The sequence below is a fragment of the Spirochaetia bacterium 38H-sp genome, assembly GCA_039023545.1.
GTDB lineage: Bacteria > Spirochaetota > Spirochaetia > Winmispirales > Winmispiraceae > Rarispira > Rarispira pelagica.
In genome coordinates, this window is the sequence record JBCHKQ010000001.1 from 461,371 (window position 1) to 519,041 (window position 57,671).

Genomic DNA, 57,671 nt, shown 5'->3' on the forward strand with positions numbered 1-57,671 from the left:
TTCTTTTCCCAGGAAATTCTGAACAAAGTGTAAAAAACTATGAGAATCTCTTGGCTTGCTAAATATATATCCCTGGATATTATTGCAACCCTCTTCCAGAAGAAAATTGAGCTGTCTTGGAGTTTCCACACCCTCTGCTATTGTTTTGAGGGAGAGCTCATTTGCAAGAGAAATGATTGACTTGATTATTGCCCTATCATATTGATTGTTCTCCATATCCTTTATAAAAGACCTGTCTATCTTGAGCACAGAAAAAGGAAAAGTCTTTATATAGTTGAGAGAAGAATACCCTGTACCAAAATCATCAAGCGAAAAATGTATTCCCATTTGTCTTATTTCTTTCATTTTTTTTATGGATGATATAGGATCTGCCATTACCACATTTTCTGTTATCTCAAGAGTGATATGCTCGGTATCTATATTCCTGCTCTCAGCTATTTTTTCTATGGTTTGTTTTATATCCGTATTATTAAACTGAACAGGCGATAAATTGATAGATATACTCGGTTTTGCAAGGCCTAGTTTTTTCCATTCATTGAGAGTATCTGCTGCGGCATATAAAACCCATGTCCCAAGAAGAGATATTATGCCGGTTTCCTCTGCAATTGGTATAAACTGTCCGGGCAGTAACAATCCCTTTTCTGGATGATGCCATCTTATGAGAGCCTCTGCATCTATGTGATTGATTATCCACTTTCCCCTATGGTTCTTTCTCAGCTCTATTATAGGCTGAAAAAAAAGCTCAAACTGTTTTTTTATCTCCAGTATTGCTTGTGATTCCAACGACTTTAACAAAAACTGATGAATGTCCATTCTTTCTACAACTTTTTTTCTCATCTCTTCCGTATATATTGAGAACTGTGATTTTGTTTCTATACAATGCTCAAGAGCGATATCTGCATTATGCAGAAGAGTGCGGGAATTAAAACTATGATCAGGATATATCGCTATACCTATATGAGCTCCTGTTGCTATGTGATAACCAGAAAATATGTGAGGCCTTTTTATATGCTCGGATAGTTGCAAGGCGAAATCTTTTATTTTATCGGGATTATCCTGTCCCCTAACAATGGCTATAAACTCATCTTCTCTTGTATGATAGATATAATTGTCTTTTCCTATGAGATGTCCTATTCTCATCCCTGTTTGGTACAGTATCCATTCTGACATAGTGGGTTTAAGAGTTTTGGACAGCATGTTAAAGGATTTATCAAGCTTTATTATGTATACGCAGAGTTTCTCTTCTTCTTTTGCCTTTCTAAGAATAAATGGCATTTCTTGTTTCATTCTATAGTGATTGGGCAGGCCTGTTATTGGATTGAGAGATATTCTATCTTCTGTACGTCTTTTTTCTTTTTTGTGAGTTTCCAAAAGCTCTTTAAGCTTCTGGTTTTGTGCCATAAGAAAGCCTACTTTTTTTTCCAGAAGAGCATTTTTATTCCTCAGACCGGATATTTCTTCTTTTATATCATCCGGAATATCCTGTCTCTCTGTGATATTGAGAGCTATTTTTTCTTTTATCTTGTTGCTCGTATTTATAGGCTCATTTTCTGCCACTGCCCAAATCTCCGCCAAACTCCTTATAAAGGAGACTAGGCTGAATCCCCGTATTGTGCTGGTATTTACCACTCTTATAGGGATCATAGTCTCCTTCTATAGTATGATAGTATATCTGGCAGATTTCAACACCTGGATAAATTTTTATTGGCTGTACGCAAAAAATCTCCAATGTCCAATATCCGCAGAATCCCACATCACCAAATCCTGCTGTTACATGAATAAATAGTCCTAGCCTTCCTATAGAAGAACGGCCTTCCAGCATGGGAACCAAATTTTTTGTCTCTGTATATTCCATGGTTCTTCCCAGATATAGCTTACCTGTTTCAAGAAGAAGGCCATCATCTGGTATAATTATGCGCTCTGTGGGATTATTTTTGCGCATATCCAGCTTGTTATCGGAATAAACAAGAAGTTCGTTATGAAGGCGTAGGTTATAGCTGTTGGGATTGAGCTGTTTTTCCAAAAACGGATCTATTATTATATCCGTTCCCAGTCTTTTTTTTATTTCTTTTCCTGATAGTATCATAATTGGTTCATTCTACATTGATATTATCTAAATCTCAAGTATACAATCTTTTATTTTGCCTTAGAGAATAACATATAAAATCTATGTTGATCTTGCCGGCTTGTGTGCACGGATTTTTCCCGGAGTCGTGATTGGCATAAGGATTAATAAAGATACTGGTATATTCTGCAGCATCTTTTTCTATCAGCTGATATGCCGACGGGATTATAAAATCATGAGCTTCTGCTGGGATATTTATTTCTTTTATACCGTTTTTATATCTTTTCTCTGCAAGCTTTTCTTTATCCGACATAGGCTCTCTGTAAGGAATAAAGAGTTCTTTGTATCCTATACCTGCCCTTTCTATTCCTGAGCTTAGTTTCATCCCCATTATACGGGTATGCCTTAGAAAATACTTATATAGAGGGTGCAATATTCTTATAAGGCTGTTCTTTGATTCCAGTAGAGAAAAAATAAGCTCGTCCATGGAGTTGTTGCAGCTTATTATGGAAGTCATAGGTATATCCTGTTTTGTACTGTTTACCAAAGAAAGGCTGCTATAACAATCCGCAAACCTTGCAGGCGACAGATCAAAAAAAGCGGTATCAGGATTGTTTTCCAGTCCCGACAGCCATCTATTAAGGCTACTTACAAGGCCATAAACAGGTTTTAAATCCCTATTTTTTTTGCTGTCTTCCATAAGAGCACTCAGAAAAGCTTGTACATCTTTAAAATCTATATTTTCTTGCAGATATTTTATGGTAGCAGGAATTCTGGACGGGGTTAATGTTGCAAGAGAATATATGATGCTTATAAGCTTATCTGTTATTCTTTCTTTGTTTGTAGGGTCTGCTACAGGAGAGCCGTAATGAGGAGTGGATATTGTTATAAGTCCACTTATGAGCCTTTTCTTATATATCCTTTTATCCGCAAAGGCAAGATAACGTGCAACCAGTCCTCCCTGACTGTAGCCTATGAGTATGTTTATTGTGTCTTTATCACTCTGTTCTTCTATTAATCTATAATAACCTTTCCCCTCAGGAGTCAGCATTTTGACATCTCTGTTTTGTTTCCAAAACTCATGGGGGGCGCTTGTTTTATACACGTTAAGATACTGTTTTTTTATGTTGTTAAGAAGTGTTTTTACTTCTTCATCTGTCCCAGATGGCGGGGTTATAAGGTCGTAACCCAGACATTTTACAGGTATGGGGACAAAGTATTCTTGATCGGGCATAAGGTTTTGGGTTGTATGGTTTTTTGCTTTTCTTGTTGCTATCTCAGAATTAGGAAATACAGAAAGAAGTTTTTTCCTGGAATCTTCTTTGGAGAAAAGCTGCACGCTTGCGTTTATCAACCAGAACTTGTATTTCTTCATATACTACCTTTTATAATTTTATAAAAAATATTGAACAAGAGGTTCTAGTAGAAATCTTTGCCAGTTTGTTTTTTCTTCTTGCAGAAGATTATCTGGTATGTTTATGGCTTTTATTGTCAATTTTGTTTTTTTGCCCCATGGGTTTACAAGTATTTCTATCTCCGAGTCTCTCATCTGTGGTTGATAATCCGATGTTCTCCATGTATGTTTTATATAAGAGGGTTCTTCTATTTCTATAATTATACCCTGCCCGTATCCGTTCCATACTGCTATTATCCCTTGTGTCCATGGCTGTATCTCTGCCTCGCATCCTGTTACTTCTGCATAGTCCGTACCTGTTGTAAGTACCTTAAAGACCTTGTGAGTCGGAGCAGGAACTATTGCCTCTAGTATAAATGATTCCACCTCTCCTCCTGTTATAGTGGAATATGTATATAAAAGGCTATGCCGTTATCTGCTCCGCTCTATACTATAAGCATATAAAAAGATAAAACATGGTCAAGCAAATAAGGTATATCACAGCAGAAAATTTAAAAGCTCTTTTAGGTTCTTTATAATAAGATATTCTTCTGTTTTGTTTTTTTCTTCATACAGAGGGTTATACCAGCATGCATCCATACCTGCCATGAGTGCACCTTTTATATCTGCAGTAAGATTGTCTCCTACCATAAGGCTTTCTCGGGAGATGACCTTTGCAATAGAAAGTGCCATGCGAAATATTCTCTCATCGGGTTTTGCGCAACCGGCTTCCTCGGATGTTATAACAGCATCAAAGTAGGCATAAAGTCCGGATGCTCTTAGTCTTCCTTCCTGTGTTTTTGCAAGTCCGTTGGTGAGGAGTATAAGTTTGTATTTGCCATGCAAAGCCCTTATTGTTTCTTCTGCTCCGCTAATGAGGAAGCCGGTTTTCTTAAGGTGCTCAAGATAGGTTTTGCTCAACTCGAGGGCTTCTTTTTCAGAAAGGCCTGGGAATGTTTTTGTAAAACGTTCTATCTTTAACCTTTCTATTTTGATATTGCCCTGTTCCAGACGGTCCCACAGGCTTTTGTTTATTTTTCTATATGTTTCTATTGTCTTGCCGGAAAAAGCAAGATTGTGTTCTAAGAATGTATTTTTGAGAGCCCATTCTTCTGCTCTGTTATAATCAAACAATGTGCCATCCGCGTCAAAGCAGATGAGCCGGTATTTTTTACCTGGCATCAAAGAATTCCACTTGTTTTTTTGCGGCTCTTGCCTGTTCTCTTGCCAGCCAGGATTCGTAAGAAAATATAGGACTGGTTGCTTTATCCAGCATGTCTATTACGTCCTCGGGTAAGTCAGAATCTTCTATCTCTATATCTTTTTCAAACTGTTCTATTGTTCTTGCGCCTATTATTACAGAGCTTATTTCTGAGCGGGAAAGGTTCCATCCTATTGCAAGTTTATACGGTGGTATTCCGCTTTTTTCCGATATCTCAAGTACTCTGTCTGCTATTTTCTTGCCTCTCTCGTGCCAGAATCTCACTCCGTCAGTTTTTTCCCTATAGGAAAAACGGGTTCCTTCTACCGGCTTCTCCATACCTTTGTATTTTCCAGTAAGCATTCCTCCTGCGAGTGGGCTATATGCAAACAGTCCCGTGCCAAAAGCCTTGGCCGCAGGGAAGAGTTCTTCTTCTGGTCCTCTGTGTATTAGATTATAGAGATACTGTCCCGCAGATATGGATATGTACCCGTTTTTTTCTGCCATGACACATAGCCTTGTATATTCCCATACTGGAAAATTGCTAACTCCGGCGTATCTTATTTTTCCCTGTTTGTATAGAAAATCCAGGGCATGGAACATCTCCTCCGGTGGAACGGTAGGATCCGGAAGATGAAGATAAAATAAATCAAGATAGTCTGTGCCAAGTCTCTTGAGACTTTTATTGCATGCATCTATGAGATGTGCTCTGGATAATCCCTGATGATTGGGATCCTGTGATACGGGAAAACCAGCCTTGGATGCAAGTATGATTTTATCCCTCTGTGCGTTTTTTAAGAATTTTCCCACTATTATCTCGGATAGACCGCCGGCATATACGTCTGCTACGTCTATACAGTTTCCGCCTGCATCCAGGTATCTGGAGATTATTCTCATGGAAGTTTTCTCGTCACAGCCCCAGTTGCTGGCACCAAATGTCATAGTCCCTAGAGTAAGTCTGGATACTCTTAACCCTGTCTTACCAAGAAGCCTGTATTTCATATATTCCTCCTAATTTCTTTTTCTCTCCGCAAGAAGCAGAATAGTCTTTAGCTCTGTTGTGTTTTTTGCCTCAAGCCAGTCATTGGTAAATATATCCGTTTGCACAATCTGTGCTATAGCCATAAGGGCTCTCAGGTGCATATCTCTCTTATCTTTGGAGCCGGCAAGACAGAATGCTGTGTATACGGTCTGATTATTTTCCCACTTGATGCCTTCTTTGTTTCTTATGATAAATATGTCAAAGAAGTTTTTTCCTTCTATAACTATATGAGGTATTGCATGTGGTACTGCTATGCCTGGGAATATGATAGTAGATGCCTGCTGTTCTCTGGCAAAGAGCTTTTCTCTTGCCTTTTCTTTTTCTATGGGAAGCCTTTCTGATATTGCCTCTGCAAATATATCAAATATTTCCTGAATATCGGATGGTCTGTCCATATCCAGTATCCATGCGTTCTTTATAAGTCTGTCTATCTCATCTTCTTTTATATCTTGTCTTTCCAGAAGTATTGTGAGGAGTTCTTCTTCCAGATCGTTTCCTGCAATCTCTTGATTTGTGATATTAGCTAGCATGTGCAAAAAGGCGGATTTTTTTCCTGCTTGATTTCTTGCATATACCACATACCATATAAGACAAAGCACTATAACCACTGCGGATATCGCCATAGTAAGAGAACCCATATCTATTATGAGGATTATGTAAACTACCACGCTCAGTGCCTGCAATATAGGGAAAAACGGACTTTTGAAGGTTGGTCTGTAGTTGGCAAGCCCCGAGTATCTCATAACGATTACAGAGAGATTTGTCAGTATATAGGTCAGAATCATAAAAAGCGATGCAACTTTGGCAAACTTTTCTATGGAGAGGCCTGCCACTATGGATATGATTATGGCTGATGTGATTATTATGGAAAAAACAGGGGTTCCTGTCTTCTTACTGACCTTGCCAAAGATAGGCGGCAAAAGTCTGTCTCTGGACATGGACATGGGGTTCCTCGATGCTGTCATTATGCCCGCATTTGCAGTAGTTATAAAGGCAAGAAGAGCAGCCCCTGCTGTTACCCAGATTCCTGGCTTTCCTGCAAGATATCCTGCTGCTAGTGATATTGGTGTATAACTTGTAGAAAGCTCTCTGTGTGATAGTATGCCCTGTGTTACCAGTACTGCCAGCACGTATAGAATCAAAGTTATCACAAAGGATGCTATGATTCCTCTCACAAGGGTTTTCCCAGGATCTTTTACCTCCTCTGCTATGCTTGCGACTTTGGTGATGCCGCCGTAAGAAATAAAGACTGTTCCTGCTGCACCCAATATGTTTGCCCATTTACTTTTTGGTGCTTTTGTAAAGTAAGAAAAATCCATGGCTCTGTAGCCTATAAGTATGTACGCACTTATAATAAGGAGAAGGACTGCCACCATGATAACCTGTGCTTTTCCCGATGACTCAGTGCTGATTATATTTAGAAAAGTAAAGAAAACACAGGCTCCTATTGCTATCAGTTTTATCTGTGTCTCTCCGAGCTCTGGGAATATAAGGGTTGCAAAGGTTCCTATACCTATGAGAGCAAAACCGGATTTAAGGCTTATGGCTAGCCAGTTGGTTATGCCAGCTATTATTCCTGCAGGAGTGCCCAGTATTCTTTCTACGGTTACGTAGTTTCCTCCTGCTCTAGGCATGGCTGTGGACAGCTCAAGTTGGGAGAATACGGCAGGCAAAAGCAGGATTCCTGCAATAAGATAGGATAGGCTTAGACCTGCTCCTGATTCCTGGTATATTATGCCGGGTAGGACAAAAAGTCCGGAACTTATCATAGCTCCGGTTGCAATGCTAAATACCTCAAGGGTTCCCAGTTCTTTCTTTAACATGATAGAATTATAAAACAGCTTTATTGGAAAAGAAAAGGGGGATAGGAAAAGTTGTATGCAGTTTGCCGGCGGTGGGACTCGAACCCACACGAGCTTGCGCCCAACAGATTTTGAGTCTGCCGCGTCTCCCAGTTCCGCCACGCCGGCTTTGTTCCATAGATTATATGCTTTTTATATGTCTGTCAATCTTTGCAATATGCGATTTTGAGCTGTTTTGTCTGTCTTTTGGTATGACAAATCCTGTTGTAACCTCTGTATTTTATTTTGTGGGTGTCCCCTGTGTATCCTCTATGCTGTCAAGCTGTAAGAGAATTTGTCTTGCCTGGTCTTCTGCCTGCTTTTTTATTTCTTCCAGTGGTATTATATCCTCATAATTGGCAAGTATAAACTTGCTTATTTCCCTGTACTGCTCTGCACTGAGCCTTATATCGGGAAAATCCTTATCCATTATATTTTCCTCTATACGGGCCTCAATAATCTCCGCTTTGCCAAGCTGTCCTTGCTGTGGTATGTCTTTGTATCCTGCCCTAATCAAAAGCTCTGTTATAAAAAAGTCTGTAGGGTTTTTATCAAAAGGTCTGCCAAGCCTATCCAGTTTGATATACACTCTGATATTCTTCTCCTCTTCCTTTGATAGCGGAATCTTTTCTGCTGCTTTTTTCATTATATTATGATATGTCTCTATGCCTCTGCCTGCAGGCAAAAAATCATGGGGAAATACAAGCTTGATTCTGTATTCTGCTGTTATAAGCTCTCTTAGCTTCCTTTCTTCTATAAGCTGGAGGGTCATTATTTGCTGAAATCTCTGCGGTCCCATATCATAGAACGCCGCAAAAACTGTCAGGATTATAAGCATAAGCAAAAACGGGATTAGCTTGAGAGTTTTCATCCTTTTATCCCCTGTCCTTGTATTATGACTATTATGTCTCTGTATCCCTGCTTTCTCAGCCAGTCCGACAGAATCTCTATTGCATTGTTCTCTGCCTTTTTCAGTATGCCGTCAGAGATTGCAGCCTGCTCAATTTTTGCCTTATTACTGCCTATCTTTTCTATTATTTCATTGAGATTGTATGCATTACGTCTGCCAAAATATTGGTCAATGCTTGTTTCTTCTGCGTCCAGAGTCGTAATTCTTGCGGAAGGTATTATAAGTTTGATTGCCAGAAGATTAATCCCGGTCCTTTCTGCTCTAATATCCTGCATGTCGATACCTGCTTTGACTTTATAATTGATGGAGAAGAGCAAAGGCGTATCGGTGTTAAAAATCCTTGCAAGGAGGTTGGGGTCTGTTATGTATACCATATCTCTGTATGTGTAGCTGTAGGTCTCCAGAACTGCGGTTCTTTTGAGCATATATTCTATTTGCTCGGGTGCAAGTCTAGGGATACAGCCTGTAAGTGAAGCCATTATCATAACGGATAGGACAAGAACACGTTTTTTTTTCATACGAATATTATAAACGGCTTTTTGTGTTTTTACATGTGCTTTTTCTCTGTGCTGTCTTTATAAAAAATATATTATACCGAACGCAGCCTATGCTGTGCATAGGCTGCTGCCTCCGGCGATAAGAGAAGCAAAAGTTTTTTGTCATATTTGTGCCGAAGGCAGGAGGGAGCGCAACCCTGCTCTCATTTTTTCTTTTTGGGTTGCGGTCCCGACGTTCGGTATAAACTTGGTTTTGTTGTGTTTCTGTGTCTGGATTGTTTTTGCCCTGCCATGTTAGTATAAAAAAAAATGTAGGGGAGTTTATATGCTGTGTATACCTGCAATTGATTTACTTGGCGGTCGTTGCGTAAGGCTAAGGCAGGGACGGTATGACGATGTTACTATTTATGATGATAATCCGCTATCAAGGGCGCTGTCTTTTGTGAGAGCTGGGGCAAAGCGGATTCATATTGTGGATTTGGATGCTGCGAGGGGGGAGCCTTCTGAGAAAAACCGGAGGGTAGCTGCGGAGATTGCAAGGGAGGCTGGCTGCGAGATTGAGCTTGGAGGGGGAATAAGAACAAGACGGGATGTTGAACTTCTTCTTGAGGCGGGGGTGGACTACTTGATCTTAGGTACCGTGCTTGTAAAGAATCCTTCTGAGGTTGAAGAGTGGGTTTCCGAGTACGGGAATTTTTTTATAGCTGGTATCGATGCGCGTGATGGATTGGTAAAGATAAGCGGCTGGGAAGAGGGGAGCAGCCTAAGTGATATTGAGCTTGCAAAGAAAGCAAAGACTATGGGGCTTTGCGGGGTGGTTCATACCAATATTGCGCGTGATGGCATGCTTACAGGTCCGGATATAGAGAGGAGCATTGTTGTAGCCGAGGCTTCCGGGCTTCCTGTTACTGTTTCCGGCGGGGTGTCTTGTATGCAAGATGTCCGTAGGGCATGGGATAGCCGGCACAGGGGACTTGGCGGTATAATACTGGGTAAAGCAGTGTATGATGGTAGGATAGACCTTACTGAGGTCTTTTCTGAGTTTCCTCAAGAGTAGTTTATGCTAGGCATGTGTTATTTTAGCAGGGAGAATTGTTATGGATAAAGATATAAAACCGGCGGTTTGTGTTGATAGTGATGGCAGGTTTGTATATGCTTGCTTTCAAAACGAGAAGGCAAAGAACAAGAGTCTGGAGCAGGGGGAATTGTGGGAGTATCTTCCCGAGGGGGGCAGGGTTCTTCCCGTGGAGGGGATACGCATAAAGAAGGTTTCCGAAAAACAAGGATGGATTGAGCTGCTTACGGATTCCGTAAAAGGGGATAGTTCAGGTGAAACTGTGCAGAAAGAGAAGATATCTGCTGCAGGGACTGTTCTCGAAAAGCTGGAACAGATTATAAAAAAGAGACGTCAGGAGATGCCAGAGGGTTCGTATACAAGCCATCTTTTTTCCAAGGGCGGAGAAAAGATAAGGAAGAAAACCGGAGAAGAAGCTGTGGAACTTATCCTTGCAGCCAAGAAAGAAGAGATAAGTTATGAGGCTGCAGATCTTATCTACCATCTTATAGTTCTTCTTGTCTGGGAGGATATTCCTTTGTCAGATGTGCTGTCTGAGCTTGAAAGCCGCTTTTAAAAGCTTATAATTAAGAATATGGCAAAGTGTAAAAAGGGATTTTTTATTCCTGTTTTTTTTGTTTTTTTGTTGGCTTTCTTTTTTGCAGGCTGCAAAGAGGATGATAAGGTTGTATATAAAATAGTTTTTCTCCTTCCTTTGGGAAGTCATGAACTTGCCAATCTTGCAAACGATATGAGGTACATTGCCGGAGAGTTCTATAAAAAGAAAGTAAAAGATAACCCTGTTCTTAAGGAAAAGGGTGTTTCTGTAGAATTTGAGTATATAGATACGATGGCGGATGCTGCTTTAACAGTGGATAGGATGAGGGCTTTTATTATACATAACCCTGATATTCTTGCTTTTATGGGTCCTGTGCTATCACGCACTGCAATACCTGCGGGTTCGATTGCTCAACAGGTTGGTATCCCCATGATATCCTCGATGGCAACTCATCCTTCTGTCACAAAAAATAGAGGATACGTTTTCGCCATGTTACCTGATAATCTGCTACAGGTGCGTGCGCTTGTTAGGTTTGTAAGAGAAAATCTTGGTGTGCATAATGCTGCGGTTGTATATGATCCCAAAGATGATTATAGCAGAGATATGGCTGATTATTTTAAGAGAATTTTCCCCGCAACAGGCGGAAAAATCAGCGGTTTTTTTGCTGATAGTGTATTGGATAGTAATGTTGTTTCTTCTATAAAATCTCAGGGCGTAGAGGTTGTATTTGCCCCTCTCTTTGGCAATAACCTTTTATCCGTATATAATATTCTTAAAAATAGCGGGTTTGGCGGTACTATGATTGGAGGAGATAGCTGGGACAGTGTGGATGAGTCTGTTTCCAATGTTGTGGATGGGTATTTCTCTTTTTTTTGGGACGGTGCTTTTTATGAGAGCGAGTCCGCAGACTTTTTTATAAATCTCTCCGAGACCAAGCCTGAGCTAAAGAATGGGTTTTATAATACTGTTTTTTGCGACAGCCTGTTTTTTCTGCTCGAAGGGCTTGAGAATATGGATATTCCATCTCCCAAGAATCTAAGGGATGTTCTGTCAAGTTATATAGGTGGAAATATCAGAAAGTTTGCTGGGATTCTTGGTGACTACAGAATGGATAAGGTAGGGAAAATAACGGGTAAGATATACATATACAAAAGGATGGGAGGTAAAGACCAGCTGGTTGTAGAAATAGACCCTTTGGAGTAGTACTTGAAACAGGAGCTTTTTAAAAAAACAGACCGCTTTTTTAAGAGAACCCGACTCTGGGTTGCCTCAATAATTATTATAGCTAACATCCTGGCTTTATGGCTTCTTGTCTTCTATGCAAGATATTATATGGCTCTCAATATGCAGCGTGCTATACGTGTTGCAGAGGCAGAGGCAACAGAGCTTGTTGTCCAAGGTCACTACGAAGCAAAAATGCTGGTTTCTATTCCCGGTATGAGAGATATTCTATCTTCCTCGGATAATGATGTTATTTCTACTGCATTAGAGAGTATTGTCTCTGACTCCGGAGTATTTTCTTCTGCTGTGTTGATTACCAAAGCAGGAATCAGCCTTTTTTCTACGGATGAGAGGTTCCATAAGGCTGCTTTATGGAGAGAGCCTTATTATAAGCATATTGCTGTAAAAAAAACTGGTGAACTTTTTACTTATGGTGTTTATTTTTCTCCTGTCTTTTTTGAGCCTGCTTGTGTCTATATCTATATAGTACCCAACTCGGATAGGGCTCTTGTCTTCTATCTGGATATGACTGAGTTTAGAAAACGGGCACTTTATGGTTATAACTCTGCTTTTAATGTGGATATCTTTTTTACGGATCTTCTGGGGTATCCTTTTTTATCAGAGGATTTTGACGAGAATTCTGCTGGTTATGAGAAATTCCTGGTTTCAAGGGGTTACGGGATTGGCTCTTACACGGATAAAAAAGGTATAAGCTGGTTTTTTTCTTTTAAATGGCTGGATGATATCTCCATGTTTGTTATAACGCGAGTAAAAAAGGTGGATTTTTTATCCATGTTGTGGCCTCTTGCAGGTTCTTTGTGGTTTTTTTCTGTACTTGTTTTTATAGGCTATAGTGTATGGAACAGCAGAATATATTTGCATCTTGTTTTGCCTCTCAGGAAGCTTGTTATAACATCTTCTGTTATTGCAGAGAAAAAAGGCGATAACAGCTATGAAGATGAGATATCGTTTATAGATGCTGCTGTCAGAAAGGGGCTTATAGAAAGAGCTGGTGCTATCTCTTTTCCTATACCGCTTGTTTTTATTGTAATGGAGGCTTCTGGTAAGGTGCTCAAAAAGGGTGGGCAGCTTGCTTCCTATTTTATAAACCTTGAGGAGGGGGATTCTTTTCCGTCTCAGGTTGCGGAGCCTTCTGCCTTTGAAAACGATGTGGCAGTTCTCAAGGGAGGGCAAAAGCAGGTTGTTGTTTCTTATTCTGTTTTTTCCGATAATGGAACTCAGCCTGTAGAGGGGGTTATGGTTATGCTGCCTGATAGCAACAGGCTGCTTCTTCTTCTTACTGTTTCCAGAGATTTTGTAAGTGATGAGTTAAACAAGATGTATCTTTTGGAGACTATGGGTAATGTCCTAGGCTCTGTTGCTGATTCTTTTTCCAATATTCTTACGGGTATCAAGGGTAATCTGGATTTGTTGATAAGGGACAAAGAGCTTTCTTCGATTGATAATAACAGGGTTGATGCCATCTTGTCCGAGCTTGCCCGTGCTGGAAAGATAAGCCGACAGCTTCTTGCTTTTTCCAATGGCATGTCTTTTAGACCGGAGAATGTTGTTCTAAGCTCTATTCTTTCGTCTGCTCTTTCTTCTCTATCGGATGAGAGAAGAAAGAGGGTGGATGTCATCTCCGATCCTTCCATAGAGTTGAAGCTTGATGAGACACTTTTTTCTCATGCTCTTTGTAATGTTTTTGATTTTATTTTTGCCCGGCTTTCTTCTTCGCGTGTTGAGGTCAGAATTTTTATGTCAGGCAACAGGCCTGTTTATGGTGCGCCTGAGGGTGATTATATCTGTATAAGTATTTTTGCTCGCTCTCTTTTTATATCCGAAGAAGAGGTGAGATGGATTTTTAAGCCTTATGAAAAGACTGGTTTTTCTGTTGAGCTCCTTGGTATGCCCGTTGCCTATCAGATTCTAAAGCGTCATAAGGGTTATATGCTTTTTAATTCTCATCTTGATGGTACCAGTATAGACATGTTTATTCCGGAGTAGGAAGAGGCTGCCATATTGACAGCCTCTTGTTTTTATTATAGTGCCTGTGTTATCAGGTTTCCCATCTCTTCTGTGCCTACCTTTTTGCAGCCTTCACTGTGGATGTCTGCTGTTCTGTATCCTTCTGTAAGTACTTTGTCAACTGCTTTAAATATTCTGTTGCCTGCTTCTTCCTGCCCGAGGCCGTAAATGAGCATCATGGCAGCGGAGAGTATTTGTGCTATGGGGTTTGCTATTCCTTTTCCTGCTATGTCAGGTGCAGAACCTCCCGCAGGTTCGAAGAGTCCAAATATTGCACCGTTGTCTGTGGTTTTTTCTCCCAGGCTTGCACTTGGCAGCATTCCTAGTGATCCTGTTATCATGGCGGCTTCGTCTGATAGTATGTCGCCAAACATGTTGCCGCAGAGAAGCACGTCAAATTGTCCGGGGTTTTTTACGAGCTGCATTGCTGCGTTATCAACATACATGTGGCTCAGTTCTATATCTGGATATTGTTTTGCAATTTCTGTTACTGTTTCTCTCCAGAATACCATTGTGCTGAGTACGTTGGCTTTGTCTACAGAGCAGACTTTTTTGTTTCTTTTTTCTGCAGCTTTAAATGCGCTGTGTGCGATTCTCTCTATCTGTTCTCTGGTGTAAAGCATGGTGTCAAAACCGCGGTCTTTTTCTTTTCCTTTGGGTTGACCGAAGTATATGCCGCCTGTCAGTTCTCTTACTATGAGTATGTCAAATCCTTTGCCTATTATCTCTGCTTTTAGCGGGGATGCGTCTGCAAGCTGAGGAAAGACTATCGCAGGTCTCAGGTTGGAAAAAAGGTCAAACATTTTTCTGAGAGGAAGCAGTGCTCCTCTTTCTGGTTGTTTTTCTGGAGGGAGGTTTTCCCACTTGGGGCCGCCTACAGAACCAAAGAGTATTGCATCCGCTTTTTTGCAGAGTTCTATTGTGCTGTCAGGTAGAGGGGTGTCGTGTTTGTCTATTGCACATCCTCCCACGTCTGCTTCTTCTGTTTCTAGTGAGAAGTCGTAAATTGTTTGTAGTTTCTCCAGCACTTTTAATGCTTGCTTCATCACTTCTGGGCCTATCCCGTCTCCAGGTAGTACTGCTATCTTGTATGTTTTTGCCATTGTTGCCTCCGTGTTTTTTTATGTGTCGAGGATAGCATATTAACGGGGGCTTGTTAATGTGCTTTTTTATGCTGATGTGTTGTTTTGTATGCCGCAGGCAGGGCTTGCCGCAGCTCTTTGTATGTTTTGCTTTTTTTTGCTGCGGCTAAGCCCGTTCGGTATGTGGTCTTTTTCTTATGGGGTTTTCAAAGGGGCAGGGGATGTAGATCGCATGCATGCCTTCCTGGTTGTTTATTTGCCAGAGGAGTGAGATTTCCTGGGGGGTGCATGAGCAGATGAGTTTTATTTCTGCTTCTTTTTTGCGGGTGTCGGTTGTGCAGAGTATGCCGTTGAGTGTGATGTCCTCAGTGCTGCCAAGCCAGATGTCAACTTCCGCGCCGTCGCTGCCTCCTGTGCCGGCAAGGTATCCGTAATCCAGGGGATAGGTAAAGTCCGGGTAGTCTGGGTGTATGAAGCCTCGAGGTCTGTCTATGATAATGTCAGATCTTTTTAAAAGTTCTTGCAAATCTTCCCAGAAATAGGGATTGTTTTGCCTCTCAGGGCTAGTCAAGTTTTTCATATCATTGTATCCTATAGGTATAAATTGTATACAAAAGGCTTTTAAATAGTTTTTTATTAAGCCTTTTGAAAGTCTGACAAGGAGTTGTTTATGGATAAAAAGGCACTGGAAAAGATTGCTCTTTCCGTGAGGAGTCTTTCTATGGATGCCGTGCAGGCTGCAAAGTCGGGACATCCGGGGCTTCCTATGGGAGCTGCTGAGATTGGTGCGGTGCTTTTTGGCAGTGTACTCAATATAGATCCTTCTGCACCAGGTTGGATTAACAGGGACCGTTTTGTGCTTTCTGCGGGGCATGGTTCCATGTGGCTCTATTCTCTCCTCTTTCTTGCAGGATACAAGCTTAGCTTGGATGATATCAAGGGGTTTAGGCAGCTTGGGTCTTTGACACCGGGGCATCCTGAGTACGGGCATACAGATGGTGTGGAGACTACTACAGGGCCTCTTGGACAGGGCTTTGCTAATGCTGTTGGTATGGCTATAGCTTCTGAGCATCTTGCTGCGAGGTTTAATACCGACAAGCATAAGATTATAGATAACTATACTTATGCTCTCGCTGGTGATGGTTGTCTCATGGAAGGGGTTTCTTCTGAGGCTGCGTCTCTTGCGGGTCATCTGGGGCTTGGAAGGCTGATTGTTATTTATGATTCCAATAATATTACGATTGAAGGTAAAACAGAGCTTGCTTTTACAGAGGATGTTGCAGCCCGCTTTTCTGCTTATGGTTGGCATGTACTTGAGGGAGATGGACATTCTATAGATGAAATTGCTTCTCTTATAGACAAGGCCAAGTCTGTTTCTGATAAGCCTAGTCTTGTTATTCTCAGGACTACCATAGGTAAGGGCGCTCCCAACAAACAGGGTACTAGTGAGGTTCACGGTGCTCCCCTAGGAGAAGAAGAACTTGCACTTGCAAAGAAGGCTCTTGGTATTCCTGAAGGAGAAAGCTTCTATGTTGCACCAGAGGCTGTTGCTTATTTTGAGAAGAAACGTGAGGAATGGCAGAAAAAAAGACAGGACTGGGAGAGACTTTTTGCAGAATGGGCAAAGGAAAATCCTGATAAAAAGGCAGAATGGGAAAAGTTTTTTTCCGAGCCTGATATAGATAAGATAGATTTTCCTTCTTATGGTCCTGGGGATAAGCTTGCCACAAGACAGGCAAGCGGCAAGGCTCTACAGGCTATAGCTGCTTCTATACCCAACTTGATTGGTGGCTCTGCTGATCTTGCTCCGTCCAATAATACTGCAATGCCCGGATATGGCGATTTTTCTGCAGTAGACAGAAGTGGACGTACTATACACTACGGAGTGAGGGAACATGCTATGGGCGCTATTGCCAATGGTATTGCTCTCTATGGTGGGCTTAAGACCTTTTGTGCAACCTTCCTCGTGTTTGCTGATTATATGAGACCGAGCATAAGGCTTGCCGCCCTCATGGGGCTTCCTGTTATATATGTTTTTACCCATGATTCCATCTTTGTAGGTGAGGACGGACCGACACATCAGCCCATAGAGCACATAGAATCCCTAAGAATAATTCCTAACCTGATTGTTTTGAGACCTGCCGATGCAGAAGAGACCAACCTTGCATGGGAACTTGCACTGTCCTCTAAGAATCGACCATGTGTGCTTGCTCTCACAAGGCAGGGGTTGCCTGTTATTGAGAAACCTGTAGGTTGGAAGGATGCTGCAAAAAAAGGAGCATACACCGTACTCGATGCGGACAACCCAGAAGTTGTTGTGCTTGCCACGGGCTCAGAAGTCTCTCTTGCCCTAGAAGCTGCAAAAAAGAGTACAAAAAAGGTCAGGGTTGTATCCGTGCTTTCCCGTGAGCTAATGCTTGAACAGGGACAATCCTTCTTTGCCAGTCTTGTGCCCTCTGGAGCAAAGGTCGTTACAGTAGAAGCAGGAGTTACATCCGGCTGGCAGGCTTTCTCTGTAGGTTGCGGCAGTTCTGTTGGACTTGACAGGTTTGGGCTATCCGGACCCGGAGCAAAAGTTGCAGAAGCCATGGGACTTACAGTGGATACAGTTCTTAATGCCATAGAAAAATAAAACCTATACCTAACGCCGTACCGCATACGCGGCACGGCGTTTATATAAAGACTTTTTAAAAAAGTTTGCAAAACTATTTTAAATGTGCTATAATCATAAGAAAGAAAGAAAGCATAAGGAGAACCTATGGCCTATTTACTGGGATTTGATGTGGGAAGCTCATCCGTAAAGGCTTCTCTTATTGATGCTGAAACAGGAAGGCGGATAGCTTCTGCCACCTCTCCTGAGACAGAGCTGGATATAAAAGCTGTTAAGCCAGGCTGGGCAGAGCAAGATCCCAACACATGGTGGGAGCACGTAAAGCTTTCTTCTGCAAGAATTGCAAAAGAGCATGCAAAGAGGATGAAAGAAGTTTCTGCGATAGGGATATCTTATCAGATGCACGGACTTGTTATTGTTGACAAGACAGGAAAAACACTCAGAGATTCCATAATCTGGTGCGACAGCAGAGCTGTCTCATATGGAGAAAAAGCCTTCAAAGATCTTGGAGAGGAATTCTGCCTTAGAGAATTCTTAAACTCTCCCGGTAATTTCACAGCTTCCAAGCTTGCATGGGTTAAAGAAAACGAACCTGATGTCTTTAAAAACATATACAGGATAATGCTTCCAGGCGATTATATTGCCTACAAGATGACGGGGAGGATAGTTACAACCCCTTCTGGCCTTAGTGAGGGCATACTATGGAATGCCAAAGAGAACAGGGTTGCGACAGAAATACTTGATTATTACGGTATACCGGAGGATTTTATACCCGAGATTGTTCCCAGTTTTGCCGTGCAGGGAGAACTTACAAAAGAAGCTGCAGAGCTTTTATCTGTTCCTACTGGAATTCCCGTTTCCTACAGAGCTGGTGACCAACCCAACAATGCTTTTTCTCTTGCTGTACTCAATCCTGGCGAGATAGCAGCTACGGCAGGAACATCCGGAGTAGTGTATGGAGTGATCGACAGCCCTGCTTATGACAAACGGTCCAGAGTAAATACCTTTGTACATGTCAATCACTCTGAGAACTCCAGACGTTACGGGGTACTCATGTGTCTCAACGGTACCGGAATACTCAACAGATGGCTCAAGCAGAATACTGCGGACAACCGGTATGGCAACATTGATTACCAAGAACTCAATAACCTTGCACAATCCGTAGAACCTGGAAGCCATGGGCTTAAAGTGTATCCATATGGGAATGGAGCTGAGAGGACACTAGAAAACCGCAACCTTGGAGCAAGCATAGTTGGACTCAACTTTAACATACACAGCAGAGCTCACCTGTTGAGGGCAGGGCAGGAGGGAATAGCCTTTGCATTAGCTTATGGAATGGAAATAATGAAGGAGATGGGAATGCCCGTTGGAGTCGTAAGAGCAGGTGAAGCCAATATGTTTTTGAGTCCTGTTTTTAGAGAAGTTTTTTCCAATGTAAGCGATGCACGTATAGAACTCTTTTCTACGGACGGTTCTGAAGGTGCTGCCAGAGGAGCAGGAGTGGGAGCAGGGATTTACTCGGATTATAAACAGGCTTTTGTGGGTTTGGAAAAGAAAAAAGAAGAAGAACCTGATTATGCTCTAGCCAAGAGATATAAAGAGCTTTATGAAGAATGGAAAAAAACATTAGAGAATATGCTTTCTTGATTATAGAAAGACCTTCTCGGGGATTTTTGAGCCCGCCACAATGCGGGCTCAATCTTATTATTCTTCCGACTGATAGCTGATAACCACCCGTTCTCGGGTATCCCTATGTTGATACTTTATGTATAATGTTCTGTTTTCCGGAGTAAAATAAGCGCCCATAGGGTATTGCTCAAACAATCGAGTTGTTCTCCATGTAAGTTTGAGAATTTCCAGTCTTTTGTATTCTCGTACGCCATTTATAACCATGTGATGAATCCATCCGACAGGAAAATCAAACTCAAAGCTCTCTTCTTTGTCGGATATTTTTATATTTTCTATAGATACAAGGCTAAATATCCACCCCTTTATCTTACCGTCTTTAGCAATAATAGTTGTTCTTGGCAGTTTTGTCTCTGACTTTATAAGAGGATATATATCTTCTGGGAAAATAGTTCCCTCTTTTGTCCCTGTGTTGGGATTTAGCTTCTCGGGAATTTTGCCATATTCATCTGACATCTTTATGGATGATAGTATAAGATCTCTTGCTATTGATTTTAGATTTTCATCTCCTGTTTCTTCTGCTTCCTGTGTAAGAGCCGCACCGGTTGCTATACTTATCATCATATCAGCTTTACCTTCATTGTTTATAAAGAAAAGCCCCCTTTGCGTCAGCTTTATGCTTTTAAAGATATAATTGTCTATTATATCCTCTATTTTTGATACGTCTAAGAGAGAAAATTGCGACTGTTTTTGTTTTATAAGAAGTCTTACAAGAGAAGCAAATATTTTTGGGGAGATATTATCCTCAGATAAAGCATTTATGGCATCCTGGACTGCTTTTGCAAGATAAGGGCTTCCATCTATGATAAGCGTGTCAAATATATCATAAAAGGAGACTAGAGAGTCAAAATTTCCGTTTTTAAGGTCTCTTATGATATTTGCTCTGTTTTTGTTAAGTTTAGAATAAAATTCTTCTGTTCTGTACTGAAGATTTCCCGTGTATACGACAGGAAAAAATCCGCTTTTTTCCGGTTTTGAGTCTGCTATTTTTGACAGTGTTTCTTGTATATCGGGATACTGTTCTCTTTCTATGGATTCTGCGGCATATGCTATGATAGTTTCCGGTCTTAAGTCTTTTTCACCGTTGTATGACCAGAGCAAATTTTCTGTATCCAATCTGTTCTTAAAGCCCTGATAAGACTTGTCCATATAGTCTTTAAGGCCTGCTTTAAACTGTCTCTCTGTAATTTCTCTGCCTTGAGTTCTGTACCAGAATACAAAGACCGATTTACCACCGGAAGGGACTCCCAGTGTTATACTTGCTTTACCGGAAATGCCCGGAACTATCAGGAGCTTTTTTCCGGGTATATCTATTTTTGAGTTTCCGCTGAGGCTTAAAAAGAATTCGTCTTCTCCCTGAGGATTGAGAGCCAAAACAGGTATATCTGAGCTTCCTTCTATTTTTAAGCCTGATGCAGAAAAAGGAAAATCTATTCTGGAGAGATTAAGATTGGATGGAATGTTTAGCTCCAGAATAGTGTCTGTAGCACCTGTTCTGAGTTTTATCATTGCTCCTGCGTTGAGATTTATATAGAAAGATGAAGAATCTTCCTTGTATGATATGGGATACAAAGCCATCGGTTTTTCTTTTGTATCATAAGCTACGATAGGAAATTTCCTGGATATTTTAAAGCTAAGACCTTTATATAGTATGTTTATCTGATCAAGCTGTGCTGTTCCATCCTGTGACGGTATTTCTCTTATCTGTATTGCTAGTTGTCCTAGCTTGGTTGTTACCACCTTGCCGCCGGAAAATGAGACTATAGCTATAACAAGAAATAAAATAAGACAGGCAGGAGTAAAGAGTAACTTATACCAGTGTTTTTTTATTTCTATCATTGTTGGGCATTCTAGCAGTAGCTAGCTTGCCTTGTCAAATGATATCACAGCAGGTATATTTTTCTGATACCATCAGGAGGAATATTATGCGGTATATAAGACTTTTGGCTGTGCTTTTTTTGGCGGTATCGTTTTTTTCTTGTAAGACCACAGGACCTATAAAACAGGAATTTCCTCAAGAGGAAGAGACCTACCAGGCAATAAGCTATTATGTGGAGCTCGGAAAACCTGAAGAAGCAATTGCTGCTTATGAAAAAGCAAATCAGGAAAAACCAGATGATCCCGAGACAAGGCTTTTATATGTAAATCTTCTTCTCATGGCAGGAGATACCGATGAAGCCAAGGCCGAGATAGAATCCATACTTTCCGAGTATCCTGATTATATAGATGCATGGTATTCTCTTGCTTTGATAGAAAGTGCTTCCGGCAATATAGCTGAGCAGGAAAGATTTTTAAAAAAAGTTCTGGAGCTTAATCCGGAACATGCCGGTGCTCTTGCAGCCCTTGGTGAGTTATATCTCAGCAAAAAATCATATACAACTGCGGAAAAAAATCTAAAAAAAGCGCTCAACTTGGAACCGGATAATTTTGTTGCACTTGTGGGACTTGCCAATGTTTATCTTAGAACAAAAAGGCCTGCTGATGCGATAAGTATGCTTGATAAGGCAATAGAAAAAGATCCTTCTTACTCTTTTCCCTATGCCGATAGGGCTCGTGCTTATCAGATGCAGGATAATTATGAAGAATCCATAAAAGATATATCCAAAGCAATAGATTTGGATCCGGGATATGCCTGGCACTATTATGATAGAGCCAGGATATATATATCTTCCGGAGACGTAGAAGCTGCGCTGGATGATTTAAACAAATCCATAATGTTGGATAGTTCTAATTTTCTTGCTTATGTTTATCGAGCAAGGATCTATGATGGTAAGAATATGCCTGCTAAGGCAGCAGAAGATTATAAAAAAGCCCTCTCCCTAAAAGAGAGTTATTATTATGTATATCTGCCGTTTGCTGTGGATTTATATCTTACGGAGAATTATTCTGATGCAGCAGAATGGTTTAAAAAGACTATTGAAGTTTATTCGGAAGATTATGGACTTCCTCTTCTTGTTGCCACCTCATATAAAAAGGCAGGAAGAAAAGACGATGCCATAAAGTTTCTTAGTAGCTATATAAGAAATATCCCGAGAGATTCCATCTATTATTATCTAATGCGTTATTACATGGAAGGTAAAGGTGATGCTCTTGTTCTTAACAATCTAAAGATGGTGGATGATAAGACAGAAAAAACAAGAGTGTATTTCTATCTAGGTTTTATGGCAGAAGAAGAAGGACACCAGAGGCTTGCTCAGACTTATTATCAGCAAGTTGCAGATTATCTCCCTCTTAGAAATCTAGAGGGAAGATTGGCCCTTTTTGAACTGGAAAAATATAAAAAGTAGATATGATAAGCAGCATATTACAGAAACTTTCTGGCAAAGATAAAAAAATATATATAATCTCCCATAGTTATCCTGATTATGACTCCATTGCATCTGCTGTTGGGTTGTGCTGGATATTGCAGAAATACAATATTCCTTCTGTAATTCTTTATCATGGAGAGATAGAGAGTCCATCTCTTGTTGAAACAATAAGATGTCTTGATCTAGAATTACAGTACTATACTCCGGATGATAAAAATATAACATCGGATTCTTATTTTCTTGTTGTCGATGCTGCCTATGGAAATTCTAATGTTATCTCTCTTCCTGGAACTGTTATTGCTTCTATAGATCATCATGAAACTCTTTCTACAAAAAGTCTTATTTCCGATATCAGGCCTGACTATGGAGCATGTTCTACTATTGTCTGTTCTTATATGCAGGACTTATCCTTAAAGCCCAATGAAGAAGTTGCTACTCTACTTCTGACTGCCATATTTGTAGATACAGATTTTCTAAAGAGAAAAGTTTCTTCCCATGATATTGAAGCTATCAGTTTTTTAAACAACTACGGAAGTTTGGAAAAGGCTTCTTCCACGGCTAACAATAGCTTGATAATTCCCGATGTTCCTTTGATAAAAAGAGCTCTAGAAAAGCTGGTTTTTTATAAGTTTATGGCTTTTTTTTATCTTGATGAAGAATTAAGACAGGAAGTTCTTGCCATAATCGCTGATACTATAATAAAATTGGAGGAAATAACCCTTGTTGTTGGTATATGTAAGCACAAAGAAGGTTATAAAGTATCCGTAAGAAGCGAGGATAAAAATAATTCTGCAGGTGTTTTCATACAAACAATTCTTCGAGAAATAGGAGTCGGTGGAGGTCATGTCAATATGGCAGGAGGCTTTATAAAAGCAGACATGTGGCCGGGAGAAAATTTTATTTTTGATAGATGTCTGGATTATGTAAGGAGTAAATAATGGGCAGCATAGAAAGGGTGGTTTTTGGAGATAGAGAGATAATCCTTGTTGGTACGGCTCATGTATCACAGGAAAGTGTTGATGATGTGAGAAATATGATAGAAAATGAGAATCCCGATTCCATATGTGTTGAAATAGATGCGGGACGGCTTGAGACTCTTAAGGATAAAAACAGATGGTCAAAACTAGATGTGTTCAAGATAATAAAACAGGGGCAGGGTTTTATGCTGCTTGCAAGCTTGGTTCTTTCTTCTTTTCAAAAAAGAATGGGGCTTGAGACAGGGGTAAATCCTGGTGATGAGATGAAAGCTGCAGTAGAGCTGGCAGAGAGTAAGAATATTCCTTATTATTTATGCGATAGAGATATTCAGATTACTTTAAAGCGGGCGTGGGCAAAGACATCTTTTTGGGGAAAGAACAAGCTTCTTGCTGCATTGCTTGGTTCTGCTTTTAGCAATGAGAAGATCTCGGAAGAAGAATTGAAAAAGCTCAAGGAACAAGATGCTTTGAATTCTATGATGGAAGAGCTTGCCGATTATCTTCCCGATGTTAAGACAGTTTTGATTGATGAAAGAGATACTTATCTGGCAACAAAAATATGGCAGTCTCCGGGCAAGAAAACAGTTGCTGTTGTTGGAGCGGGCCATATGCCGGGTATAATATCCTGTATAAAATCTTTTGCAGATGAAAGACATATGCCTGAACTCAAAGAATTGGAAAAAATACCTCCCAAAAGTAAATTAACATCTTTTTTACCATGGTTGATACCCGCTGCAGTAATAGGTCTTATTGTTGCTGGCTTTTTTATAAAAGGTCCTGCCCATGCTTTTAATATGTTTATTCTCTGGTTTGCCGTAAATGGTGTACTGGCTGCAATAGGTTCTCTCGTAGCAGGTGCACATCCCCTTACAATACTTGCAGGGCTTGTAAGTGCTCCTTTTACTTCTCTTACTCCTGTTGTAGGTGTAGGTATGGTGACAGGATTGGTTGAGGCTTCTCTCAGAAAGCCAAGAGTGGAGGACTTGGAGAGAATAAACGATGATATAACAAGTATAAAAGGATTCTTTAAAAACAGGGTGACAAAGATTCTTATGGTCTTCTTTCTTTCTTCTGTGGGAAGTTCCATAGGTACTTTTATTGGTATCCCCTGGCTTTCTGGATTGTTGGCAGGATAGTATGCTTTTTACTCTTTCAAGAGTGATAAGTGCTTTTCTCCTACCTCCCGGAATTTTTATAGTACTTCTAGCTTTTTATGCAATGAAAGAGAAAACAAGGGGTAATACTCGGACAGCCGCAACTATCGGTGTGTTTGCTATTTTTATTTATCTTTTTTCTACCCCCTTATTCTCCAATTTTGTTCTATCTCCTCTTGAGCCCAAACAACTTTTAAGAATACCTTCCGATGCTTATTGCATTGTTGTTCTAGGAGGAGGTTCTTCTGGGCCTGTTTCTGTAGAACAGCCATCTGCATCCTCTTCTTCCAGGCTTCTCTATGCAGCTTATCTTGCAAAAAAGCTTGGGCTACCTCTTTATATAACAGGAGGTGCTGTCTACAAAAACTCATCTGCGGAATCTTTGGTTATGACAGAATATGTAAGAAATTTTGGAATCAAAATATATACGGAAGATAAAAGCAAAAATACATGGGAAAATGCAAAAAATATGGCAAAAATAATTCCCAATAATAGTAAAATAATCTTGATTACATCGGCCTTCCATATGCCCAGAGCAATTTGGTCATTTAAGAAAAATGGTCTAGAAGTAATCCCTGCTCCATGTGATTACAGAATCCGTTATGACTTACCTCTTTATATGATTTTTTTACCTTCTGTTACTTCCTTTGAATCCTCATCCATTGCTCTAAGAGAATATATTGCTTATTTATGGTATAGCTTAAGATATAATTAAACTTGACCTTTTATCTTACTGCTAATAGGATTAAGTGGTGAGACAAATCATTGGTATATTTTCTGGAATTGCCCTAAGAGAAAAATTATCACATTTCCCTTCTGTTAAAAATGAGGTTCTAAATGGAGAGCGTTTTGTTAATAGGGTAAGAATAGGCATAGTAATAATACTTAGTATTGTTCTGATAGGATATTTTATAGAACAGGGCTATTTTATTACGGATGTCCATGGATATCTCATTTCCCTAATGCTTATCTCCGTAGTCCATATAATAATTGTAGAGTATTATATAGCAAAGAAAGAATTGGGTATAATTCCGTATTTATCCGTGTTTATCGATGCCATAGTTGTTAGTGCTTCTTTTCTTGTCTTTCTGTCCAATTTTCCATTTCCTTCTGCCGTTATAGTTTTGTATATAATGTTCTTTGGCTCTGTATTTTCTTCTATTGTAAGATACAATCCTCTTAATACTTTGTTTGCAGGATTTTTAAATGCAGTATCTTTTGCAATAGTAATGACTCTTCTTTCTCGCAGACAGCTTTTTTCCGGTAATATCGGCAATCTTTTTTCTCTTCTTATGGATCCGGTCGGCATTATTGCTGCATCTATACTCCTTTTTTTCTATGGGCTTGTAGGAACATTGTTTATAAGCACCTTTCTTAATTTTATGCTTAAAGCCGCAAGGTCGGATATCCAATTGCAAAAAATAGAGGAAAGAAGCGCTTCTCTCCTAGAAAACATACCTGGTATAATTTTTCAGCTTGAGATAAGTGCTCTTGGTAACATATATTACAGTTATATAGGGGCAAGAGCCGAGGAGATCCTTGGGGAGAAAATCCATAGATTAAAAAACAATCCCTTCTATACTCTTATGTTCTTGGACAAAAAAACTTTCAGACATGTGCTTAGTATGCTTAAAAGGCTGCCAAGCAGCAAAGAACCTGTGAGTATAGATGTCCAACTTAATACAAAAAAAGGACGCAGATGGTTTACTCTGTATACCAGTATGACTGCTAACGTGGTTGGTACATTTTTTATCAATGCCATCTTGATAGATTCTCAGGAGATAAAAGAAACCCAGGAAAAGCTGTTAAAAGCAAAAGAAGAGGCAGAAAACGCAACAAAGGCAAAAAGCGCCTTTCTTGCTATGATGAGTCATGAGCTTAGAACACCGTTAAACGGTGTTATAGGAATGAGCGAACTTTTGCTTTCGGAAGAACTAAGCCCGCAGGCAAAAGGTTATCTTGCTACAATAAAATCTTCTGGAGAAAATCTTCTTACAATAATCAATGATGTTCTGGATGCTTCTCGTTTGGAATCGGGAAAATTAAAAGTTGATATCAGGCCTTGCGACATAAAAACAGTTCTGGAAGATGTCTATAAAACCCTGTATCCGCAAGTATATCATAGAGATATAGTTTTTAAACTCGTTGTAAGAGAAGAAATCCCCGCAATACTTCTTACAGATGGTGCAAGGCTTTCTCAAATACTATTCAATCTTGCAGGCAATGCCTTGAAGTTTACACGACAGGGAGAAGTTAAAATTGAAGTTATAAAAAAAGAAGAGACAGGAAGTAAAATAACTCTTGTTTTTAGGATATCTGACACAGGTATAGGAATACCTCTAGAGGAGCAAGACCGAATATTCGAGAGGTTCCATCAAGTTGATATGAGAAGCACAAGGAAATTCCCCGGCACTGGACTTGGGCTTTCCATAGCCAGAGACCTTGTAAATCTTCTACATGGCTATATCGAATTGCATAGCAGAGAAGGAAAAGGCACTATTTTTAACGTTGTTATCCCCTTTGAGTATGATAGAAACAATACTACCATGCTTATGCCTTTTGAAAAAACAGATTTGGATGAGACTATAGAAGAGGAAGACATTGCTTTTACATCCCAGTATGTAGAAAAAATAGAGAATACAGAAAAAGAAGAGCAAGGTTCTTTGCAAAAAGCGGTTATGGCTCTGGTTGTGGATGATAATCCTGAAAACAGAAAAGTTGTGGAAAAAATGCTTATCAGAAACAATATCCTTGTACATAATGCAGATACTGGGAAAACCGCTATAGAGCTTGCAACAAAAAACAAATACAACATAATATTTTTGGATTATAACATGCCAGAAATGGACGGACTTGAGACAGCTAATGCTATCAGAAATATAAAAATCAATTCTGAAACTCCTCTTATAGTATTAACAGGGCAAGTTCTTCCTGAGGACAAGGACTCTTTTATTTCAAAAGGATTTGACGATCTTCTTGCAAAGCCTGTTCATCTAGAAGATATTAGAAACCTGCTTAAAAAATGGCGCATAATATAGATTTAAAATAAGCTGTTATGGAATCATAGGTATATAATACTATTTATCATTACACTATTATATAAAATAACCCCAGCAAGTAACTTTACAGGGGAAACTGACAAGTATTTTCCCAATATCTTATATGCGTATATAATAAAATATTTCTATAACAGATAAAATAATATTTTAATCAGATATTTTTTTATAGGTTTTGTAAAAATACAGACTTATAATTTTAAACTTATTGTTGTAAAATACATCAGAGGAGAATTTTTTGAGCGCAAAAAAGACAGCTTCTGTTTATTATACGTGCTCGGAGTGTGGAGCAAGCTCACCTAAGTGGCTTGGCAAGTGCCCTGATTGTGGGACATGGAACAGCATGATAGAAAACCAGAGTCCAGCTCCTGCATCCTACGACAAAAAAAAGCACATACATAAATCAGAGTTAATCACTATAGACAACATACCCCTTGAAGAGCAGGGAAGAATCAGTACGGGAATATCGGAGTTGGACAGAGTTCTTGGTGGAGGCATGGTCCCTGGTTCCTCAATCCTGATAGGTGGAGAACCGGGCATAGGAAAATCAACTCTCATGCTACAAGCTGCCTCTAAAATATCACAACAACATAAAACCACTTATATAGCAGGAGAAGAGTCACCTGGTCAGATAGCAAGCCGTGCAAAAAGAATAGGAGCGATAAGTGGTAAACTAACCCTTACAACCCAGACTACTGTAGAAGAACTTGAGCAAGTATTAAGGAAACACAAAACACGTATTCTGGTAGTGGACTCTATCCAAATGCTGCACTCACCTCAGGCTGGAAATACCCCGGGAACAATAAACCAGCTAAAATACTGCACATACGAACTAAGCCAATGGGCAAAAGAAAACAACTGCATAGCCTTTTTTATTGCACATCTCACAAAAGAAGGAAGTATAGCCGGACCTCGTCAGGTAGAACACATGGTAGATACAGTACTTTACTTTGAGAATACCGAGCACAACCTGAGAATACTCAGAAGCAGTAAAAACCGTTTTGGCTCCATAGACGAGCTTGGCATATTCAGCATGAGTGCAGGTGGACTGGAAGAAGTAAGAGAAATAAGCAATCTGTTTCTTGTAAATCGTGCGGGAGAATTACCCCCTGGTGTGGCAGTAGCCCCTGTAGAAGAAGGCACAAGAACCTTCCTTGTAGAAATCCAGGCATTGACAGTCCCCTCTAAGACAGGATTATCCAGGGTTTACTCCGGCAGCATAGATCCTAGACAAGTTTCACGTGTTGCTGCAGTCTTAGAAAAACACATAGGCCTACAATTCTCCAGTCAGGACATATACGTAAACATAGCCGGAGGTCTTAGGATAAAAGAAGTCGCAATAGAACTTCCGCTTGCAATGGCCCTCTACTCTGCCCGTACAGGGATAAACCTGCCACAATCCCTGGCGATAACAGGAGAACTATCCCTTGCAGGAGAAGTACGAAGCATAAAAAACCTCTCACGTCGCATAAAAACAGCAAGAGAGCTGGGAATAAAAAACATAATAAGCCCCCCCGCAGAGCAGGAAAAAATAGCGGAAAACTTTACCCCTGTGAGAACAATAAAAGAAGCCATAAGCACAATCTTTGGCAATAAAAACAATTAGACCGAAAGGTCTCCGCCGCAAGCGGCAGAGACCTTGTTGAATATAAACCCTTTAAGCTCAGTTAGTTTGACAAAGCACGTATTTCTTCTATATTTAACGCCCTGTTATAAAATCCTAGATTATCTATACTGCATGGACCTGCATTGTTTGATGAAGTCCCATCGGATAGTCCGCCTATTTTTATATCGTCACCTGGATTTGATGCTATATCTACAGAATCTGTTTTTGATTCCTCATTTCCATCCACATAAAGTGTTAATACTTTTTTATTGTAAGAGAATACAATATGATGCCAGAGACCATCTGTTATCCTTGTAGAACTGTTTATGTTGATAGAATCAAAACCGGTGTATGCACGGAATCTTATTTTACCATCTTTTGTTAACATAATTTTATACCCTTTTTTTGAGTTAGATCTTTCTATCAATGTAGGATATGAGCTGGGATTAGCATCCTTTTTTATCCAAAAAGATATACTAAAGGAATTATCTGACGAAAAGTTGAAAATATCAGAAGTTCCTCCATTTAGAAACCCTCTATTTGTTATATCTAGGCAGAGGTTGGATATACCTTGACTATACCCACTGATTACAGAAGAACTGGACGGGATAAGTGTAAAATTGTTTATGGCATCTTTTAAGCTGTTTTCAAATTTCCATAAAGCCAACAGTCCTTCTTCCGGCTGTGCGGTAGGAGTAGGAGTAGGAGTAGGAGTAGGAGTAGGAGTAGGTGTAGGTGTAGGTGTAGGTGTAGGTGTAGGTGTATAATCTGGAGGAGGAGATTGAATTATTCCTGAAGAGTAGAGATTACCTTCCATCGGATTTTTAGAATTATTCCACATATATATATTCTCTGTATTACTTGTTATTTGTCCTATATATACAGAATCGGATAGAAAGAAAGCATTGTCATGCACATATATGTTGTTTGCTGTAAGAGCAGCCTTCACGCCGCTTGAAACCCTTGAAATAACATGCACACCCCTTTTTATTTTTGAGTTACCTTCTTGATAAAAACGATTTTGCCTTACATAAGCATATGTGCCTTTAAGATCAATAAGGCTGTCGGCATAATTATTACCAGAAACACCGGAACCATAAATATCACAATTTTCGATAACCACATTCCATGTTCCTTCTTTTATATCGAAAGGCTCTGCTGTGATATCTCCACCTATAGTGCTGTCCGAAACTATTATATCATGTACATCTCTGCTGTACAGAAGCCCCTTTTCTCCAGTATTACTGCCATCTCCTTCTTTCCAGACAGAATTATCCGATCCTATATATACTCCCTCACCAAAGCCATCATTTAATTTACCTACATGGGTAACTTCTATATTGTTGCACCTTACATGATGTGACCCATCTCTAATGTGTAATCCTTCCTGGCCTATTTCTGAGATTTTTACATTATTTATCAGTATGTCGTGGGCTGCATCTATTATTATTCCCTTTGCTCCGCTTTTTATTTCCAAATTTTCTATTATCCAATAACTCCCTCTGAGGTAAAACACGTATCCTGCATCTTCCCACCCGTCTCCGGTAAGAATAGCTCTATTATTAGAGTCTGTGCCTTTTAAAATAATGGGATTTTCTGCTGTTCCGCTCTTGTTGCTGCCAAAGAACCATGTTCTTGTAACAGGACCACTTTCTGTTGCAAAATCTGCAGATGTCTTTTCTGTTGTGTATATTCCGGGTTCTATTAGAATGGTGTCTCCCGGCATCGCATTCTCCAATGCATCTACCAATCCAGAAGAAGTATTGACGTGGATTTCTCGTGTTGTGTTTGCTACAAGATTGGGTTGTTCTGCTCCGATTATGTTTCTTTCTATGATGCTATCAATATTTTCTGCTGATGTGAGGACTTGTGTGCCAAGTGAACATGAAAAAAACAAAAACAAAAGAAACAGCATAAAATAATTTTTGATTTTCATAATAGGTCCCTCCAAAAAGACAATATTGTGTGTATTTATTGTATCATATGATATTGAATTGTCAAATTTTATTTATATATTTTAAATGATTTATTTTTTTAATTAAGTGTATCAATATGTGTGTTATATTTATAGTTTTAAAGCAGTCTCTTGCTCTGTAGATACTTTTAAGACAGCAGATCTCATAAACTAAGAAATCAGACATTAAATTGTTGTGTTTTTAAAGCAACAAACATTGACAAGCTTGTGTAACATGATAGAATAAAAAAGCTTGATTAAACTTTTTTGAGTTTACGTAAACATGATAAACAAGGAGAGACAAATGAAGAACACAGTACAGATTCTGGTTGTGCCAATAATGCTGGCTGTTTTTATAACAGCTTGTGTAAGCTCCCCTCCTGAGGGTTTCCGGACGGCCAGTGAGCTTGTAGAGCAAATGACAGTTGGTTGGAACCTTGGAAACACTATGGATGCCATAGAAGGAGAAACGAGCTGGGGAAATCCTGAGACAAGCTATGAGTTGCTAAAAACAGTAAGAGAAGCAGGGTTTGATACTCTGAGAATACCTGTAACATGGGGACCTTTTATGGATTCCAACTACAAAGTAGCTTCCGAAAGAATGCAGCGCGTAAAACAGATAGTAGACTGGGCAAAGGAACTTGGTTTTATAACAATAGTCAACATACACCATGAGGACAGCTGGCTCAAACCGCAAAAAGAAGGACTGGAAGAAGTAAAAAAGCAGTATAAAGCCCTATGGAAGCAAATAGCAGAAACATTTAAAGATTATGGTGATTTCCTTATCTTTGAGGCTATGAATGAGCCTAGACTTGTTGGAACACCGGAAGAGTGGTCAGGGGGCACGGAAGAAGGCAGAGAGGTGATAAACGAGCTCAACTTGCTTTTTGTGGATACTGTTCGCTCATCAGGAGGTTTTAACCGCTTTAGAACCCTTCTTGTTACACCCTACGGTGCAAATGCAAAAGCCGGTGCAGAAGGACTTGTTGTACCTGACGGTGATAATATAGCTGTAAGCATTCACAGCTATGATCCATTTAATTTTACCTTTGCAAGTGGAGATATGTTTGAGCTTTTTACGTGGGATGGCAGTCAGTTGAGACCTCTTGAGAGGATGTTTGACAATATAAAAGGGCGTTTTATAGAAAAAGGTATCCCTGTTATTCTTACGGAGTTTGGCTCTACGGTAAAAGAAATGGAGCTTGATAACGGAGACAGAATACCCAACACAAAGGAAGTTGCAAAATATGCATCCAATATCGTTCAGATAGCAAAAAAAAGAGGAATAAAAACCATCTGGTGGGATAATGGAAAGCTTGGTGTCGGGGATGATTTCTTTGCTCTCTTGGACAGAAATACACTGCAGTGGGCAAAACCGGAAATAGTAAAGGCTCTTATAGAGGCTGCAGAAGCTCCGCCGGAGCCTCTTATTTTCCCTCCCGCAAAGAAAGGCAAAATAACAGCCAGCAAGTCAACAGGTTTCCTTGACGAGGCAGGAAGAGTAAAGGTTTTGCAAGGAAGTCCCGTAATTGATGGACAGATAGATGATGTCTGGCAAAAAGCGGATTTTGTGATACCAGGCAATAGAAACGGTAAGGACCTGTCTGCAACAGCAAAGTTTAAGCTTCTATGGGATGCAAAAAAGCTCTATATACTTGCCTATGTAGAAGATCCTGAGCTTGATATGAGCAGCGGTAATCCGTGGGAGCATGACTCTTTTGAAATCTTTCTAGATGAGAACGGAGCGGCCGGCAGCGCTTATGACTCGGATGATATTCAGTTTAGAGTCAGCTATGATGGAAAGGTTGTAACAGGCAATGGAGACCTTTCCAGATTTACAACATCTGTTGTTCCTTATGAAAAAGACGGCAAAACAATAGGTTATATAGTAGAAGCCTCCATAGATTGGCTTTTGTCCCATGACACAGGCAATATTATGGGGTTTGACATGCAGGTAAACGATGCAAGCGGTGGTGTGAGAATAGGAACTCTTACCTTTAATGACAACACAAACTCTGCCTGGCAGAGCCCTGCTGTTTTTGGTCAACTAAGACTTTATTAATATTACAAAGCCCCGGATTCCCGGGGCTTTTTTTATATATAACATCTTAAATCAAAAAGCAAAATAATATGTTATACTTATAAAGGAGTTACTAGAAAAGGATTTTCCTTTGAAAAAAATATCATTTGCTATTGTAACAGTTTTCTTGTTCTTTTCTTGCAAGGTAGTTTCCTTTACAGAAAAGGAGCTTTTCCCTGGGGCTGGTAAACCCTCTGCTAATCCGGTTGATACAGAAGTTTCTTACCTAAATATAAATGGAGAACAACTTGAAACTTGGACATATCAACAGGATAGTCCTGAGGTATTTATAATATTCTTCCCAGGTAACGGAGGCCTTACATCGGGACATGCCGGGTTTTTTAAAGATATTGCACGGATTTATAAGGCAAAAGTCACTACAGTAAACTACAGAGGATACGGCAGGAGCAGTGGAAAGCCTTCTGTTAGTGCTATTGAGAAGGATTCAACATCTGTTGTAAGAAAATTGTCAAGGCTTCCTCAAAACTCTGGACTCCCTCTTATAATAATGGCACACTCTTTGGGCGGTTTTGCTGCAACAAGAGTTGCAGGATTATCCGAGGTCTCTGGTCTTTTCTTTATATCCACATTTACAACTTCTCAGGAACTTGCAGGATACTGGAGAAAATCTCTTGTACCGTGGTATGCAAGGCCTTTTATAAGGATTGATGCGGAACCTGTAGTTCTTACTCTGGATAATATCTCTGTGATAAAAGAAATCTATAAACCGATAGTTTTTATCCATGGTAAGAAGGATGATGTTATCCCTTATTCTATGGCAGAGAGCCTTTATCGAGCCTGCCCATCTGTACTAAAGAAACTCGTTTTTTTAGAGCAGGCAGATCATACAAGTCTTATAAGCAATCCGGAGCATAGGAAATTTCTTATTAAATCTCTATCGTTTCTTATGGATTATAAGACAAGATAAACTGCTGCGCATGCTATGTTTGTACAATCAAAATAAAATTTGTTAAAATATAAAGTATATGTCAGTAGTGATACATTTCCTATATTTTGGAGATTATCCCTTTTCACCTTCCTCTGTAGCCGCTTAGTTTGTAATCAATCTTATATAATCCTTATTTTTGCATTTATACCGAACGTACGGTACTCGCTCCGCTCGTCCCGCACTGCTTCCGGCGGAAGAATAGAAGAATAAGCATACAGTCCTTTTCCCCGTATTTGCCGTAGGCAGGAGGCATTGCGCATGTAGCGCAGTGCCGACGTTCGGTATTATGAATTTTATTAAATATTTGTGTTTCATAATGAAATCATAAAAATTTGTGGAAATAAATAATATCCTTTACTACAATTATCTAAAAGGCTTTAGAGGGTGTGTTATGGCGGAAGCTCGTGTAATGATTGTAGAAGATGATGTTTTGACTCTTACTTTTCTTAGAAAGCTCTTTGAAAGGAGGGGCTTTTATGTGGAAACATGTCCTTCCGGCGGAGATGCGCTTTCTAGAATTGAGGAGCTTAAGGATTTTGATATAGTTCTGCTTGATATTATTATGCCGGGGATAAACGGTGTTGATGTTTGCGCTGCAATAAGAGAGCATTATCCACAGTTTAAGCTGCCGGTGCTTTTCCTTACTGCTCTTGGACAGCCCTCTGAGATTGCACGGGCGCTTGATGCGGGAGGTAACGATTATATCATAAAACCTCCTCAGGAAGAGGAGCTTTTTGCAAGAGTCAGGAATCTTGTAAGGCTCAAGCGTACCATAGAAGAGAACCAGGAACTGCAGGAGCTTCTAAGGCTCAAGGAACGAATTTTTCAGCTAGTTGCTCATGATATCAAGGGACCTGTTTCTGTGATTCTTCAGTCTGCCAAACTTATGAAAGAATCTGCTCCCAGTGCTTTTGACGATTATCTCAAGACTATTTCCGATAGTAGTAGAAGAATTCTGGAGCTTGTAAGAAGTTTTCTTGCTCTCTCCAAGGTGAGAAAACTATCCGGTTTGACCAAGACTTCCGATATAAGTCTCTCTGTGCTTCTTTTGGAAACTGTACAGCGGTGGAATGAGCCTGCCAAAGCTAAAGGTGTTGAGCTGGTTTATTCCTTTGACAGGGGCAAAGAATGGCTTGTTAAAGGTGACCAGATGCTGATAGGGGAGCTCATGGACAATCTTGTAAATAATGCCGTAAAGTACACCTATCCCAATACTATTGTTTCTGTTGTGTTGGAAGAGAGGGGGGATTGGATAAGATTTTCTGTAAGGGACGAGGGGCCGGGTATAAGCGAAAAGGACGCTTCGGTAATATTCGAAGAGTTTGTGAGTGTGTCTGAGCAGGGAGGTACAGGGCTTGGGCTTACTCTAGTAAAGGAGATTGCGAGATTACATGGTGCTTGTGTTGGGATAGACAGGGAGAGGGAGCGTGGAGCTGCTTTTTGGGTGGATTTTAGAAAGCCAGAGCATGACGTGGAGTAGCTTTTCTCTGTTTCTGCATATTCTTGTTTAATCCAAATCCTTTTGTTGCTGTCTGCCTTGTCCTTATATCTTGACCTTGTTTCTATGCTGGTTTAATAATTGTCTATGCTGCATTTCTATTTTTTCTTTTTTAAAAAATCAAAAACAAGGAGCTTTGTATGAAGAAGTTTTCTCTTTTTTTTATTATTGTGCTTGCAGTGCTTTTACTTTTTTCCTGCGGAGGAAATAAGGAACAGGCTGCTTCCGATACTCTTAAAGCAGGTTTTATCTATGTGGGACCTGTGGGAGATTATGGTTGGTCTCATGCGCATGATCTTGGCAGAAAGTTTGCTGAGCAGGAGCTTCCTTGGCTTAAAACTGTTTATGTTGAGTCCGTGCCGGAGGGTGATGCTGCAAGAATTATAGACAGACTTATCAATGAGCAAAAAGTGGATGTTGTTTTTACCACAAGTTTTGGCTATATGGACGATACTATTAAGGCAGGTGAACGTTATCCTGATAAGATTTTTATGCACTGCTCCGGTTATAAGCAGAGCAAAAACGTAGGAACATATTTTGCAGAGCTGTATCAGATCTATTATCTCAACGGTCTTATGGCAGGAGCCCTTACAAAGAGCGGTAAAATTGGTTATGTAGGTGCCTTTCCTATTCCTGAGGTTATAAGGCATATCAATGCATATGCACTAGGTGCCAAGGCGGTAAATCCTTCTGTTAAGGTAGAAGTAAGATGGCTTTTTAGTTGGTATGATCCTACCAAGGCCAGAGAAGCTGCCGAGGCCCTTGTTGCAGACGGTGTTGATGCTCTTGCTTTTACGGAGGATTCCCCATCTGTAATAGAAGTTGCAGAGAAATACACCGATGCCGGTAAGCCTGTTTATGCCTTTAGCCACTACAGCCCCATGCAGAGCTTTGGAGAGGATTCTGTTGTGTCCGGACAGCTTGTTGATTGGGGAATCATGTACAAGAAGATTCTCACGGACATAAAGGAAGGTAAGTGGTCCAATCAGGATCTGTGGTGGAGAGCTGGAGAAGGTGCTGCTCTTTTGGGCGGAAAATTTGACGAACCTATCAACAAGAAGTTTGTTTCTAAACTCAAGGAGATTATGATTGATACCCCGGACCTCGGTAAGATTTCTGCTTATGATCTTGTTATGAAGCGTTATGAGCAGGTAAAATCCCTTGAGTTTGAGCCTTTTACAGGGCCCATATACGATCAGGCAGGGGAGCTCAGAATCAAAGAAGGTGAGAGAGCAAGCAAGGAAGAGCTCCTTAGTATGAATTATCATGTTGATAATGTTGTAACTCCTCTTCCTGAGAATTAATGCTGTTTTTGCTGTCCCGTCCTTTTCTGTCGGGGCAGCTTTTTTATATATTTTCCTCTATTCGGAGTTTTTATGATTTCTTCTCTTGAGCTTCGTGGGATTGGTAAGGTTTTTCCTCAGGTTGTTGCCAATAAAAATGTTTCTTTTTCTGCAAAAGCAGGGGATGTAATAGGCCTTTTGGGAGAAAATGGTGCCGGCAAGACAACTCTAATGAATATTCTTTTTGGTCTTTATCAGCCTTCTTATGGCGAAATAGTTATAGACGGAAAAGTTGTCTCCTTTTCTTCACCTGCGGATGCTATACGAGCCGGTATAGGTATGGTGCATCAGCATTTTATGCTTGTAGAGGCTCATACCGTACTGGAAAACCTCATTCTGTCGGATGCGTCTCTTCCTTTTTTCTTTCCTGAGAAGGTGATGAGAAAAAAGGTTGAGGCTTTGCTGGATAAATATGGTTTTGAGCTGGATCTGGATGCTGTTGTCTGGGACCTTTCTGCAGGAGAGCAGCAAAGGGTGGAGATAGTAAAAGCACTTCTTCAGGGGTCTGATGTTCTTATTCTGGATGAACCAACCTCTGTTCTTACTCCGTCGGAAGCAGAAGAACTTTTTTCTATTTTGCGTTCTCTGGCAAAAGAAGGTCATATCGTTATTTTGATTTCTCACAAGCTGGAAGAAATCATGTCCGTTTGTAACAGAGTCGTTGTTTTGAGAAAAGGAGAGGTTGTCGGAGAATCCAGTATCGAAGGTCTTGACAGCAAGGCCCTCGCCAGAATGATGGTCGGACGAGATGTTGTTCTCAGCTTTGAGCGCGAAGATGTTCCGGCAGGTCCTGTTATACTTGATGTCAAAGACCTTGTTGTTAATGGAGACAGGGGTGAGCTTGCCGTAGATGGAGTAAGCTTTTATCTTGAAGGTGGAAGGATATTGGGTATTGCGGGTGTTTCTGGTAATGGACAGAAAGAGCTTGTAGAAGCCATAACCGGTCTGAGAAAGCCTGTGTCAGGCAAAATCAGTCTCAAAGGTCATGATGTTACGGGGGCATCTCCTAGGCTCTTGCATTCTTTGGGGATAGGTCATGTTCCAGAAGAAAGATTGAGATTTGGTACTGTACCCAATCTTCTTGTCTTTGAGAATGCAATCCTCAAGCATCACCACATGCAGCCTTTTTCCGATGTGCTTTTTCTTAACTATCCGCAGATAGAAGAACATGCCCGTTCTCTTATAGATTCTTATTCTGTAGAGACTCCCTCGGTCAAGGTCAGAACAGGCAATCTCTCAGGAGGCAACATACAAAAGCTTATTTTGGGAAGAGAGATGAGCAGAAACCCCGAGCTTCTTGTTGCTTCTCATCCCACTTATGGTCTTGATGTGGGTGCAACAGAATATATAAGAAAAAAAATACTACAACAAAGAGCAAGAGGCAGTGCAGTTCTTCTTATCTCAGAGGATCTCGATGAGATTTTTGAACTTTCTGATGTGATAGCTGTGATATACAGAGGCAAGCTTGTTGCTGTTTTTGACAGGGATGATGCAGACAGGAATAAAGTGGGTTACTACATGGCTGGTCTGGAGGTTGCAAGATGAGAGGTCTTATACGACTGGAAAAAAGAATTGACTTTCCTGTATGGTTCCCTTTTTTTGCTGTTTTTATATCTCTTGTCACAGGGCTTGTTTTTTCTGCTATTATTTTTGCACTCAAAGGCGTTAATCCCCTTATAGTATTGGGCGGCATTTTTTCTGGTTCTTTTGGCAGCCTTTACGGGCTCAAAGAAACCTTGGGCAAAGCAATACCTTTGATGCTTATAGGTACTGGACTGACCCTGCCCTTTATGGCCAAGTTTTGGAACATTGGTGCAGAGGGACAGCTTGTTGTTGGTGCAGCAGCTTCTGCCGGATTTGCTCTCTTTGTCGGACAGTCCTTGCCTGCATATATACTTTTCCCTCTCATGTTTCTCTGTGCATTTATTGCTGGTGCCATATGGGCGGTTATTCCTGTTGTGCTAAAGAACAGTTTTGGTGTCAGTGAAGTCATATCTACACTTATGCTCAATTATATTGCCTTTGAGCTGGTTACCATGCTTGTTGTAGGCCCCTGGCGTGGTGCAACCCAGCAGGGATATCCCTATAGCGACGATTTGCCGGAAGCAGCAAGGCTTTATCTTTTTCCCTATACCAGGATAAGCCCTCTTATGTTGTTTATAGCCCTGATTATTGTTGTGACAGCCTGGTTTGCTCTTTACAGAAGCCGCCTAGGTTATGAGATAAGGGTGACAGGAGAGAGCCGGGATGCCGCAAGATATGCAGGCATACATACATCTCTTGTCCTGCTTTTCTCCATGGCCTTTTCTGGAGGACTTGCAGGAGTTGCAGGATTGGGGGAAATCACAGCAATACATCATCACCTTGCCATGCCTTCTGTGATATCCGCAGGCTATGGCTTTACGGGTATTATTGTGGCATGGCTTGCGAGAAGGAATCCTTTGCTTGTTCCTCTTACTGCTTTTTTCTTTGCCGGCATACTTGTAGGCGGAGATGCCATACAAATATCCGTAGGACTCCCGGCAAGTACTGTATCTGTTTTTAACGGCATTATCTTGCTTTCTCTTTTGATAGCTGATTTTATACTGACATACAGGTTAGTGCCTGTAAAAAAGACAAAGACAGAAAAGGAAAAATAATATATGGACATTGCTATCTTTAACCAGGTTTTTGATAGAGCTTTTCTTGCAGCAACCCCTCTTCTCCTTGCCATACTTGGAGAAATTCTTACCGAAAGAGCAGGAATCCTCAATCTTGGTCTGGAAGGACTCATGAGTGTTGGGGCTATGGCAGCCTTTCTTACTGCCATGGCGAGCGGTAGTGCTTTCCTTGCCATAACAGCTGCCATCTTGACAGCAATGCTTCTTGCTTTGGTCCATGGCATATTTTCTGTAAACATGCGCGGGAATCAGGTTGTATCAGGATTGGCAATAGCCATGATAGGAAGCGGCCTAGCAAGCGTCTGGGGCAGGCCATATATAGGCAGAAGCATTGCGGCAAAAATGGGACCGTTAAAAATACCTTTTCTATCGGATATACCATTACTTGGAGCCTTTTTCAGACAATCGATATTCTTTTATATAGCCATACTTCTTGCCATAACCCTATGGTTATTTCTTATGCGTACCCGTGGAGGCGTAATTCTTCGCTCATGCGGACATAACCCCCGGGCTGCAGAAAGCCAGGGAATAGGAGTTGCAAAGGTAAGATTACTTGCAACAATAATTGGAGGAGGACTCTCCGGACTTGCAGGTTCGCAGCTTGTTTTGAGCTATTCTTCTTCTTGGACTGATAATATCGTAGCTGGCAGAGGATGGATTGCTGTTGCCCTTACCATATTTTCACTCTGGAGTCCGCTTAGAGCAGTCTGGGGCGCATTTCTATTTGGCCTCATATTTGTGCTCCAGTACGTTTTGCAGCCCCTTGGAATATCTCCCAGTTTTCTTGCAATGCTTCCTTACCTTGCCACACTGACCATCCTTATAATAGAAGGTGCGAGAAGAGCACAACATCACTCACATGAGCCTGCTATGCTAGGAGAACCTTTTTCTCCAGGAGAACGATAGACTACACCCCTACACTACAAAACTTATAACAGACCAATAAAAGCCCCCATATCAAGGGGGCTTTTTATTAATACACAGAAACAAAACATCATGAGTGATATTGGCTGATGAGAAATATACAAGTTCTCAAGTAGCCTCAAGACAAATAAAGAAAAGATTGCGCAACTATTTCCTTGCGAGCTTGTTATGCTCTTCTATATCCGTAGCATCCCAAGGGTAATAAACCCAGTAATCCTCAAGTTCACTACCTACAAAAATCTTGCTCACACAGGAAGGAAAATCCGCCTTCTTTGGCTTTTTCTTATTATGAAGCACCATGACAGCAAGCTCCTCGGGCTTATTCTTATCAAGCTCGCTAAGGCAGTAAGCCAAAGTTGCGCGTGTATCATCTATCTCATCCACAAGCAAAATCCGCTTACCCGTAAGCTTTTTCTCCACCTCATCAATCCACTGAATCTTGCGCGGAATATCCGTTGGCCTGTTATTGGCATCATAATAAGCGATACCCACCGTCAAAATAGGCTTCTCTATATACGTACGCAGAATCCGGGCTGGAATAAACCCCCCTGTACCAATTGCCACAATCAGATCGGGGCAAAAACCGCTTTCCTTAAGCTTGCCAGCAAGCTTGCCAACCGTGTTATGAATCTCCTCGTATGTAAAATAATATGCCTTTTCCATAGATAGATATTATATTGCAATTCCGTAAAGTGCAAGCAAAGATAAGAAATTTATACCGAACGTCGGACCTGCATCCAACATAGCATAGCAGGCATAAAAGAGCAGGTCCTCCTGCCTATGGCAAATATGAGGCAAAGTATTTTACATGCATAGTCTGCTGCATTAGTCTATGCATGCACACAATAAAAGCTTAATAGTCGTACAAAGTATATTTGTATCCCATGAGTTTGTTTTATTATGCCGAATTTGCTTGATTTTTATAATAAAATATATGATTTTTTATATATGTACCATTTTATGGAGGCAATTATGGAAAAAAACGTAGGAAAAGTAGACAGGATTATACGGGTTATTCTTGGAATCGTGCTTATTGTCCTTGGCCTTGTGCTGCAACTTTCTGGTCAGGGATTCTGGTGGCTTGCTCTTATAGGAGCAGTGCTGTTGATTACAGGTCTAGTTAGCTTTTGTGGATTGTATAAAATTTTTGGCATATCCACATGCAAAAAAGAATAGAGGTCTTTACAGGCTTTTTCGGGCATGGCACAAAGCCATGCCCTTTTGTTGCTGAATGCTTGTTATAACGTCTATCATAGTATAAAAATATGATATGAATATTCTTATAACAGGAACAGCGGGATTTGTAGGCTTTGGCCTGGTTGATGTGCTGACTTCTTACGGTCATAGTGTTATAGGTCTTGATAATATAAATGATTATTATGATACATCTCTTAAGAAAGCTAGACTTGAGAAACATGGGATTTATGCGGACAAGGCAATAAAGGAAGGAAAAGCTTTTTCCAGTAGTCTTGATTATCTTTTTTATTACGGTGACATATGCGATACGGATCTACTTATAAAGATAATAAGAGAGCATAGAATAAACCGTGTAGTGCATCTTGCGGCTCAGGCCGGCGTTAGATATTCGCTTGAAAATCCTGCTGCTTATATCCACAGCAATATGCAGGGATTTTTTTCTGTGCTTGAAGCCTGCAGAGTTTGCAGGATAGAGCGACTTGTTTATGCTTCCAGCTCAAGTGTATACGGGCTCAACAGTACTGTTCCATTTAGCGAAAAAAAAGGTGCTGACCATCCCGTGAGTCTTTATGCTGCCACAAAACGGTCCAATGAGCTTATGGCACATACATACAGTCACCTATATGGTTTGCCCACAATAGGTCTTAGATTTTTTACTGTGTACGGGCCATGGGGAAGACCTGATATGGCTTATTTTTCCTTTGTAAAAAAGATTCTTGCAGGAGAAGAGATAGAGGTTTTTAATAACGGAAACATGGAAAGAGATTTTACTTATATAGATGATATTGTAGAAGGGGTTGCTCGTACCTGTCTTATGGATTTCCCTTACGTAACAGACTCAGGAGATGGGGATTTGCCTCCTGACCGTTCTATCGCACCTTTTAGAGTCTATAATATAGGTCACGGTTCTCCTGTTGCGCTTATGGATTTTATACGGACTATCGAGTCTGCTTTGGGAAAGAAGGCGAAGATGGTTTTTAGAGAGATGCAGCCAGGAGATGTTGTGTCAACACATGCAGATACCACCAACCTGGAAAAGGATTTTTCTTACAGAGCAGATACCGAACTTTCCGTGGGTATCCGGCGTTTTGTGGATTGGTACCGGGATTATTACGGGATATGATTTTATTCCAGTAGTGCTTTTCTGGCCTCTTCTATGATTTTTCTGTATTCCTCTTTTTTCTCTGCTTTTAATACAAGGGATGCTTCCCTGTAGTGTATTGCCAGCCAAAAAGCCAGATTGCGGTATGATATATCCAACCGTATTTTGATATCTTCTATTGGTTCAAGTTTTTTATATTCTTCGCCTGTTTTTTATATAGATTAGAAAGTTTGGATTCATAATATTCTTCCCATTCTTCCAGAAGTGTTTTGAATTTTCCTACTGTTTATTTTTTCTGTATATCTTTTTTTGCATTCTTTTTGTTCTATCTCTTTTGATGTTAAAGTAATTACAGCTTGATATTTATAATATTTTACGGAAATATCAATTTCTGTGTAATCAAGCATGGTGTTTTTTATTGTGTTATGTATTTTCTGTCTTATTGGACTTAAAAATCCTAATAACTTATATCCCAAAGGAAGCTTTTTATAAGTTGCAGAAACAGCATCTTTTGCTTTTTTATGACGTCTTTTGCAGCCGCTATGAGCTTTCTATTTTGTTTTTTATATCATTAAGTTCTTCATTTATTTTGAATTTTAATTTTTTTATATCTTATATGTCCTGATAATATTCTTTTGCATTCTCCAATAGACTGGTTTTTAAGTATTCTATCTTTTTCTGCGGATGTTTCTTAGTCCAGCCTTTTTAAAAGCTATTTTTCATACATTGATAATTTCCCTTTTGGGTACTTGTCATATATAGTCCAAAAGAATTTATATCAGGTAGCCATCTTTTTTGTATGCAGGATGAGTTGGTATTCTTAGACTGGTTCTTAAACTTATGTTGATTGTGTTGTTTTGTATTTGCGCAGTAAAAGGGTCGTATGGTGTGTCTTCTTCTTTTGTATCCGCATCTTTGAGACAGTTTGCCCAATATGTGGACCATTTTTTTATTTCTCTATTTTTCTGCATGGGGGTATTATTGGTGTTTTTTTTTATACGGGTTAATCTGCCGCAGGCAGGCTCGCACACAATACTGCTTATTTTGTTGCTTGCTCTGTCGGGTGTGAGCCGTTCGGTATAAAAAATAAGTATGTTAACGTTAGCAATTTGTTGATTAATAAAAAAAACTAATGCAAACTTACAATTTTCTATGTTATATTTATGATGTTTACGAAAACAAGTTGGTTGCTCGATTAATAAAAGTAAGATGGAGGTGCTTATGTCTTTGTCTGGTTTTTGGATAAGGATGATAGGTGTTTTTCTTTTGTGTTGTGTTCTCTTTGTCTCCTGTGATGTGCTTTCTTCTGTGGGAATGGGGGCTGCTACTGATTTGGATGGGCCTGTTCTCACTGTTACCAGTCATGCCAATATGGATTATGTACCGCTGTCGTTTTTGCTGGAGGGCAAGTGTAAGGATGAGTCTGGTGTGGATAGGGTGGTTGTGTCTTCTGCTGATACTGGGGTTGTTTATGGTAATGCGAGTGTTAATGGTGAGGATTGGAGTATCAGGCTGAGTTTGCCGGAGGGTGAGAGGACTGTCAGGATTACTGCGTATGATGTTTTTAACAATAGTTCTTATCAGTCTGTTGCACAGCTCACTTTTCTTGTGGATGCTACTCCGCCTTTTTTGAATCGTTTGTATGTGGAGAGAATGCCTGGGTATTCTGTAGAGCTTAAGTCACGTGATGAGCTTGCTGGTTATGATGCGTCTTTGTCCAATGAGATGGACTATATACAGAATGGTTTTTTTAAGGTAAGGGCTGAGGTTGAGGAGAATTTTAGGGTTTCCGAGGTTGTGCTTCATGTTCTGGATGAGTTTGGAGAAGAGGTTTTTGCTGTTTCTCCTGATGATGGTTCTCCTGCGTCTTCTCCTGTTTTTACTCTGCGGGATTCTGATTTTTTTGCTGTGGATTCTTCTTATGCCTTGAGCAGGCATTATTTTAGGCTCACTGTATCTTGCAGGGATATTGGTGGTAATGAGAATACTGACCAGGGGTTGTGGTTTTCTTATGATCCTGAGGCGGATGTCCCCAGGATTGTTCAAGGTAACGCAGTGGGAGGAGTTATTACGGTTCCGCAGGAGAGTGTTTTGCCTTTTACTTTCTTTGATGATGATGGGCTTGATGTTGTTTATGCTGCTGTTGTTTCTTTATCCGATTGGAATTCTGTTCCTGGTTCTTCTGATGAAGAAAAGTTAGATGCTCTCGAAGGTGATGAGCTTTTGCGTACAAGTCTGATGGGGACAGGAACTACGGTTGCTTCCGGAAGGTCTGTTAATGTCTCCGTGTCTGCTCCTTCTTCTTCTGGTTCTTTTAAGCTAGTTGCTCTTGTAAGGGATAAAAAGCTTGCTGGTTATGGCGATTGGGTATGGAAAGGACAGGTCTATGAACTTAGGGTAACGGATGCGGATGAACCGCTGGCTTTTATAAGTAGTCCTCAGGAAAATATCTTTCCTTCACTTTCTGGTGGTTCTTCTTTTTCTATAGAAGGATATTGTCTTGATAATAGTTCTGTTGTTTCTGCAAGGCTTGCATGGATTCCTGCTGGGATAGCTGGTGGCGCCGATTCTCATGTCGAGGATGTAAAGAATTTTCTTGCGGCTTCTTCCGTATCTGGCGGACAGAAAGAGGTGCTTTCTGATGGAGTTGTGATATGGGGATTGCCTCTTTCTTCTCCTGTAAACGAGGTAGTAGGGGGAAGGACTTATAAGAGATATTCTTTTTCCCTTTCTTTGGATGTTTTATCGGATTTTGTTTTTGCAGGCGGGCTCGAGAATGATAGAAAGCTTTTTGTTCTTTTTGCGGAGGATGATAGTGGAAATTATGTTTTTTCTACTTTTGTTCTTTCTGCCGATAATAGTCTTCCTGATATAAATGTCTCAAGTCCTGCTACTGATTATGAGGTCTTAAGTCAGGGGAATGATTTGGTATTGTCATTTTCTGCAGATAAATCCAATGGTCTTCCTGTTTCAAAAGTGTCTTTGTATGATGTTTCTTCTTCTCCTGTGCTCCTGAATGAGGTTTCTGCTTCTTCTTTGTCTTATACTGTGCCTGCAGCTTCTCTTGCTGAGGGGCAATGGGTATACAGGTTTGTTGCTGAGGATGTTTTGGGCAATGTTAGAGAAATGGAACGCACTGTTATAGTTTCTGCTCAGCCTGTTCTTGAGTATATTGGTTCTCCTCTTGCAAGTGGTGTTTATAAGGCAGGTTCTGATATCTTTTTTGAGGTTGTTTTTTCTGATCCTGTTTCTATTACGGGTTCTCCCAGACTAGGATTTTTTCTGGATAGTTCTGTTTCTGGTGCACCTGATGCATATGCGGATTATGTAAGTGGGGCCGGTTCTTCTACTCTTATTTTTTCTTATAATGTGCCGGCAGGTGTTTCTTCTGATAAGCTTTTTATGTCTGCTGCTCCTTTAGATCTTTCTGGGGGTTCTGTTTCTTCTGTTGATGGTTCTTCTGTTATTATAGGTGCTCTTTCTGATTCTGATCTTATTCAGGGAAGAAAGGATATTGCCCTTGATGCTGTTGCTCCCCAAGCTGTTTCTTTATCATGTGCCAGTGGTGCTTATAGAGCAGGAGACAAGCTTGTGTTTACACTTGGGGTTGATTCTCCTGTGTTGATAAATGGCGATGTTAAGCTTCTTATTACAGCAGGTTCAACACGGCTTGAAGCCGCTGTTGATTCTGTCACTTCTGATTCTGTGGTTTTTTCCTGCTTTATTACGGATGGGCTCAATACTTCTTCTCTTGCCTATGATTCTTCTGCTCTCTTGAGTGATTCTTCTCTAATAACGGATTATGCTGGTAATGTTATTGATTTGTCTTCTCTTGGGGCCGGTGTTATGCCTGTCATAATAGATACCTCTGCTCCATCTGCTCCCATTGTGGATAACCAAGAAGGTGTTTTTAATTCTTCTCAAACAATAAGTATAAGTGGTGTAGAGAGTAATGCTGTTGTCGAGTATTCTCTTGATGGTGGCCTTAGCTGGAATGACTATGATGCAGGAAATCCTCCTGTTCTTTTTACCGATGGATTTTACCTCGTTACTGCAAGACAGATAGATGCTGCAGGTAATGTTTCTGCAAATGCAGTAATAAAAAATATAACAATAGATACCGGAGCACCTTCTGTTGTTTCTGTTTCCTGTACCAATCCTGATGGTGTGTATCCGGCAGGATCGGAGATTAGATTTAAAGTCTCGTTCTCCGAAAAGGTGAGGACAACGGGAGGAGGGGCTTATCTTTCTCTTGGTGCTGGTTATCATGCGGATGTGCTTGAAAACTCTACGGGTTCCTCTGTGTTGTACTTTGTTTTTACTGTTCCTGATGGTTTTTATATGTCGCCTTTAGAACCTGATGGGCTTGTTCTTACTGGTGTTGAGGATTTGTTTGGCAATGTGGCACCGGCTTCATTGTCTGCTACTGAGCTCCCTGATATTGACAGGCCTGCTCTTATTGCTGATGCTGTAGCTCCGTCTGTTGAGTCAACTGTTCCCTCAGATGGTATGATTCTCAGTTCTGGGCAAGACAGCATAAGCATAGTTTTTTCTGAGCCTGTTTTTAAAGAATCCGGAACTATTGTTATAAAGAGAAGTCCTGGATGGCTTATTCCCCCTGTTATGACGGAGGATGAGTTTCGCTCTGTATATTATTCTTCTTTGCTAAGTAGTGTTGATAGAGAAATCCTTATGCAGACTGCTAACGGAAGTCCTGCCCTTGATTCTCTTACAGCACAACCATTAGGTCCGTATAGGAAGCTTACTCATGGTCTTGTCCAGAGCGGGACTTCTTATGTCCCTGATCTTTCTACCAAGTATGTTCTTGCTTTTGACAGGGGGCTCGATGATGCTGATATAAGGGCGGTTATGGAAAAAGCCGGATATCATATTCTTATGGATGTGGATGTTACCTCATATAGAGTTTCTGTCTCAGGTTCTACTGTGACTATAAGCCTTCCGTCTATTCAACCGGGAATAAAATGGGATGTAAATATATCTGCTGGTTCTTTCCGTGATTCTGCAGGCAATTCGTCTTCTGATATATCGTTTTCCTTTTTCTCAGGTGGGGTTGCTGCTCCTGTTATACGTGTGGACAGATACAGTCATGGTGAAGGAGCTGTCGAGCCTGTTGTAACTCCATCAGGAGATGGTCTTACTGGTACTATAACTGGTTCTGTTACCATAGGTGGCGAGGATACTACGACAGAGCCTAGCGGTTTTGTTCGGATTAGAATAGATTCTCAAACTCTGGGGGCGAACATAAGATATTTGGTAACAGATGATGATTCTATACCTGGTGAACCTGTAAATAATTATGTGTTCTCACATAGTTCTTATACCGATTTTCTTGCTGTTGGTAAGCCCCTAAGTCCTGGACAGACAGAAGTTTCCAATGCGGATGATGCACAACGTATATTTATCAAGGCAATAGCAGAACATACAGAGCTTGGTTCTTCTTCTTATGGAGTTTGTGGTGCCTATAAGACTCTTGTTGTGTTAATTGATCCCGGCAGAGATGGAAATCCTCTCCAAATGCAGGGTTCTATAGTTGCAGGCGCTCCGCCAACTGTGCCTGGCTTTCCTCTGAGAGATGCGGATCCTGATCAAAGATACAGTAAGTACGCATATGCGTTCTCTACTAACGATTGGTTATGGTTGTCGTGGGACATAGTAAGCTCATGGGTTCAGACCAGCTATAGGGGAAACTGGCAGAGGAACTATAATCAGGGGAGTTATGGTAAGCTGATTTTTGTAGTCAATCAGCTTTACTGGTAAGAGGAGGTCTTATGTATAAAGCAATAAATAGAAGAGTTGTTGTAATATTATTGATATTGTTTGCCCTGACAGGTTGCGATATGTTAAATCCCGGACTTGGTCCTGATGTGGATATGAGTCCGCCTGTATTGAGTGTTTCTTCTCCCTTCTACATGCAAAATGTCAGTAGAAACTTTACTATAAAAGGTACGGTAAAGGATGATACTTTTGTTTCTCTTCTTATAATAGAAATAGAAGGGGCACCCTGCGTGTGGAAGCATTCTGATACAGGTTGGGAGTTTTCCTCTGACAACAGTGTGTGGAAGCCCGTTTCTGGCACATGGACATCCGGTACAGATGGTATGATTTTATGGTCGGTTGATATAAGTTTGCCGGACTCTGTAACAGGTGAGATAGTTCTAATGCTAAAAGCCCAGGACTCTGCAGGCAATATGGGTGCTGTCTCTGTAGAGAAGAGAACTGTCATATCAGATACAACTGCTCCATCTGTCTATGTTACTTATCCGGAGCTTTTTTCCGGAACTTCGGAAGAAGCAGATGCACACTATTCTTCCTATGTTTTGGAAAATGTGAGCTATATTGCAGAATTATTCAATGGTGATATTGTTATAAAAGGCTATCAGGATGAGAATTCCAGGCTTGGAAGATTGGAAGTGGAGCTTGCGGATGCAGAAGGTACTATCTACTGGCAAAAAAACTATACCGATTCTGCCTCTCTCAGAAATTTTACAGTCAATATCCCTGCCTCCGAGCTTTCTTCTATAACAACAAAAACTGTTTTACAGGTAGTAATCAACAGCTATGATGCTGCTGGGAACAGCGATAAGAGGTCTCATGGCTGGTTGTGTTATTGGCCTGATGCGGACCGCCCTTGGGTGACTGTTCCGGGGGATAGCAATCCTATACCTTCTGTTTCTGTTTACCCGCAGCAGACTCTAGAAGGGCAGGCTTTTGATGATGATGGGCTTGCTTTTGTAAACATATACATAGAAGAAAATATATCAGGTTGGCAGGAAGTTTCCCATGTAGAGATAACAGCTAATGAGCTTAATAAAGCTTCAAGTTATACATGGCAGGTCTCTGCTCCACAGGAAAGTGGAACATACAGGATAAGGGCTGTTGCAAGCGATATAAACGGAGTATCAGGTAATGAGAAAACAGCTTATTTTTCTGTTGAGGATATATCCAGTCCTAGAATTACCGTAGAAACGCCTGTTGCAGACTCGCCTATGCTGGGAGATGCAAATGGCGATGTTATCTTTTCTGGTTATGCTGACGATGATTCTGGGGTTGCTATGCTTAGAATTGTATGGATAAACCCTGAGGAATATGACAGCAGCCTTCTATCTTATCTCAATAAGAGTTATTCCGGATGGGATAGCCCAGGTACGGATGCTAAGGGGAATAAAGTATTTGATATTTCTTCTCTTGGAGCAGCACAATATGATGGTAACGGCAGGTTTAAGAGAGATTTTTCCCTAACGCTTAATCTGTTCTCCGATATAGGAATATCTCCTTCAACCCCACTTTCCAACCAAACCTTTGTATTAAGAGCAGTTGACGATAACAATAAGGCATCTACCTTAAAATATGTTGTGGCAGGTGATAATATTCCCCCTTCTGTACGTATAACAGGAGTCACTGTGAAACATAGTGACTCCACGACAGAGAACTATACTATAAGCGATTCTCTTGTACTTCCTGCTTTTTCTCCCGGAGACCAATTGAGGTTAAAAGGAACATGGTCTGATAATTCCACCGATATTTGGGCAGATAAGAGTAAAATAGGAGAGATAAACCTTGACTGTGACGGACAGGTAATTGGCGTTACCCGTAACTTTGATGGCAGCTGGCAGAGTGATTATATTTCTGCTCCCACTAAGTCCATAATCTCTGTACAGGCTGAGATAAAGGACATGGGCGGGAATATTGCATCGGATACCAAGACAATACGTGTTGAGAGCAACGTCCCAGAGCTTGTGCGCATAACAAGTCCCAATGACAGCGGCAGATACAAAGCAGGTGATATCGTGGATATTTATCTTGAGTTTAACAAAACGGTGTCTTTTTCCGGGGGAAGCAATGAGCCTGTACTTATTCTAAACAATGGTGCTTATGCGTACTATTATCAGGGAAATAATAGCAACAGGATAAGCTTTAGATATACAGTGCAGCCGGGAGATGATGTCTCTACTCTTGATGTTAGTAGCATAAGTATTTCTGGAAGTAATAATTTTGCAGACGATACAGGTACTATGGTAGATATATCCGTATTGCCTTCCGGAATCAATAGTCTTTCTGGTGGTAAAATAATAACCATAGATACCATACAGCCGTATATAACAGGGGTGAGAATCCTTTCTCCTTCTTCTGCTTACAAGGCAGGGGATACTGTGATTATTGCGGCAGACTTGTCGGAGCCCGTTGTTGTTGATAATAACCCTGCACTCACTCTTTCTTCTGGATTATCAGCATTAGCCGTATATAGTAGTAATCAAGGCTCATATCTCAGATTTTCCTATATTGTTGCTCAGGGCGAAAATGCAGAAAAACTCACGGTATCTTCTATTACATCTGTTTCATCCATAAAAGACCTTGCTGGCAATCCCTTATCATCTGTACTTCCATCTGGGGGAGAAATGGATAGGGATGTCATAATAGATACTGATATTCCCATAGTCCCTTCTGTTGATGGAATCACTGACGGCACTACTTATTACGGAGCAGTAACTTTTACTGTCACAGGAGCAGAACCGGATGCAGTTATCCAATATTCTATCAATAACGGCATTACATGGATAACAGGTAGTGCAGGAAGCATAGCTGTAAACGGAAGCTACGAGATAGTAGTCAGACAGATTGACAAAGCCGGTAATATATCTTCTAACAGTAATCCTGTAAGTATAACAATCGACAGCGGTAGTCTTCTCACAAGAATAAGCTCAAGCATGGCTGACGGAATATACAAAGAAGGTGATAAAATAGAAATAAGTCTCAACTTTAGAAAAGCTCTTTATATCACAAGCAGTATAAAACCCTATCTCATACTCAATACAACACCTCAAAGAACTGCAGTATATAAGTCAGGTTCAGGTACAAATAGCTTTATATTTGAATACAGTGTACAGGAAGGCGACACTGTTCCAGATGTTCTTGATGTTGACTCCATAGCGTTTAATACTTCGGTGATAACAGATTCTTTGTCATCCTCGGAAAACCTCTCTCAGTGGATAGATCTTGCAAGCCTTTCTTCTGATAATAGGCTTTCTGGGCAAAAAGATTTCTTTCTTCTTACAAGTCCGCCACAACTGCAATCTTGTCAGCTGATGGGCAGTCTGCTAACACTCAGTTTTGACAGAAACATATATAAAGGAAGTGGAAACATCACAATAACCCAAGATGATGCAGGACTCAAGGTGCCTGTCTTGTTAAGCCCATCAGAATACTCTGAGATTGCAAGCATAGCACCCACTCTTGCCTCAATCTACAAACTTGCCACCAATGGTGCAAGCGACAACGGAACACCACTTCTTGATGCAGTCTATGTGCTAGACTTTTCTCTCTCTCCGGATGATCCTTCTATTGTCTCTGCTTACAAGACTGCAGGATTACACAAGATATCCATACCGGTAAACTCTTCTTATGTAAGTATATCTGGTTCTACAATGAAGATATCTCTGGAAGGAAGCTATTCTCTTCCTGTAAAGGGAGCAAGCTATACCGTAGAGATAGACGGAGGACTCGTATACGATCAGGTATCCCACATAAATCTACCGGCAACGGCAGGTACAATAGAGCTTGCTGGCGTAGAGAAACCTGTTATAAGAGTAAACCGCCGCTCTGAAAGCCTTTCCGAAGGAGCTTTGGCAGTAGTAGCAGCACAGCCACTTGTAGCAAGTGTAAAAATGGATAGCCTGACACCGGGTGCAGCAATCCATTATACCCTTTCAGAAGCAACCTACAATCCCGCCCCTGTTGCTAATCCCAATAGCCCCAACCTCCCGCCTCAGCCTGCAGCAGGCCCCACAGAACCCCCAGTACCTACCGGTTTAAGTACACTCTACACCGGTAGTCTCACAGTAGGCTCCTCGGCAGACACCCTGCAAGGATACAAAAGCTGGATAAAAGCAGTAGCTATAAAAGGCACGGATGTATCGGAAGTTGCTAATGAGGTAGCATTCAAATCAGTAGTAAGCTTTATATATGATGGAGGCAGAGCCGATGCAATACCAGACTACACAGGCAGTCAGCTATACGACAGCTCTGGCACTCCGGTAGTAAACGACAGCATGCTTCCCGAATCCATGTGGTTACGAGGGAGCGACGACATAGCTGGTCCGCCAACCGTTCCTGGCCTCCCTTTATCCTGGGATAACTATGATTATGACGGCGTAAGACTCATGACACAGCTTAGCTCAAGTCCGCAGGAATGGTACTGGATAAGCTGGGAAATCGTAACAACAACATATATTGGACTCCTCTGGGGCACCACTCCTGACACAACAGAAGAAGCCGCAAGAGGCCCCTGGCGCTGGGGCTGGCACAAGAACGCATACGTACCCTTCCGCAGCTATTACCCACTCTTTCCCGGAGAAAGCCGCCGTCTGCAAAGCAGCCTATATGCAACAATAGATGGACAAGGGAGAGGAGAGTATATCTTTGCAAGACCCGGGGATGGTATTACTTTTATAAGAGACTACCTGAGGGAATAATAAAAATATACCGAACGCAGGGAATGCTGGAGCATTCCCTGCTGCCTTCGGCAGAAGAAAATCCTTTTTGCCATTAGTGGTACAAAAAAAGCGGGCAGGCACAAGCCTGTCCGCGTTCGGTCTAATCTTAATAAAAAGACGGACTGCCCCGGAGACGACTCGAACGTCCGACCCACTGCTCCGGAGGCAGTTGCTCTATCCCCTGAGCTACCGGGGCAAAAAAATATACCCCGGAGACGACTCGAACGTCCGACCCACTCCTTAGGAGGGAGTTGCTCTATCCTGCTGAGCTACCGGGGCATGTGCCGTATATGATAGCTATTAAAGCCGGCTCTGTCAATGTGTATAGCTTGCCATACCAGTGTTAACATTTACTATGGATATCTTTATGTTATCCAGATATACGTTCTTCGGATTGAGGGGGTCTGCAACTCTTTTTCCGTTTACAAAGAAATAGTAGGCATAACTTCCTGCTGGAAGTCGTAGCTTTCTCTGATATACACCAGGGCTAACCTCCTGCATGACAAGCAAAAAAGGATCCCAGTTGCAAAACTCTCCCACGAGAGTTACTTTTTTGCCAGGCTCTGTCCTGTAAGTAAATATTACTGTATTACCGTCTATCTCTGGACTTATCTCTGGGAGACTCTGAAGGGGGATTTTTGCAAGAGAAAGGATTATCCCTTCTCTGTCCCGTATCGTATTGGGATTGGCAGGGTCGGGCATCCATATACCATCTATCACAAAGCGGTATGTTATCGTATCAACATCGCGAGGAGGTTTTATTACATAAACAAAAATGTTATTGGGATTTTTGGCCATTGTATGGATTTGTTTAAACCCTTCTGTGGACAGGGCAATGCCAACCCTTTTTTCTGTTCCGTGTCCCTGGTAGCTTATAACAAGGTTCCCATCGTATATGTGTGGAGCTTCTGCCTTTTTTAATCCAAGGATATATAGATGCAGTTCTTTGCTGTCTACAGAAAAATCCAGCGAAAAAACCAGAGAGCTTCCCAACAAAAAAAACATAATAAGTAAGTTGCTTTTTCTCATGTTTCTGTTAAACTTATTCGGAACATTTTTAAGAGGAATAAAGCCTTAGTTAATAAATTTATAAAAAAGCCGAAGATAAAAAAAATATGCCTGACAGCAGAGACATAGATAAACTGGGAAGTCTCATTATACAGCTTGCGGAAGAACCTCATGTGATAGAGGAGTGGGGAGAATCAATAGAACTTCCTCCTCCTGTGGAGCCGGAGAAACCCAAGATAAGAACATCTCCTCTCAAGCAGGAAGAATCGCAGGACAAATCGTATCAGCAAGAAACTCAGGAAGAAGAGATAACAATTGACGATATGCTTTCCAGGTTGGATGAGCCTTCCGAGCCAAATGAGAAAGAGCCACCTGACCATGATGTCTTTGCTGAGCTTGGTTTTGAGCATCCCGATAATGAGGCCGGAGCAGAGGAAAAAGAAGAGACCGCTATCCCTGGATTGGAAGATATCCTTGGAGACGAGAGCCTGCCGGATATGGATTTCTTGCCAGATGAAGAATCCATAGGAGAGGATGAGCTTGCAGCTTCTGATAAAGCCCCAGATTTTTCGGACATAGAATCTGGGGGAGATTTGCTTGATACGCAGGATATCGATGCAATTTTTCCCGAGGAAAGTTCGCAAGATATGCAGGATACGGAGATAAGCGGCCTTGAGGGAGAAGACTTTTCCATACCACAAGAGCTACTCTCTCCTATAGAAGGCGAGGAAGAAGAGCAATCAGTAGAAGAATTGCCTGATGAGATAGACATATTCTCTTCTCGGGAAGAGGAGGCAGAAGAAGAGCAGGCTGCTGTTGAGAAGGATATAACGGACCAAGACGAGCTTCCTCCCTCTGACGATATATTCCCGTCTCTTGATGATGTTGATAGAGAGCTTTCTTCCGGAATTGAAGATGACTTAGATTTTTCTGAGGATCTTCCCAAAGAAGCTGAGACTCTTGAAGAAGTTTTGGATGAATCCGATTTTTCTTCTCTGCCAGATATCAATGATGATATATTCTCTGATACTCCAGCAGAAGAAGAGGAACAGCCTCATCCTGATATCCCAGATGATTTCTCCATGCCTGATTTTGATGAAGAAATTTCTGAAGAAGAGCTTTCTCCTCTTGAGGGTGTGGAAGAACCTTCTGTTGCCCGGGAAGAAATAGAGAGTGAGCTTCCTGATTTTTCTTTTGAAGAAACAGCAGAGGACAATCAGCCTCCTGATGATTTTTCTGTGCCTGACTTGTCTGATATTTCTTCTGATACGCAGGAAGTCTCTTTTGAGGAACCTCTTGAGATTGCTCCAGAAGATGAGAACTTCTCAATGGATGAGTTTACCTTTGAAGAAGGCAGGGATGAATTTTCTGTGGATAGTGATACTTCTTCTGCTGAGAGTGATTTTTCTCTTCCTCCCGAGCTAGATGATGAGAGTGACATCAATCTGGATGAAGATATAGAGGTGGATGAGTTTAGCCTCAGAGATTTTGGCGAGCATTTTGGTGTCGTAGAAGAAGCTCATGATGAGATTCCTGACTTGGATGATAATCTCAATCCTGCAATGGCTGTTACAGCAGAAGCTGCCGAGTCTCTGCCTGAGGCTGAGTTTAGCCTGAGCGAAGAAGAGTTTGAAAAGCTGCAAAAGACTCTTTTTTCCATGCCCAGAAATCTCAAGATAGAGGTTGAGCGTCTTGTTGCAGAACAGAAAATAGGAGGGGAAGACCTTGAAAAGCTCATAAGGATGCTTGTTGCAGGAGAATCTCTCAAGACCATAGCTGCTTATGTTGGAAAGCTTACTGGGAAGAGGATAAGAATCCCTGCAGGCTATGAGAAGAAGACAGGTGTAGCCTTTGAAGAGGAAAAAAACAGTTTTGGATATATACTTCGTTATAGAATTTTCCCTATAATACGGGCCATTTTGGCAGGGACTCTTGCACTTGCAGGTTTCACCTTCCTTATCTATCAGTTTGTCTATAAGCCTATTTATGCTTATAGCCTTTACAGTGATGGTTACAAGGACATCCAGGCAGAAGTCTATGACAGTGCCATGACCAAGTTTGACAGAGCGGGGAGAGTCTGGCGTTATAAATCTTGGCATTATAAGTATGCGGAGGCTTTTACAGAGCACCGCCAGTATAGCCTTGCAGAAGAAGTATATGTCAAGCTTCTTGCTGCCTATCCCTATGACAAGAAGGGTATACTGGATTATGCCTATCTTGAGTCGGATAAACTTGCACGATACGAAAAAGCAGATACGATACTTTTGTCCTATTTGCGAGAAAAGAACTTTAAAGATAAAGAAATACATCTAGCCAGAGGAGATAATTTTCTTAGGTGGGCTGACGAGGGAGCAAAAGATGAGTTTTTACGTTATGAAGACGCGAGAAAAGCCTATGCCCGTGTTCTGGAATACCATGGGAATAGCGACGAGCTTACAGAAAGAATGCTCAAGTTTTTTGTTCACCAGGAAGAAAAGGCTGTTGAGCTTAATATTGCAGATATAGATAACCTCTCTCACGTAAAAACCCTGATAGATTTTATTCTCAACAATGATGTAAAGCTTAGCTCCGGAGAACTTGCGCGGGCAGGCGGTTATCTTATGGATAGAAAAGAAATGGAGAAGGTAAGGGACACTCTTTTTAAAGCACGTGAGATCGACGACCTTGTACCAGAAGTGCCATATCAACTTGCAAGATATTTTGAAATCGTGGATAAGCCTGCGGATATGGAAAAAGCTCTCATCGCTGCAGAAAAGCTTTTTACAAGCAGACAGAGCCTTGACAGAAGAGCAACCGGACAGCTTGTGGACACATACCTGCGGCTTGGACTTCTCATGGCTGATAAAGGAGAAGTCCTTACGGCAGAGGACTATTATCGTAAGGGGATAAAACGCTACGAGAACGCGTTGGAAAGCAGAATCCTCAGAAAAAAAGCTTCCTACGGCAGGATATACTCCGCACTTGCGGACATCTATTATTACAATTCTGACAAAGAAGACGTAGCTCTTTCTCTCTACCTCAAGGCAGAAGACAGCTTCTACAAAAGCCCTGAGAATGACTACAAAGTAGGTCGGCTCTATTACAGAGCAGGCAACATGGACAGCGCACTGGAGCGATTTTCCTTAGCATATGAAGTGCAGAGAAAAAACAAAGC

42 protein-coding genes and 3 tRNA genes (2 of these 45 only partly in view) are annotated in these 57,671 nt (G+C 40.9%); 24 read left to right on the forward strand and 21 right to left on the reverse strand.

The window, feature by feature from the left end; genetic code table 11:
• The 10 genes from WKV44_02020 to WKV44_02065 form a co-directional block, all read right to left on the reverse strand.
• Positions 1–1,575, reverse strand: partial view of a bifunctional diguanylate cyclase/phosphodiesterase gene (locus tag WKV44_02020; protein ID MEM5947312.1) — the 5' portion only. Its footprint begins 18 nt before the window's first position; 1,575 of the gene's 1,593 nt are visible here — the first part of the coding sequence; the start codon lies at positions 1,573–1,575; the stop codon falls past the left edge of the window.
• Entirely contained in the window at positions 1,544–2,086 is a 543-nt protein-coding gene (gene dcd / locus WKV44_02025) for a dCTP deaminase (GenBank protein ID MEM5947313.1), read from the reverse strand. The genes WKV44_02020 and dcd overlap by 32 nt, the downstream gene beginning before the upstream one ends.
• A gap of 34 nt (positions 2,087–2,120) precedes the next feature.
• Positions 2,121–3,440 (reverse strand): hypothetical protein, encoded by a 1,320-nt coding sequence (locus WKV44_02030; protein MEM5947314.1) that lies wholly within the window; start codon positions 3,438–3,440, stop codon positions 2,121–2,123.
• An 18-nt stretch (positions 3,441–3,458) separates the two neighbouring features.
• Positions 3,459–3,845, reverse strand: a complete 387-nt coding sequence (locus WKV44_02035; GenBank protein MEM5947315.1) for an SRPBCC domain-containing protein — start codon at positions 3,843–3,845, stop codon at positions 3,459–3,461.
• A 111-nt stretch (positions 3,846–3,956) separates the two neighbouring features.
• Positions 3,957–4,640 (reverse strand): YjjG family noncanonical pyrimidine nucleotidase, encoded by a 684-nt coding sequence (locus WKV44_02040; protein ID MEM5947316.1) that lies wholly within the window; start codon positions 4,638–4,640, stop codon positions 3,957–3,959.
• Complete coding sequence (locus WKV44_02045) at positions 4,630–5,661, reverse strand: aldo/keto reductase (protein ID MEM5947317.1); 1,032 nt, start codon at positions 5,659–5,661, stop codon at positions 4,630–4,632. Before WKV44_02045 ends, WKV44_02040 begins: the two co-directional genes overlap by 11 nt.
• A gap of 9 nt (positions 5,662–5,670) precedes the next feature.
• Positions 5,671–7,524, reverse strand: a complete 1,854-nt coding sequence (locus tag WKV44_02050) for an amino acid permease (GenBank protein MEM5947318.1) — start codon at positions 7,522–7,524, stop codon at positions 5,671–5,673.
• A 63-nt stretch (positions 7,525–7,587) separates the two neighbouring features.
• Positions 7,588–7,671 (reverse strand) — tRNA-Leu (locus tag WKV44_02055).
• A 112-nt stretch (positions 7,672–7,783) separates the two neighbouring features.
• Positions 7,784–8,413, reverse strand: coding sequence for a hypothetical protein (locus WKV44_02060; GenBank protein ID MEM5947319.1), 630 nt, complete (start codon positions 8,411–8,413; stop codon positions 7,784–7,786).
• Entirely contained in the window at positions 8,410–8,970 is a 561-nt protein-coding gene (locus tag WKV44_02065; protein ID MEM5947320.1) for a DUF4230 domain-containing protein, read from the reverse strand. Before WKV44_02065 ends, WKV44_02060 begins: the two co-directional genes overlap by 4 nt.
• Before the next feature lie 304 nt (positions 8,971–9,274).
• Between WKV44_02065 and hisA the strand changes: the two genes are divergently transcribed.
• From hisA to WKV44_02085, 4 genes are read left to right on the forward strand one after another with little or no spacing between them, the layout of a single operon-like run.
• The gene (gene hisA, locus WKV44_02070; GenBank protein ID MEM5947321.1) at positions 9,275–10,006 is read left to right on the forward strand and encodes a 1-(5-phosphoribosyl)-5-[(5-phosphoribosylamino)methylideneamino]imidazole-4-carboxamide isomerase; all 732 of its coding nucleotides are present in this window, start codon (positions 9,275–9,277) and stop codon (positions 10,004–10,006) included.
• Between the two features lie 40 nt (positions 10,007–10,046).
• Positions 10,047–10,580, forward strand: a complete 534-nt coding sequence (hisE, locus tag WKV44_02075; protein MEM5947322.1) for a phosphoribosyl-ATP diphosphatase — start codon at positions 10,047–10,049, stop codon at positions 10,578–10,580.
• A gap of 18 nt (positions 10,581–10,598) precedes the next feature.
• The gene (locus tag WKV44_02080; protein MEM5947323.1) at positions 10,599–11,765 is read left to right on the forward strand and encodes an ABC transporter substrate-binding protein; all 1,167 of its coding nucleotides are present in this window, start codon (positions 10,599–10,601) and stop codon (positions 11,763–11,765) included.
• Between the two features lie 3 nt (positions 11,766–11,768).
• On the forward strand, positions 11,769–13,790 hold the full coding sequence (locus tag WKV44_02085) for a hypothetical protein (GenBank protein MEM5947324.1): 2,022 nt from the start codon (positions 11,769–11,771) through the stop codon (positions 13,788–13,790).
• Between the two features lie 35 nt (positions 13,791–13,825).
• Here WKV44_02085 and leuB read toward each other — a convergent pair whose 3' ends face one another.
• On the reverse strand, positions 13,826–14,914 hold the full coding sequence (leuB, locus tag WKV44_02090) for a 3-isopropylmalate dehydrogenase (GenBank protein ID MEM5947325.1): 1,089 nt from the start codon (positions 14,912–14,914) through the stop codon (positions 13,826–13,828).
• A 145-nt stretch (positions 14,915–15,059) separates the two neighbouring features.
• Positions 15,060–15,473 carry an inorganic pyrophosphatase gene (locus WKV44_02095; GenBank protein MEM5947326.1) on the reverse strand — a complete coding sequence of 138 codons (414 nt, stop codon included), beginning with the start codon at positions 15,471–15,473 and terminating at the stop codon, positions 15,060–15,062.
• A 90-nt stretch (positions 15,474–15,563) separates the two neighbouring features.
• On the opposite strand from WKV44_02095, the gene tkt reads away from it, so the two are divergent.
• Together tkt and WKV44_02105 are read left to right on the forward strand one after the other, a co-directional pair.
• The gene (gene tkt / locus WKV44_02100; GenBank protein MEM5947327.1) at positions 15,564–17,525 is read left to right on the forward strand and encodes a transketolase; all 1,962 of its coding nucleotides are present in this window, start codon (positions 15,564–15,566) and stop codon (positions 17,523–17,525) included.
• Between the two features lie 126 nt (positions 17,526–17,651).
• The gene (locus tag WKV44_02105) at positions 17,652–19,151 is read left to right on the forward strand and encodes an FGGY family carbohydrate kinase (protein ID MEM5947328.1); all 1,500 of its coding nucleotides are present in this window, start codon (positions 17,652–17,654) and stop codon (positions 19,149–19,151) included.
• A gap of 57 nt (positions 19,152–19,208) precedes the next feature.
• Here the strand turns inward: WKV44_02105 and WKV44_02110 are convergent, their stop codons facing one another.
• Positions 19,209–21,029, reverse strand: coding sequence for a hypothetical protein (locus WKV44_02110; protein MEM5947329.1), 1,821 nt, complete (start codon positions 21,027–21,029; stop codon positions 19,209–19,211).
• Between the two features lie 86 nt (positions 21,030–21,115).
• Here WKV44_02110 and WKV44_02115 point away from each other — a divergent pair, with 86 nt between their 5' ends.
• The 6 genes from WKV44_02115 (at position 21,116) to radA (ending at position 29,291) form a co-directional block, all read left to right on the forward strand.
• The gene (locus WKV44_02115; GenBank protein MEM5947330.1) at positions 21,116–22,477 is read left to right on the forward strand and encodes a tetratricopeptide repeat protein; all 1,362 of its coding nucleotides are present in this window, start codon (positions 21,116–21,118) and stop codon (positions 22,475–22,477) included.
• Positions 22,478–22,479: 2 nt separating this feature from the next.
• Complete coding sequence (locus WKV44_02120) at positions 22,480–23,436, forward strand: DHH family phosphoesterase (GenBank protein ID MEM5947331.1); 957 nt, start codon at positions 22,480–22,482, stop codon at positions 23,434–23,436.
• A complete protein-coding gene (locus WKV44_02125) occupies positions 23,436–24,611 on the forward strand; it encodes a TraB/GumN family protein (GenBank protein ID MEM5947332.1) in 1,176 nt (391 codons plus the stop codon). Before WKV44_02120 ends, WKV44_02125 begins: the two co-directional genes overlap by 1 nt.
• A gap of 1 nt (position 24,612) precedes the next feature.
• Entirely contained in the window at positions 24,613–25,344 is a 732-nt protein-coding gene (locus tag WKV44_02130; GenBank protein MEM5947333.1) for a YdcF family protein, read from the forward strand.
• A 37-nt stretch (positions 25,345–25,381) separates the two neighbouring features.
• Positions 25,382–27,667 carry an ATP-binding protein gene (locus WKV44_02135; protein MEM5947334.1) on the forward strand — a complete coding sequence of 762 codons (2,286 nt, stop codon included), beginning with the start codon at positions 25,382–25,384 and terminating at the stop codon, positions 27,665–27,667.
• A 256-nt stretch (positions 27,668–27,923) separates the two neighbouring features.
• Positions 27,924–29,291: a DNA repair protein RadA gene (gene radA / locus WKV44_02140; protein MEM5947335.1), complete on the forward strand. Its 1,368-nt coding sequence runs from the start codon at positions 27,924–27,926 to the stop codon at positions 29,289–29,291.
• A 61-nt stretch (positions 29,292–29,352) separates the two neighbouring features.
• On the opposite strand, the gene WKV44_02145 is transcribed toward radA, so the two are convergent.
• Positions 29,353–31,227 (reverse strand): LamG-like jellyroll fold domain-containing protein, encoded by a 1,875-nt coding sequence (locus tag WKV44_02145; GenBank protein MEM5947336.1) that lies wholly within the window; start codon positions 31,225–31,227, stop codon positions 29,353–29,355.
• Positions 31,228–31,549: 322 nt separating this feature from the next.
• Between WKV44_02145 and WKV44_02150 the strand changes: the two genes are divergently transcribed.
• From WKV44_02150 to WKV44_02180, 7 genes are all read left to right on the forward strand, one after another.
• Positions 31,550–33,307, forward strand: coding sequence for a cellulase family glycosylhydrolase (locus WKV44_02150; protein ID MEM5947337.1), 1,758 nt, complete (start codon positions 31,550–31,552; stop codon positions 33,305–33,307).
• A gap of 109 nt (positions 33,308–33,416) precedes the next feature.
• The gene (locus WKV44_02155) at positions 33,417–34,253 is read left to right on the forward strand and encodes an alpha/beta fold hydrolase (protein MEM5947338.1); all 837 of its coding nucleotides are present in this window, start codon (positions 33,417–33,419) and stop codon (positions 34,251–34,253) included.
• A 412-nt stretch (positions 34,254–34,665) separates the two neighbouring features.
• Positions 34,666–35,754 (forward strand): response regulator, encoded by a 1,089-nt coding sequence (locus tag WKV44_02160; GenBank protein MEM5947339.1) that lies wholly within the window; start codon positions 34,666–34,668, stop codon positions 35,752–35,754.
• A 158-nt stretch (positions 35,755–35,912) separates the two neighbouring features.
• Positions 35,913–37,076: a BMP family ABC transporter substrate-binding protein gene (locus WKV44_02165; protein ID MEM5947340.1), complete on the forward strand. Its 1,164-nt coding sequence runs from the start codon at positions 35,913–35,915 to the stop codon at positions 37,074–37,076.
• A 72-nt stretch (positions 37,077–37,148) separates the two neighbouring features.
• A complete protein-coding gene (locus WKV44_02170) occupies positions 37,149–38,660 on the forward strand; it encodes an ABC transporter ATP-binding protein (protein MEM5947341.1) in 1,512 nt (503 codons plus the stop codon).
• Positions 38,657–39,754 carry an ABC transporter permease gene (locus tag WKV44_02175; GenBank protein ID MEM5947342.1) on the forward strand — a complete coding sequence of 366 codons (1,098 nt, stop codon included), beginning with the start codon at positions 38,657–38,659 and terminating at the stop codon, positions 39,752–39,754. The genes WKV44_02170 and WKV44_02175 overlap by 4 nt, the downstream gene beginning before the upstream one ends.
• Positions 39,755–39,757: 3 nt before the next feature.
• Positions 39,758–40,681, forward strand: a complete 924-nt coding sequence (locus tag WKV44_02180) for an ABC transporter permease (protein MEM5947343.1) — start codon at positions 39,758–39,760, stop codon at positions 40,679–40,681.
• A 165-nt stretch (positions 40,682–40,846) separates the two neighbouring features.
• Here WKV44_02180 and WKV44_02185 read toward each other — a convergent pair whose 3' ends face one another.
• The gene (locus WKV44_02185) at positions 40,847–41,362 is read right to left on the reverse strand and encodes a phosphoribosyltransferase (GenBank protein ID MEM5947344.1); all 516 of its coding nucleotides are present in this window, start codon (positions 41,360–41,362) and stop codon (positions 40,847–40,849) included.
• Positions 41,363–41,671: 309 nt separating this feature from the next.
• Between WKV44_02185 and WKV44_02190 the strand changes: the two genes are divergently transcribed.
• Positions 41,672–41,875, forward strand: a complete 204-nt coding sequence (locus WKV44_02190) for a DUF2892 domain-containing protein (GenBank protein ID MEM5947345.1) — start codon at positions 41,672–41,674, stop codon at positions 41,873–41,875.
• A 94-nt stretch (positions 41,876–41,969) separates the two neighbouring features.
• The gene (locus WKV44_02195; protein ID MEM5947346.1) at positions 41,970–43,019 is read left to right on the forward strand and encodes an NAD-dependent epimerase/dehydratase family protein; all 1,050 of its coding nucleotides are present in this window, start codon (positions 41,970–41,972) and stop codon (positions 43,017–43,019) included.
• A 2-nt stretch (positions 43,020–43,021) separates the two neighbouring features.
• Here WKV44_02195 and WKV44_02200 read toward each other — a convergent pair whose 3' ends face one another.
• The 3 genes from WKV44_02200 to WKV44_02210 all read right to left on the reverse strand — a co-directional run bounded on the left by WKV44_02200 (position 43,022) and on the right by WKV44_02210 (position 43,969).
• Positions 43,022–43,156 carry a hypothetical protein gene (locus tag WKV44_02200; protein MEM5947347.1) on the reverse strand — a complete coding sequence of 45 codons (135 nt, stop codon included), beginning with the start codon at positions 43,154–43,156 and terminating at the stop codon, positions 43,022–43,024.
• Positions 43,157–43,234: 78 nt separating this feature from the next.
• Complete coding sequence (locus WKV44_02205) at positions 43,235–43,474, reverse strand: hypothetical protein (GenBank protein ID MEM5947348.1); 240 nt, start codon at positions 43,472–43,474, stop codon at positions 43,235–43,237.
• A gap of 297 nt (positions 43,475–43,771) precedes the next feature.
• Positions 43,772–43,969, reverse strand: coding sequence for a hypothetical protein (locus tag WKV44_02210; protein MEM5947349.1), 198 nt, complete (start codon positions 43,967–43,969; stop codon positions 43,772–43,774).
• Positions 43,970–44,219: 250 nt separating this feature from the next.
• Between WKV44_02210 and WKV44_02215 the strand changes: the two genes are divergently transcribed.
• Both WKV44_02215 and WKV44_02220 read left to right on the forward strand, forming a co-directional pair.
• Positions 44,220–48,776 carry a hypothetical protein gene (locus tag WKV44_02215; GenBank protein ID MEM5947350.1) on the forward strand — a complete coding sequence of 1,519 codons (4,557 nt, stop codon included), beginning with the start codon at positions 44,220–44,222 and terminating at the stop codon, positions 48,774–48,776.
• An 11-nt stretch (positions 48,777–48,787) separates the two neighbouring features.
• Entirely contained in the window at positions 48,788–53,488 is a 4,701-nt protein-coding gene (locus WKV44_02220; GenBank protein MEM5947351.1) for a hypothetical protein, read from the forward strand.
• A gap of 144 nt (positions 53,489–53,632) precedes the next feature.
• Here WKV44_02220 and WKV44_02225 read toward each other — a convergent pair.
• The 3 genes from WKV44_02225 to WKV44_02235 form a co-directional block, all read right to left on the reverse strand.
• Positions 53,633–53,705, reverse strand: a tRNA-Arg gene (locus WKV44_02225).
• Between the two features lie 9 nt (positions 53,706–53,714).
• Positions 53,715–53,788, reverse strand: a tRNA-Arg gene (locus tag WKV44_02230).
• Positions 53,789–53,824: 36 nt separating this feature from the next.
• Positions 53,825–54,538 (reverse strand): hypothetical protein, encoded by a 714-nt coding sequence (locus WKV44_02235; protein ID MEM5947352.1) that lies wholly within the window; start codon positions 54,536–54,538, stop codon positions 53,825–53,827.
• 86 nt (positions 54,539–54,624) lie between these two features.
• Here WKV44_02235 and WKV44_02240 point away from each other — a divergent pair, with 86 nt between their 5' ends.
• Positions 54,625–57,671, forward strand: partial view of a tetratricopeptide repeat protein gene (locus WKV44_02240; protein ID MEM5947353.1) — the 5' portion only. 439 nt of this gene lie beyond the right edge of the window; only the first 3,047 of its 3,486 coding nucleotides appear in the window; it begins with the start codon at positions 54,625–54,627; its stop codon lies beyond the right edge, outside the window.

Coding starts and splice junctions, on each gene's coding strand:
- dcd (MEM5947313.1), bottom strand. CDS start 2,086: ATGATACTATCAGGAAAAGAAATAAAAAAAAGACTGGGAACGGATATA.
- WKV44_02030 (MEM5947314.1), bottom strand. CDS start 3,440: ATGAAGAAATACAAGTTCTGGTTGATAAACGCAAGCGTGCAGCTTTTC.
- WKV44_02040 (MEM5947316.1), bottom strand. CDS start 4,640: ATGCCAGGTAAAAAATACCGGCTCATCTGCTTTGACGCGGATGGCACA.
- WKV44_02045 (MEM5947317.1), bottom strand. CDS start 5,661: ATGAAATACAGGCTTCTTGGTAAGACAGGGTTAAGAGTATCCAGACTT.
- WKV44_02050 (MEM5947318.1), bottom strand. CDS start 7,524: ATGTTAAAGAAAGAACTGGGAACCCTTGAGGTATTTAGCATTGCAACC.
- WKV44_02060 (MEM5947319.1), bottom strand. CDS start 8,413: ATGAAAACTCTCAAGCTAATCCCGTTTTTGCTTATGCTTATAATCCTG.
- WKV44_02065 (MEM5947320.1), bottom strand. CDS start 8,970: ATGAAAAAAAAACGTGTTCTTGTCCTATCCGTTATGATAATGGCTTCA.
- hisA (MEM5947321.1), top strand. CDS start 9,275: ATGCTGTGTATACCTGCAATTGATTTACTTGGCGGTCGTTGCGTAAGG.
- hisE (MEM5947322.1), top strand. CDS start 10,047: ATGGATAAAGATATAAAACCGGCGGTTTGTGTTGATAGTGATGGCAGG.
- WKV44_02080 (MEM5947323.1), top strand. CDS start 10,599: ATGGCAAAGTGTAAAAAGGGATTTTTTATTCCTGTTTTTTTTGTTTTT.
- leuB (MEM5947325.1), bottom strand. CDS start 14,914: ATGGCAAAAACATACAAGATAGCAGTACTACCTGGAGACGGGATAGGC.
- WKV44_02095 (MEM5947326.1), bottom strand. CDS start 15,473: ATGAAAAACTTGACTAGCCCTGAGAGGCAAAACAATCCCTATTTCTGG.
- tkt (MEM5947327.1), top strand. CDS start 15,564: ATGGATAAAAAGGCACTGGAAAAGATTGCTCTTTCCGTGAGGAGTCTT.
- WKV44_02105 (MEM5947328.1), top strand. CDS start 17,652: ATGGCCTATTTACTGGGATTTGATGTGGGAAGCTCATCCGTAAAGGCT.
- WKV44_02110 (MEM5947329.1), bottom strand. CDS start 21,029: ATGATAGAAATAAAAAAACACTGGTATAAGTTACTCTTTACTCCTGCC.
- WKV44_02115 (MEM5947330.1), top strand. CDS start 21,116: ATGCGGTATATAAGACTTTTGGCTGTGCTTTTTTTGGCGGTATCGTTT.
- WKV44_02120 (MEM5947331.1), top strand. CDS start 22,480: ATGATAAGCAGCATATTACAGAAACTTTCTGGCAAAGATAAAAAAATA.
- WKV44_02125 (MEM5947332.1), top strand. CDS start 23,436: ATGGGCAGCATAGAAAGGGTGGTTTTTGGAGATAGAGAGATAATCCTT.
- WKV44_02130 (MEM5947333.1), top strand. CDS start 24,613: ATGCTTTTTACTCTTTCAAGAGTGATAAGTGCTTTTCTCCTACCTCCC.
- WKV44_02145 (MEM5947336.1), bottom strand. CDS start 31,227: ATGAAAATCAAAAATTATTTTATGCTGTTTCTTTTGTTTTTGTTTTTT.
- WKV44_02150 (MEM5947337.1), top strand. CDS start 31,550: ATGAAGAACACAGTACAGATTCTGGTTGTGCCAATAATGCTGGCTGTT.
- WKV44_02160 (MEM5947339.1), top strand. CDS start 34,666: ATGGCGGAAGCTCGTGTAATGATTGTAGAAGATGATGTTTTGACTCTT.
- WKV44_02165 (MEM5947340.1), top strand. CDS start 35,913: ATGAAGAAGTTTTCTCTTTTTTTTATTATTGTGCTTGCAGTGCTTTTA.
- WKV44_02170 (MEM5947341.1), top strand. CDS start 37,149: ATGATTTCTTCTCTTGAGCTTCGTGGGATTGGTAAGGTTTTTCCTCAG.
- WKV44_02175 (MEM5947342.1), top strand. CDS start 38,657: ATGAGAGGTCTTATACGACTGGAAAAAAGAATTGACTTTCCTGTATGG.
- WKV44_02180 (MEM5947343.1), top strand. CDS start 39,758: ATGGACATTGCTATCTTTAACCAGGTTTTTGATAGAGCTTTTCTTGCA.
- WKV44_02185 (MEM5947344.1), bottom strand. CDS start 41,362: ATGGAAAAGGCATATTATTTTACATACGAGGAGATTCATAACACGGTT.
- WKV44_02190 (MEM5947345.1), top strand. CDS start 41,672: ATGGAAAAAAACGTAGGAAAAGTAGACAGGATTATACGGGTTATTCTT.
- WKV44_02195 (MEM5947346.1), top strand. CDS start 41,970: ATGAATATTCTTATAACAGGAACAGCGGGATTTGTAGGCTTTGGCCTG.
- WKV44_02210 (MEM5947349.1), bottom strand. CDS start 43,969: ATGCAGAAAAATAGAGAAATAAAAAAATGGTCCACATATTGGGCAAAC.
- WKV44_02215 (MEM5947350.1), top strand. CDS start 44,220: ATGTCTTTGTCTGGTTTTTGGATAAGGATGATAGGTGTTTTTCTTTTG.
- WKV44_02220 (MEM5947351.1), top strand. CDS start 48,788: ATGTATAAAGCAATAAATAGAAGAGTTGTTGTAATATTATTGATATTG.
- WKV44_02235 (MEM5947352.1), bottom strand. CDS start 54,538: ATGAGAAAAAGCAACTTACTTATTATGTTTTTTTTGTTGGGAAGCTCT.